Source organism: Arthrobacter sp. P2b (genome assembly GCF_900168295.1).
In the GTDB taxonomy this organism is placed as follows: Bacteria; Actinomycetota; Actinomycetes; order Actinomycetales; family Micrococcaceae; genus Arthrobacter.
In genome coordinates, this window is record NZ_FVZL01000006.1 from 172,385 (window position 1) to 229,531 (window position 57,147).

Genomic DNA, 57,147 nt, shown 5'->3' on the forward strand with positions numbered 1-57,147 from the left:
CTACATGCCGGGCCTGCTGGGCCCAGAAGCGGCGGCCGGTGTGCGGGGAATGGAACAGGGCAATGAGCTTGTTGGGGTGCTCCACACCGCAGGATTGCAACAGCGCTGAGGTGAGCTGGTCGGCCGGCTGGCCCTGGTTCATCTGCCGGAGGCTGTAGCGCACCGCTTCGCGGCCCAGCCAGTAGCCGCTGCCTTCGTCCCCGAGCAGGTAGCCCCAGCCGCCCGCCCGGGCCTCATCGCCGTCGGAGTTCCTGCCCCAGGCGGCGGAGCCGGTTCCGGCGATCACCGCCACCCCGGTGCTTGCGTGCCCGGCCGCGAGCAGCAGGCGCGAATCATGCACCACGGTCACCCGGGCGCCGGGAACATGCGGCTGGATCAACGAGGCAAGGGCTGCGGCGTCCTCATCCGTGTCGATCCCGCCGGATCCTGCATACACCTGGGACACGCTGCCACCGCCGATCCGGGCGAAGAGGTCGGCGATGTTGCGCGCGGCCTCGTCGCGGGTGACGTTCTGCACGTTGGAGCTGCCTGCGGATTCATCGGCAACGGCGATCCCGTCCTCGAACCTGATGCCGTGGGTCTTGGTGCCGCCGATGTCCAGCCCGATAATGACACCGGCGGGCGGACGTGCTGTGGAAGTTTCGGCGGGACGTGCGGTGGGATTTTCGGTGTTGGTCACGTCACAAGGGTACTGGCCGCGAAGGCGCCGGACCTCCGGGGCTGGACCGCCGCCGTCGGCAATCGCGTCCTCTTGCCCTGCCCGTCAGCCGGTCCGCTGCCTGGCCAGCCCGGCCAGCAGCTGCGGGCCCTCGGCAACCACCATCTCCCGGAAGAGCCTGACCTGGACCGGTTCGGCATCGGGCTTCCTGCGCCGCCAGCTGATGCCCACCTCGCGGAAGGCCAGGGCTGAATCAAGGGGAACTTCCACCCAGCCCAGGTTTCCCGTCTCCGGGCTGACGGTCCGGCCCGGCGCGTCGCCCCCGGGCGGCAGGATGCTGACGCCCAGCCCCGCGGACACCAGCCCGCGGATGGTGTGGGAGTCCTGGCTTTCGAAGGCGATGCGGGGCCTGTATCCCGCCTCGCGGAACAGCGCGTCGGTCAGTGATCGCATACCGTACCCGGGCCCGAGCGCCACAAAAGGCTCTGTCCTGATGTCGGCCAGCCCCGCCGTCGTACGCCCCGCAAGGGGATGGCTGTGATGGACCACCAGGCGCAACGGCTCGCGGTACAGCGGGGAGGACTGCAGATTCCTGCCGGCCGGCGCCACCGGGGCGGTCAGTGCCAGGTCCGCCCCCCCGGTCGCCAGTTCCTCCAGGCAGGCGTTCCGGGAGCCCTGGCTCAGGGTGAAGACGGCGCCCGGGTGGCGGCTGCGGAACACACTGATCAGCAGCGGCAGGGTTGCCTCGCCAAACGTGTGCTGGAAGGACACTGAGATCCTGCCCCGGACCACCTCCGACTCGTTGCGGACCAGGTCCAGCCCGGCCTGGAACTCCGCCAGGGCCTGCTCGATGTACGGCAGCAGGGTACGGGCAGCGGGAGTCAGCCGGACGCCCCTGCCGTCCCTCACCAGGAGTTCGGTGCCGACGACGGCGCTGGCCCGCGAGAGTGCCCTGCTCACCGTGGACTGGGGTACTCCCAGCAGTTCCGCCGTTGCCGTTACGTGCTCCGTGCGCCCCAACTCGGCCAGCACGGGAAGGAGGGGCAAGAGCTGCATGAGTTGCTTGTGGTCTGCCTCCACGGCTCGGCCTCCCTTTCCCCGACTCCCCCCAAACTAGGTAGCGCTAACTGTCGTGTTGGGCACCGAAAACGACAGTTGCCGCTACCCGGTTGGGGAAGTATCCGATTTTGCTATCAGTTTTGCACAAAACATGCATTGGAGGTATGTATCGGGCAGGGGCTACGCTGGCGGAATGCCACACAATGCCAGCCTGACCGGCAGCGGTACGGAGCCGCGCTGGGACGGGCATGCCAAGGGATCACGGGCCTACGGCAGGATCCTCGCGGGCCTGTCCTTTGCCGGCGTGGCGACCTTTGCCCAGCTGTACTCCACGCAGGCGGTCCTGCCCCTGCTGGCAGCGGACCTCCGGATTTCCGCGGCCGAGGCCGCCCTCACGATTTCCCTGGCGACCGTGGGCCTTGCCGTCACGGTGATCCCCTGGTCCTTCCTCGCCGACCGGATCGGCCGCGTCAAGGCCATGACCTGGGGCATCTCCATCGCCACAGTGCTTGGCCTGCTGGTGCCGCTGGCGGACAGCTTCGGCATGCTGCTGGCCCTGCGCCTCCTGGAAGGCATGGCCCTGGGCGGGATCCCCGCCATCGCCATCGCCTATCTCAATGAAGAGGTGACCAAGGCGCACGCGGCGCTGGCGGCGGGAAGCTACGTGGCGGGCACCACGCTGGGCGGCCTTGCCGGCCGCCTGGTGGCCGGTCCCGCCGGAGAGTTGTGGGGCTGGCGCGCAGCGGCCCTGGCCGTTTCCGTCCTGGCAACGCTTGCCGCCGTCGCCTTCCTGGTGCTGGTGCCCCGGGCCCAGGGCTTCGTCTCCACACGGGCAGCCGGCCTGGGCGGCGCACTGCGCACCCTGGGCGGGCACCTGCGGAACATCCGGCTGCTGGCACTGTACGTCCAGGCCTTCCTCATGATGGGCGGCTTCGTTGCCGTTTACAACTACCTGGGCTTCCGGCTGTCCGGCGAGCCTTTCAGCCTTCCTGCCACCCTGATCAGCCTCATCTTCCTGGCCTACCTGTCCGGCACCGTCTCCTCGCGCTGGGCCGCAGGGCTGACGGTGCGCTTCGGACGGCGGAACATCCTGCTCGCCGGTCTGGGCCTGTCGACGGCGGGACTTGCCTTGACGCTGGCGCCGTCCCTCGCCCTGATCCTGGCAGGCCTGGTGGTGTTCACCGGCGGATTTTTTGCCGCGCACAGCATCGGGGCGGGCTGGACGGGAGCCATCGCCAGCACCGGACGCGCCCAGGCCGCATCGCTGTACAACCTCGCCTACTACCTGGGGTCCAGCGTCATCGGCTGGGCCGGCGGCCTGGTTTTCCAGTCGTGGGGGTGGAATGCCCTGGCGGTGACCGTTATGGTCCTCGCCTGCCTCACGGCGGCCGCTGCCGCCGTCGTCCATTCCCGGACGGAACGGCCCTCCGCCTGACGCGCCGCAGGATCTGCCGCCTTCCAGCCTGAGCGAATTATCTGCTCCTGAAGGAGTGCCAATGTTCCTGAAATTCGGCCGTGCACGCACATTCGGGCGTGAAAGCGCGGTATCGGCGGTCTAGGATGAACGCACCACCCTTGGAAGGAACCGCAGTGAGCACGAATCCCAGGAACACCAGGCCGGGAGCCCACCTGGAGCCGCTGGACGCCATCGACGAGCGCCTGCTGGCTGCCCTCGTGGAGGACGCGAGGATCTCCAACAAGCAGCTGGCCGAACTGGTGGGCATAGCCCCCTCCACGGCCCTGATGCGGACGCGCGCCCTCTCGGAGCGGGGCATCGTGCAGGGCTACGAGGCCAAGCTCAGCCTCTCGGCCATCGGCAGGTCGGTGCAGGCGCTGGTTGCCGTGCGGCTTCGGGCCCACGACCGGGACCAGATTGACCGTTTCACCGCCCGGGTGCCGCACCTGCCCGCCGTGTTGTCCACTTTCCACACCTCCGGCTCCGTGGATTACCTGCTGCACATTGCCGTCGGAAGCACGGAGGACCTGCGGGACTGGGTGCTGGACAACCTGGCGACGGACCCCGTAGTTGGGCATACCGAAACCACGCTCGTCTTTGAGCACATCCAGGGCAACCACGGGCCACTTCCGGAGTAGTGGAGAGTTCGGCTAGCCCCTTCCGGGGTGGCGGCGCACCGTGCGCGCCATTGTCACGACGGCCAGGGCAAGCGCCGCCGTACCGCACACGGCGACGAAACCGCCCACGGCAGCAGCCTGGCCGAATACCCCTGTTGCCCAGCCGAGCCCCAGGACCGGGACGGCACTGCCGAGGTAGGTGATGACGTACACCGTGCTGACAATCTGGGCGTGGCGGGCAGGCTCCACCCGGGCAGCCACCTCGTTGAAGACGGTGCGGAATGCCAAACCCTGGCCGGCACCGGCCGTCGCCGCCGCAAGCACCAGCAGCACAGGACTGTGCCACGCGCCGGCGGCCCCGAGCAGGAAGACTGATCCGCCAAGAACGGCCAGTCCGGCAGGAACGACGTAACGGCCGCGGACAGCCAGCAGCTGGCTGAGGGCTGACGTGCCCAGTGGGAGGCCTGCCAGCAATCCAATCAGCGGCCGGGATTCCGTCCCCAGCACCTGGGCGAAGTAACCGGGAGCCAGCGAGAGGCAGAACCCGAAGACAGCAAAGCTGAGGAAGCCGACGGCGGATGCCAGCCAAAATGCTGCCCGTGCGTTCTGCGACACGGACGGCCGCCGCGGTGCCAGTGCCTGCAGTGGCCTGGACGGCGAGGGCAGCATGATGGCCGGACGGGCCCGGATCAGGTACAGCGGCACCAGAAGCGCGGCCAGCACCACGGAGTACACGGCGTAGGGAGCAGTGGTGGCCGCGGGCAGCAGGGACAGCAGCCCGCCGATGCCCGGGCCGGCAGCTACTCCACCGGCCGAGGCCAGCAGGGTGAAGCGGGACGCCCATTCCGGGCGGGACGGCAGCAGTTCGCGCAGGGCCGCCGCGCTCGCACCCGTGGCCAGCGCAACAGCCACCCCTTGCAGCGCGCGCCCGGCACACAGCCCTGCCAGCGACCCCGCCCCTGCGAAGACCCAGCCGCCCGCCAAACCGGTGACCACGGCGAGAAGGAGTGCCGCGCGGCGTCCGATGTGGTCCGACCAGTGCCCGGCCAGCATCAGCGTGGCCACGAGGGCAAGGACGTAGCTGGCAAAAGCAGCCGTCACGTCCAGGGCGGAGAGCCCCAACCCGGCCTGCAGGAGTGGATAAAGCGGGGTGGCAAGGTTGGCTCCCACAAGAAGGACAAAAATGACAGCGCCCGCCATCACCAGCCGTGCCGTAGTGGAGGCATCCCATCCCGCAGCTGCGGACGGAGCGGGGCGCATACGGAGTTCGCTGAAGACCGTCATGATGCCGCCTTCCGGTTTTGCCGCGGCGGGTGGTCCTTGTGGGAGCCCGGCGCAACGTGAATAGGTGATGGCTCCAGAATGGAGCACTACTGCTCGTTTGAGCGGAAATACATGGAAGAATTGAGCAGGATCGTCAAAACCTGCACCCGCCGATGATGGAGAGTGACCATTTGGGCAAACTGGACCCTACCGACCTGAAGATCCTCCTGGCGCTGATCCGCGATCCCCGGATCCAGGTGGGCGAGCTGAGCGACTCGGTGGGCGTTGCCCGCAACACCGCGCAGTCCCGGGTCCGGCGGCTCATCCGGGCCGGAGTGCTGCGCCCGGGCGGGCGGGAAGTTGACCTGGAGGCTGTGGGCTATGACGTGGTGGCCTTCGTCACCATCGAAGTTTCCCACCGCGAGCTGGACGGCGTAGTGGCGGCGCTGCGGCTGATCCCCCAGGTCCTCGAGGTCCACGAGATATCGGGCCGCGGCGACGTCTGGTGCCGGGTAGTGGCCACGGATACACACAACCTGCAGGCTTCCCTGCGGCAGGTCCTGCGGATCAAGGGCGTCATCCGGACTGAAACTGTCCTGGCACTGCACACGCACATCCCCTACCGGACCGAGCCCTTGATCAGCGGCCTCGCCAAGGCTGCGGGCAGCTGACCACTCCATCCCGCCCACGGTCCGCATCCCGGCCGGCGGCGGCCGGACGGCTAGGATTTCGAGAATGGATTGGCTCTCTTACGTTTCACAGATCAACTGGCTTGCGGTGCTGCTTGCCTTCGCGGCAACGATGGCCATCGGCTTCGTCTGGTACATGCCGGCGGTGCTGGGCAACCGGTGGATGGCCGCCATCGGCAAGACCGAGGACGACCTGAAAAACATCAGCGGCGGGGCCGGAATCTGGCTCCCCATGATGGTGGCCGCGGCGCTGACTGCCATCCTCCTTGCCGTCCTGATCAGCAAGCTGGGGCTGGACAACGCCCTGGCCGGCGCCTGGTTCGCCCTGGTTGTGGGGCTTGTTTTCAGGGCGGGCGGCCACGCCATCCACAATGGTTTCGCCGGACGCCCGGCCGCCGTGACGCTGATCGACTCCGGCCATGACCTGGTAGCCATGACAGTCTCAGGAGCCATTATCGGAGCCATGTCCTGAGCATGCGGCCTATGCAGACAGGAGGCACCCGCCCATGACCATCATCGACAACGCTGTTTACGTGGACGGCGTGCGCCATGCCGAACCCGAAAACCTGGAGCAGACGTTCGAGACCCTGGCGCACCACGGCGGTATGGCCTGGATCGGACTGTACCGCCCTACCGCCGAAGAGATGGCGGCAGTGGCCGCTGAGTTCGGGCTGCACTCCCTTGCGGTGGAGGACGCCATCTCCGCACACCAGCGCCCCAAGATGGAGCGCTACGAGGACAACCTGTTTACCGTCCTGCGGCCCGCCCGGTACCTGGATGCAAGCGAGACGGTGGAATTTGGGGAACTCCATATCTTCACCGGAAAAAACTTTGTGGTCACGGTGCGGCATGCGGAAATGGCCGGCGTGGCCCGTGTCCGGAAACGCCTGGAGGCACGGCCGGATCTTCTGCGGCATGGCCCGGAGGCAGTGCTGTATGCCCTCCTGGACAGGGTGGTGGACGACTACGCTCCCGTGGTGGCCGGGCTTGAAAACGACATTGACGAGATCGAGGACCAGCTCTTCAGCGGTGACACAACGGTGTCGCGGCGGATCTACGAACTGGCCCGTGAAGTGATCCAGTTCCAGCGTGCCATCCACCCGCTGCCGGACATGATGCACCAGCTGAAGCGGGGCTTCGCGAAGTACGGTGTTGAGACCGAGCTCCAGCACAGCCTCCGGGACGTGGAGGACCACGTGGAACGGGTGATTTCCCGGGCAGACTCCTTCCGGGACCTCCTGCAGAACGCCCTGACCCTGGACGGAACCCTGACGGCCAACCGGCAGAACGAGGCCAGCGCGGAGCAGAACGAGCAGGTGAAGAAAATTTCCTCCTGGGCTGCAATCCTGTTTGCGCCGTCGTTCGTGGCCGGCATCTACGGCATGAACTTCGACCACATGCCCGAGCTGCACTGGGACCTGGGCTATCCGATGGCCATCGGCCTCATGGCGGCGACGGCCTTGGCCATGTACGCCATCTTCAAGAAGAAGGGCTGGCTGTAGCCGGCACCTAAACGCAGCCGGCCAGGATTCCGGCAATGGCGTCGCGCTCCGCCGGGGTCACCCACAGCCGGTACTTCGCCTTCACGGAGGTCTGCCGGGCAACATACTCGCAGCGGAACGCCTTGTTCGGCGGGAGCCACGTCGCGGCGTCCTTGTCACCCTTGGCACTGTTGGTGGGCCCGTCCGCGGCCATCAGGTTCAAGGGGTCATTGGCCAGTTGGCGCCGCTCTTCGTCGCTGAGTTGCCGGGCACCCTTCTGCCAGGCATCGGAGAGGGCAACGATGTGGTCGATCTGGACCGCGGTGCTGGTGTCCTGGCCGCGGACAAAACTGATGGTGGTGCCGGTGTACTTGTCGGCCAGCGTGCCGGTGGCCACCACACAGTTCCGGGTGCCGGGCTTGAACGTCTCACCCTCCAGGTCGCGGGCGAGGATGTCGTTGCGGGTATCGCAGCCGTTGCGGTTCACATCCGCCCATGCGGGCCCGAACTCGTCCCGGCTGTAGCCGGTCTTCGGTGCCCGGCCCTTGACCGGAATGGTTTCCAGCCGGGCAAGCGCGGCAGCGGCTTCTTCAGGGTTGGATGACGACGGCGATGCCTGGGCTGCAGCATCACAGCCGGCGAGAGTGCCTGCAAGGAGAAGGCTGGTAAGAACGGCTATGGACCTGGCAGCGGAGAAGTTAATCGTCATGTTCCTTCACGGATGCGGCGCGCCCGTGGCCTGGACCGTGCTTTGTGTGGAGACCGTGCATTGTGTGGAGCTAAGGAGATTCGAACTCCTGACCTCTTCGATGCGAACGAAGCGCTCTACCAACTGAGCTATAGCCCCGGAACTGGCCGCCCTCGCGGGTGCGTGTGCGGAACCGGTGACCCTAGGCTACAAATTTTCCCCGCTCAATGCCAACCGGCGCGCCACCGGATACGCATCCAAGGTGACTACCGGCGTCGGGCATTTGCATCGGGGCCCGCGGCACGTGCTTCCTAGGCGCGGCGGCGCTGCAGGACGTCGTCGAGGTTGCTGAGGGCGCTCTGCGCCTTGGTGAGCTGCTGGTCCTCTGCTGCCGCCGGAGCTGCAGGCGGAGCGCCTGCCGCACCCTGCTTCAGAGAGGGCTTGCCCACGGCCTTCGGGGCCGCCGGCAGCTCAAGCGGTTCGGGCTCCGGGCGCTCGGCCTTGGCAGCTTCCACGTATACGGGCTTGGGAACCTCAACGGGCTCCCAGGGAGTACTGGAAGGAGTTTTCGACGCCGCTGCTGCTGCACTGGCATCACCTGCAGCCACGGCTACAGCCAGTGCCGCCGCGCGAAGTTCCTGTGCTGTGAGCTGCTGGGCCTTGGGCTGGTGCGCCTCGGCGTCAAAAAGGGGGCTTTCCGGGCGGGCAGGAGCAGCTTCAGGCATGGGCGGGATGTGCTCGGTGGCATCAGGGCGCCGTGCCGGTGCACTCATTGCCGAGCGAAAGGCCGCATCGACTTTCGCCTTGCGGTCCCGGATAGCCAGCCAGCGCAGAATGGCGACGGATGCCGCGGTCAGCGCTGCGCAGGTCAGCGGGAGGACGGGCGAGCCGAGCCCGAAGGGCAACAGCACCCCGGAGACAAACGCCGTCAGCAGGGACAGAAACCCGACGAGAGCCAGGGCCGTACGGCCGTAGCGGATCCGGAAACGGCCCGCAGGTGCGGGGCCGTCGGCATTGGAAGCCGGTCCGGCGCTCTTCCTGGTTTCCATTGCTTTCTCCTGCTGGGCGGCGATTTTCAATACCAAACCGGCTGGTGGTTCAGGTCTTTCATCGGCTGGTGCGTCTGCCGGAAAGTCACCGGCGGGCTGGAACTGGTGCCGGCGGTTCCGGAGGACGTACGGGGCAACCCACACAATCCAGAGCACGACGGCAACCACAAGGATCACTGAGCTGCTAAGGGGGAAGTCCACACTCAAAACCGTATGAGCATCACATGGTATGGCGCGGCATTAGCTTCGGTGTGTCGCGGCCCGGCTCGCAAATGAGTGGATTTATGACGGGCGGGACGCCAGCCAGGGGCGCAGCAGGCCGTCCGGGACTTCCTCGGACGTCAGTGCGAAGGACCGGTGGTCAGCCCAGTCGCCGTTGATGTGCAGGTAGCGGGGACGGTACCCCTCGTCCCGGAAACCCAGTTTCTCCACCACCCGCAGGCTGGGCCCGTTTTCCGGCCGGATGTTGATTTCCATCCGGTGCAGCCCCAGCGTCTGAAAACAATGGTCGGTGACGAGCGCCACCGCCGTTGGGGCGATGCCCCGCCCGGCTTTCGCCTGGTCCACCCAGTACCCCAGCGTTGCCATCATGGCTGATCCCCACACGATGGACGAGACGGTCAGCTGGCCAATGATGACCGGGTTCCTGCTGCCCGGTACGCGCTCGGTAATGACGAACGGCAGCGCAGTGGCCTGGGCCGCCTGCGCGTTCAGGGAGCGGACCATCTGCCGGTAGTCCGGCAGGCCTCCGCGCGGGTCAGGATTGGACGCTTCCCACGGCGCCAGCCACTCGGTGTTGCGGGAACGGACTTCAGTCCACTCTTTTTTGTCCCGGTACCTGATGGGGCGCAGGACCAGGTCGCCGCATTCCAGGGTCACGGGCCAGACAGGGCCAAGGCGCATGGTGCTACTTGGAAAGGCCGCTGGTGAAGCCCGGCAGCCACTCCCGCAGGCCGGGACCCAGATCGTCGCTGTCGATGGCGAGCTGGACGCACGCCTTGAGGTAGCTCAGCTTGTCGCCTGTATCGTAGCGGCGCCCGCGGAACACCACGCCGTAGACGCCGTGGCCTTCGCCGTCACCGGTGGCCAGTTCCTGCAGGGCGTCGGTCAGCTGGATCTCGCCGCCACGCCCCGGACCGGTGCGCTCAAGGACGCCGAAGACGGCCTGGTGCAGCACGTAACGGCCAATCACGGCCAGGTTGGACGGTGCTTCGTCGGCGGTGGGCTTCTCCACCAGCCGGTTGATGCGCACGTACCCTTCGCCGTCGATCTCCTGGATATCAGCGCAGCCGTAGGCGCTAATCTGCGAGGGTTCCACTTCGATAAGCGCGACGACGGAGCCTCCGGTTTTGGCCTGCACGTCGATCATGGTGCTGAGCAGTTCGTCCCGGGCATCGATGAGGTCGTCGCCCAAAAGGACGGCGAATGCCTCGTCGCCGACATGCTGCTTGGCGCGAAGCACTGCGTGGCCCAGGCCGTTGGGGTCCCCCTGGCGCACATAGTGGATGTCACCGAGGTTGCTGGCCGCCTGGATGGACGCGAGCTTCTCGGTGTCCCCCTTGTCCGCCAGCGTGGACTCCAGCGCCGGGACGCGGTCGAAGTGGTCCTCCAGCGCCCGCTTGTTCCGTCCCGTGATCATCAGGACATCGTTGAGACCTACGTGGACGGCTTCCTCAACCACGTATTGGATGGCAGGCTTGTCCACAACGGGAAGCATTTCCTTGGGCATGGCCTTGGTGGCAGGAAGGAACCTGGTACCCAGCCCGGCAGCGGGGATGACGGCTTTGCGAACTCTCGGGTTACTGGTACTCACCGGACTAATCTAACGTCAGCGTCAAGCATTCAGTAATCTAAGGACCGGCCGCCACCTGCCTGGGGGCGCCACGGAAACCGCCAAACGGCGGGCAACGGAGGACATGCACCATGCCTGAAAAGACGAACACGAGGCACGCCTTCGACGCTGCCGCCAAGGACGGCATCCGCACAGCGCACCGGCGGCGCAGGGCAACACTGACTCCCGCCGATCTGGAGGCCGCCGGGGCTGCCCTCGCCGTCCACGGTGCGGCGTGGGCGGAATCCCTCTCCGGCGGGAAACCGGCCACGTTCTGCGTGTACCTGGGCATCGGTGTGGAACCGCCCACCCTTCCCCTGATCACCGCCCTTCACGGCAACGGCCACCAGGTCCTGCTTCCCGTCTGCGAACCCGGCAGGGAACTCAGCTGGGTTTTCTGGAGCCCGGAGGCCGGGTTCGAGCGCAGCAAGTATGCGCCCATCCTGGAACCTGCCGGGCCCCGGCACGGACCCGATGTGGCGGGCGAAGCGATTGCCCTGTTCATCCCGGCAACCGCAGTGGATCTTGAGGGCAACAGGGTGGGCCAGGGCGGCGGCTACTATGACAAGTTCCTTGGTCATCTTGCGACCGCCGGGAAGGAAATTCCGCTGGCCGCTGTTATCTACGACGATGAACTGCTTCCGGCCGGGCACATTCCCGCTGAAGAGTTCGACCGGCCCGTACCCGCCGTCCTGGCACCGTCCGGGCTCAGGTCGCTCGCCAGCGGACTTTGAGCCCAGGTGGCGGGGGCGCCGGAGGATGATAGAATTAGCACTCAGGCCCTGCGACTGCTAATGGATTACCAGGTGGCAGCACGGGACCTCTCGTTTGCCCAAGAGGAGGAGCACCAGTGCCAACATATGCTTACGCCTGCAAGGATTGCGGCCATGCCTTCGATATTGTCCAGTCTTTCTCGGACAGCTCATTGACGTCCTGCCCCGAGTGCGAGGGCACCCTGCGCAAGAAGTTCAACAGCGTGGGCGTGGTGTTCAAGGGCTCGGGCTTCTACCGCACCGACTCCCGCGACTCCAAGGGCAGCACCGTGTCTGCAGCTCCCGCGGCGCCTGCGTCCACCGCACCGGCTCCCGCAGCTGCCCCCGCGGCCTCCGTTCCGGCGGCTGCCGCCACCTGATTCAGCGTCCGCCATTTCGACGGCGGCCCTGCGCCTTGTGACTGGACGTCCCCTTCGGACGTTGTCCACATAGGCGCGGGGCCGCTGTCGTTTGCTTTTGCAACGCCCTTAGCGTGGGGTCATGCCTGCACACCCGCTTCGCGCCCGCCGGGACACCCCCGGGTCCCTCCACCGCAACCGGAGGTCCCGTCCTTCCGGCCGTTCCGGGACCAGCCGCCCGGCTGCGAGATTCGCGGGATGGCTGAGCCGCAACCGGCGCCTTGCCGTCGCACTGCTTCTGTGCGCGGCGGCAGCACTCACGGTCCATCAGCTGACTCCGGCACCGGTTTACACCGTGAGCGCACTGGCTGCCGCCCGGGACCTGCCTGCCGGGTCGGCCATGGCGGCGGCAGACCTTGCCCAAGTACAGGTGCCTCCGGGCATGCTGGCGGACGGGTTCCTCCGCGACCAGGCCGAGGCGGCCGGAAAGCAACTGGCAGCTCCGCTGCGCAAGGGCCAGTTGCTGACGGACGCCCAGCTGGTGGGTCCCGGCCTGCTGACGGGCAGCGCGCCGGGTTCAGCTGCCGTTCCCTTGAGGATGGCCGATCCCTCGTCCATCCAGCTGGTGTCCCCGGGCCAGCTGGTCAACGTGGTACTGACAGCAGCCAACGGCTTCGACCAGCAGGAACCGTCGGAGGTCCTTGCATCCGGTGTGCCGGTGCTGTGGACGTCCACAAAGGGCGGCCAGGGCGGGCAATGGCTCGGAACCCAGGAGACCGACGGGCTGATTGTGGTGGCCGCCGATGCAGCACAGGCAGCCCGGCTCGCCGGGGCGTCAACCCAAGGCAAACTGTTTTTCGTCCTGGTGGGACCTCCCTGACCGGCCGCAGAAAACCACTTCCCGCACTGGCCCGCTGGGCGTCAGCCCCAGTGCGGCGGTTTCTGTTCCTTCAGCCAGGCGTCGTGGTCGTCCTCGCGGTCGCCCCAGGCGCGGGGATCGTCTTCCGACGCCGTCCTGGGCAGGATTCCTTCGGTATCACCCTGGGCGGGTGCGGGAGCCGGAGCAGCCGCGGTGTCAGCCGATGCTGGCCCGCCGTCGGCAGCGCTGTTGTTCTTTTCTTCGCTGGCCATGTGGCCCGCCTCCTTGCTGCTGTCCGTTTCACCCTGCACGGGCTCACCCTCTACGAGCTCAATCCCGGCGTGCCCGCCGGCAGGCTGCCCAACCCGGGCGTTGGCCATGTCGCCGGCCCGGCGTCCTGAAGCCGGGCGGGTGGAATGCCTTACGTAGGAAACCGGGGCGGGCTGAGCGGCGTCAATATCATTGAGCGCCTGATCAACGTCGTCGTCAAGGAAACCGACAGACGCCGGCCGCGCCGGAAGCGCCATCTTTTCCAGGCCCAGGTACCCTGCGATCCGGTCAGCGCAGGCTGACGGATCGGTGAACACCTCAATGGTCCACAGCGGCATGTACCGCCAGCCCAGGCGCTCCAGCAGCTGCGGCCGCAGCCGGCTCCGCTCCCGGACACTCATGGTGCGGTACTGTTCGGTGCCGTCGGACTCAATGGCCACAGGCCACGGGAGGTCGGCGTCGTCCTGGCCCATGGTGTTGAGTGGATCAGCGGCTGCCACCACATCAATGGCGCCGTCGTACTGATGCCACACCCGTGCACCGCGTGCACGCAGGCGGTCCCCCAGGTCCGCAACCAGCGGGTCGGCGCCAAGGGCCTGCTCGCTGGCCGCGGCGCGCGACGCGGGAGTGCCGAGATCGGTGTTGCCCGAAATCTCCCGGTCCAGGAGTGCGTACAGGTCCACGGCTCCGTGCGTCAGCCGGGTGTGGTCCAGGTCCTCCGGCCGGAAGCACGTCAGGACATGCATGGAGCGCCGGGCGCGGGTCATTGCCAGGGCAAACTTTTCGCGGCCTCCCTCGGCCGAGAGCGGCCCGAAGCTGTGCAGGGCACGCCCGTGCGGGGTCCGGCCGAAGCCCGGCGAGAAAATGACGTGGTCCCGCACCAGGCCCTGCGCCCGTTCCAGATCGACGACACGGAAGGATTCGGGGCCGGCGCCGAAGAAGCCGGCGAGGCCCGGATGGTTGGGCAACTGGAGGCGGATGGACTCGCCGATCCGGGCGGCGTGCCGCAGGCTGGCAGTCACCACGGCCAGGGAGGTACGCGGCCGCAGCCGTGCGTGCTCAAAGACCAGCTCCACCACCCGGTTGACTTCTGCCACCACGGACTCGACGCCTTCGTGGTCCGCACTGGGCAGCCCCGTTCCGTCCGGCAGGTATTCCACCAGCAGGGACCGGTCCAGCCCCGTGGCGGACTGGCCCTCCGGCAACCGGCGCAGGCCGCCGTCGTAAAAGTTCTTGCTCAGCTGCAGGACCAGGTCCTCGTCCACTGCGCGGTAGACGAGGTTCAGCCGCCACACCGGGAGTACAGCCGACAGGGCAGTAAACGCGCTTTCAACGCGGTGGTGCGCCGACTCCCCCGGGGCCAGGCGTTCCACCCCGACGGTGAAGGTGCGCGGGCTGGCAATCCGGGAGTCGCCGAAGGCAATCACCTGGCGGGCACGGGCGATGGACGGCAGGACGGCCTGCAGCGAGGTGGCCTCTGCGTCGAGGATGACCACCGCGTCAAAATGCTGTTCGGCCGGAAGCAGGCCGGTCATCAGGTAGGGACTCACGGACCAGACGGGAACCAGGGTCCCGATCAGGTCAGGCGCCTGTGCCGTCAGTGCAGGCAGGGACACCCGGCCGTCCTTGAGCAGGCTGCGCAGGAGGTCGGCCTGGCGGGGCTGGTCCGCGATGGCTGCCCGCCACCGCTCTGCGAGGTCCCAGCGAAGACGTGCGGCGCCGCTGGCAATGTGCGCGTTGTCGGCCAGCCGGTACTCGGCTTCCAGTTGCCGGAGGGCATCGCCGTCGGACATCGCCAGGTAGTCATCCCCGCTGATCATCGCTTCGAGGGCAGACTGCCACCAGGCAAGCTCCAGCTCGGCTGCCACGGAGCCCGCGGGAACTTCCCGTTCGGCGAGGTCGGCGAGGAGCTCCCCCAGCCCGTGCTCGCGCATGTTCTCCACCAGGAGCGTGCGTTCCGGCAGGGTCTTGAGCGTGTCGCTGTCCGCCACCAGCCGCTCGAGGCGCTCCATGAGCTCTTCGTAGCGGACGCGGGACAGTGCGCCGCCCGCTTCCGTGTGCTTCAAGGCCTCTCCCAGCTGGGTGAGCTGGCGGTCCAGTTCCCGGTACATCGCGTTCATTTCGGCGAGCCCCGAGGGAACGGCAGGGTGCCTCTGGGTGGTGGCATAGCCGGCCCACAGTGCCCGTTGCTCCTGAACCAGCACCAGCGAGCTGTGAAGGTCGGCGATGTGGACACCCGGCCGGACGTATTCCTTGGCCACCCTGCGCAGGCGCGACCGCTGCATGGACGTCATCTCGATGCCGCGTTCCCGCCGCCATGCGGACGGAGCGGTAGCGGAGATCAGGTCAGTGACAGGCCTGTCGAAGATGTCCGGCGTGAACTTGTCCAGGCTCCCGCGGACAGCCACGAGCAGCTCGAGCTGCTCGCCCCACTCGGCGAAGGAAGCGCCCAGCCGGATTTCCGCGTGCTCGGCTACGGCGTTCATGCGGTCCCGCAGGAGGGGCAGGCTCTTTTCCACGGAGCGGACAAGATCCTGGGCTTCCTCGGTTTCCTTGCGGGTGAGGAGCCGGGCGCCGTGCCACGGGCTGGTGGTGGAGGCTTTGCTGAAGCTGCCCAGCTCGGCCGCCCGGCGGAGCCTGCCGGCGAGCTCGTCGCGGTCGCGGATGTTGTCCAGGACGCTCCGCTTCAGCCGCACGGTGGTGGCGGGGGCCGGATGGATGGACGTGAGCTCGGCCAGGGACTGCATGGCCTGGTAGGGCGAGCATCCCCAACGCTGGCGGACGTTGTGCAGCGATGCCACATGGTCCATCAGGGCGTGGCGGTGTTCGGTCAGCGTGGTGTGCAGGTTCCCAAGCTGGGGTTCCAGGGACTTCTCGTTGCGGACGATGGCGCGCACCAGCTGGGCCTTCAGCTGCTGGGCCGTGACGTTCCCGGACAGCTGGAACAGGATGGACTCGAGGCCGAGGGACTCCAGCTGGCCGGAGACCTCGTTCAGGCTGGCGCGGCGGTCGCCCACCACCAGGACGGTCTTGCCCTCATCCACCAGGGCACCGATGGTGTTGATGGCGGTCTGCGTCTGTCCTGTTCCCGGGGGGCTGCTCACCACCAGGGAGTCGCCGGCGCGGGCGGCGTCGATGACGTACTGCTGGTCCGTGTCAGCGTCCAGCAGGAGGAGTTCGTCCTGGGGGTGCCTGCTGTCCAGGGGCGGGAAGCGGGACGGATCCGGTTCCTCGACGTCCACCACTTCGCCACCCGCGGCGGTGGCCAGGGCGGACACGAGCGGGTTGGTGTCATTGATCCAGGGGTCGTCCAGGTTTCCCGAGAGGTCAGCGAAGGTGGAAACCAGGAGGTTGTGCTGGGCCTCGGCTCCATGGATGGGCCTGATCAGGGTGCCCAGCCGGTCCAGCACGGGCTGCGGATCGAAGCGGGCGGTGCTGTAGGCAAGGCGGGTGACGGCGTTGACGTCAAAAACGATGCCATGCACGTTTTTGAGGTGCCGCACCAGGGCCGGGTTGATGTGGGCCTGTTCCGTCAGCTGGAGTTCGTAGTCGTCCTCCCCCGGCCGGACGGTCAGGGAGATGGCGGTCAGCATCACCGGCGCCGAGACGCGCTGGGGCTTGCCTCCGACGGCGGATGTCCACACCACGGTGCCGGCGGAGAGGTAGCCGGCGTCGATCCCGCGGTCGTTGGCGAGTTCGAAGATCTTGGACCTGATGTTGCGCGAGGCCCTGGCAGCCACCACGTATTGCTGCCTGTCCCGGATGAGGGTGGACAGCCGGGTGCGGCGCCCGGCCATGAGCTGCGCCAGGCCTGAGGGGTGGGCGTGGGTCAGGTCGATGGAGCCTTCGGGGGTTTTGGTAAAGCGCAGCATCGTGTCTGCCCCGGTGACGGGTTTAAGCCCGGACAGCCATTTGCGAAGCTCTTCCGAGCCTTCCGGGTGGCCTTGACCAACTGACACTACTGCCTTCTTTTCTGCGTTTGCACGTGACGCCCTGGACCATACCGGCATAGGTTCGAGCGTAGCCGCTTCCACGCCCGGACTGAGAGACCGCAACACTGCAGTGCCCTAATTTGCGGGAGATTTCACCCCGAAACAGCAGTGGCCGGCCTCCTTTGACGGAGGCCGGCCACTCAGAATGCTATTCCCACTCGATGGTTCCCGGCGGCTTGCTGGTGACATCGAGCACCACGCGGTTGACGCCTTCCACCTCGTTGGTGATCCGGTTCGAGATCCTGGCCAGGAGCTCGTAGGGAAGGCGTGACCAGTCAGCCGTCATGGCGTCCTCGGAGGAGACCGGGCGGAGGACGATGGGGTGGCCGTAGGTGCGGCCGTCACCCATGACGCCGACGCTGCGGACATCCGCCAGCAGGACCACGGGCATCTGCCACACTTCGTTATCCAGCCCGGCGGCGGTCAGTTCGGCGCGCGCGATGGCGTCCGCCTTGCGCAGCAGGTCCAGCCGCTCCTTGGTGACTTCACCGACGATGCGGATTCCCAGGCCGGGGCCGGGGAAGGGCTGGCGTCCGACGATTTCCTGCGGCAGGCCGAGCTGGGCACCGACGGCGCGGACCTCGTCCTTGAAGAGGGCGCGCAGGGGTTCCACGAGTTCGAACTGGAGGTCCTCGGGAAGGCCGCCCACGTTGTGGTGGCTCTTGATGTTGGCTGCACCTTCGCCGCCGCCGGATTCGACGACGTCCGGGTACAGGGTGCCCTGGACCAGGAACTTGATCTTCTCGCCGTGCGCGGCGGCCTCGGCGATGATGGCCAGTTCCGCTTCCTCGAACGCGCGGATGAACTCGCGGCCGATGATCTTGCGCTTGGTTTCCGGGTCGCTGACACCGGCGAGGGCGGACAGGAAGCGTTCCTGCTCGTTCGCGACGTACAGCTTCACGCCGGTGGCGGCAACGAAGTCGCGCTCCACCTGCTCCGCTTCGCCTTCACGCAGCAGGCCGTGGTCCACAAAGACACAGGTGAGCTGGTCCCCAACGGCGCGCTGCACCAGGGCTGCAGCGACGGCGGAATCCACGCCGCCGGAAAGGCCGCAGATGACGCGGGCGTCGCCGATCTGCTTCCGGATCCGCTCCACCTGCTCCTCGAGGATGTTGCCGGTGGTCCAGTTGGGTTCGATCTTGGCGCCCTTGAAAAGGAAGTTCTCAAGGACCTGCTGGCCATAGGCGGAGTGCTTGACCTCCGGGTGCCACTGCACGCCGAACAGGCCCTTTTCCTCGTTGGCGAAGGCAGCCACTTCGGCGCCCGCCGTCGTCGCAAGGACTTCAAAGCCGTCCGGCGCCTCGTGCACGGAGTCGCCGTGGCTCATCCATGTGTTCTGGTGCTGGGGCATGCCCTCAAGGACGGAACGTCCCTCGCCCAGGATGGTGGTTTCCGTGGAGCCGTACTCCCGCAGCCCGGTCTTGTCCACCTTGCCGCCGAGGGCGTTGGCCATGGCCTGGAAGCCGTAGCAGATGCCGAAGACGGGAACGCCGGCTTCAAAGAGGTCGGCACCCACGCTCGGAGCGCCGTCGGCGTAAACGCTGGACGGGCCGCCGGACAGGATGATGGCGGCGGGGTTCTTGGCGAGGAGCTGCTCGGTGGAATAGGTATGCGGAACCACTTCCGAATACACATTTGCTTCCCGGACGCGGCGGGCAATCAGCTGCGCGTACTGGGCACCGTAGTCAACAACCAGCACCGGCTTCTGGGAAGTCTGGGATGCAGTGGGAGTAGTCACCGTAATAGCCTACTTTGCGCCGTTGCACCGGCGCACCTTGAGAGGCCGCGCTGTGACGCACCAAACGTTGACGACGCCGGAAAGGCGCCCGGAGGCGGGACCGCGGTTCAGTAACGCTGCGGCGCCTGCGGGTTGGCTGCGAGCTCGGCCTCCACCTCGGCGTGGAACTTCTTCTCCACGATGAAGGACAGGAACGGTACCACGCCGCCCAGCGCCAGCAGGATCAGCTTCAGGAACGGCCAGCGCATGAGGGCCCAGAGCCGGAAGTTGGAGATCAGGTAGACCACGTACATCCAGCCGTGCACGATGAGGACTGCGACGGAGAGGTTGACCCCGCCCAGCACGCCCTGCGGTTCCGCGTCTGCAAAGCCGAAGCCGAAGGGCTGGCCGGTGACCGCGTTGGTGCCGCCCGCGAACAGGTACTGCCCGAAGCCGTAGCGGGCGATCAGCTCGGCACAGAGCAGCAGCAGCATGGCACCGGTGAGGTAGGCCAGGACCTTGTAGAACTTCAGGGCCGAGCGGATCTGGGCCTCGGTACCGCCGAAGCGGCGCTTTTTACCGGCCGTTTTTCCGGTGGCCTGCGTGGGGGTGGCCGGTTTTGGATCGATCATGGCTGTACCTTTTGCTGGTTCTGTTCAGGGTGCTGGGGCTGCTCAGGGGAGATGGCGTCGTGCTCTTCGTCGAGGAAGTCCTCGAGGTCCCGGTGGTAGTCGTCCTTGACCAGCCGCCACCAGATGAAGAGGGCGAAGCCGGCGAACACTACCCATTCCAGGGAGTAGAAGAGGTTGAGCCAGTTGATCTGCTGTGCGGGGGGCTGGGGGCCGATGTTCAGTGGCAGCAGGTCGCCCGGCACCGCGGCGGGGCTGACGTCCGCTCCCCCGGCCACCTCGGCGGTGGCGGCCACGAAGCCCGGGTAGCTGCTGACTTCCCAGTAGTTGATCAGTTCCGCCACCGAGACGGCGGTGGCCTCCCCGGATGCGGGTGCCTTGCCGGGGAGCGGGGCTTCGGAGGGCAGGAGCCGTCCGGTCAGTTCGATAACGCCCGACGGCGGTGCTGCCGCGTCACCGGGTTCCGCCACCCAGCCGCGGGCCACAGGGATCCACGTCAGGGGAGAGGCGGCTGCGCCGCTCAGTGCCGGGGCTCCGTCGACGGCGAAGGCGGAGACAACCCAGTAGCCGGTCTTTCCGCCGTGCAGCCGTCCCGGGACCAGGACCTGCTTGTCCGGGTCATAGGTGCCCTGGGCACTGACCATCTGGTCGGCGTCGGTCCCGTGGAAGAATTCGCCCGGCTGCAGGGTGTCCGTCAGCGGCTGGACCTGCTCGGTGGCGGGGTTGACCGGCACCTCGGGCGATGTGGAGCGCCCGAACTGCCACTGGCTGAGCAGCACGAAGACCCCGGAAATGGCGATCGCGAAGACGAAGCCTGCGATCCATCGGGGCTTAAGGGCAGTTTTCCACACGTGTTAACCGTACTTCGTACTTCTGTAGAACAACTAAACGCCGGCCCTGGAAGGTACCCTTGGCCGGCCCGGTACCGGCTCAGTGGTCGAAGAACACCAGGCTGGAATTGATGAGTTCGGCGATGACCTCGGCGTCGTAGGCGCGGCGCAGTGACTCGCGGAACGATTCCTTGGACAGCGACCGGGCAAGGGTTGCCAGGACCTCAAGATGGTCGGAGAACGAACTGGCCGGGGTGGCGATGAGCAGGATCACGGTGGCGGGGCCGTCCGCCGCCCCGAAGTCCAGCGCGTGGCCGTACTTGGCGATTCCTACGGCGATTGACGTGCGGGAAACGAACTCGCTGCGGGCATGCGGCAGCCCTATGCCGCCCGGCAGTCCGGTGGCCAGCTGGTGTTCCCGGGCGTTGACGTGCTTGAGGAACCCCTCCAGGTCCGAGACGCGCCCGGCGGCGAACAGCCGCTCTGCCAACTGCGTGGCGGCGTCGGCCTTATCGGATGCCTCCAGTTCCAGGATCACCATCTCGGGGGTGGTGAGGTCGGCATCATACGGGTCAAGTGGTTCCGCCAAGGCGTATCCCTTCGGTCAGCAGTGCTGGGCTATCAGCCCCTCAGCGCAAGGGCACGATGTCTTCCACGCCCAGGCGGGCGGCGTCTGCGGATTCGTCGTCCGGCTGTTGCTGGCTGAGGCGTTCGGCCTCTACACGCGCAATGTAGTGCCGGACCTCATTTTCACGCTGTGCGTCGCTCCAGCCAAGGACGTCACCCATCAGTTTAGCGACAACCGGAACGGCGGACACACCCCGGTCCCAGGCCTCGATGGAGATCCTGGTCCTCCGGGTCAGGACGTCATGGACGTGGCGGGCACCCTCATGGGTGGCGGCGTAGACGGCCTCGGCCTGGAGATAGTCGTCCGCGCCCGGGATCGGTTCTGCCAGGGACGGGTCCTCTTCGATGATGGCCAGCACCTCGGGCGTCATGGAACCGTACCGGTTGAGCAGGTGTTCGATCCGGGCCACGTGCACACCGGATTCCTCCGCGGTGCGGTTGCGCCGGTTCCAGGCGGCCCTGAAGCCCTCGGCGCCGAGCAGCGGGATGGTTTCCGTGCAGCTGGGCGGAACCCGTTCGTCCATGGTGCGGGTTGCCTCGTCCACGGCGTCCTTGGCCATGACCCGGTAGGTGGTCCACTTTCCGCCGGCCACCACCACGAGGCCGGGGACGGGGTGGGCCACCACGTGTTCGCGGGACAGCTTGGCGGTGGAGTCGTTTTCGCCGGCGAGCAGGGGCCGCAGCCCGGCATACACGCCCTCCACGTCTTCCCGGGTGAGCGGCCGCTTGAGGACCTGGTTGACGTGCTCAAGGATGTAGTCGATGTCCTTGCTGGACGCCGCGGGGTGGGCTTTGTCCAGGTTCCAGTCAGTGTCGGTGGTTCCGATGATCCAGTGCCGGCCCCAGGGGATGACGAACAGCACGGACTTCTCGGTCCGCAGGATCAGCCCCACGGTGGACTGGAACCGGTCCCGCGGCACCACCAGGTGGATGCCCTTGGATGCCCGGACCTTCAGCTGGCCGCGATCCGTCACCATGGCCTGGGTTTCATCTGTCCAGACCCCGGTGGCGTTGATGACCTGCTTGGCGCGGATGTTGAACTCCGTTCCGTCCTCGCGGTTGACCACCTTGGCTCCCACCACGCGTTCGCCCTCGCGCAGGAAGTCCACCACGGCCATCTGGTTCACGGCGTGTGCACCGTAGTAGGCAGCAGTCCGGATGAGGTTGGCAACGTACTTGGCGTCATCCACCTGGCCGTCGTAGTACCGGATGGACCCCACGAAGGCATCGTTTTTCAGGCTCGGAGCGGCCCGCAGGGTGCCGCGCCGTGTGAGGTGTTTGTGGAAGGGAACGCCGCGGCTGTGGCCGCTGGAAATCGACATGGCGTCGTACAGCGCGATGCCCGCGCCCACATAGGGCCTCTCGATGAAGGGCTTGGTCAGCGGGTAAAGGAAGGGCACCGGGCGGGCCAGGTGGGGCGCCAGTTCGGAGAGCAGCAGTCCGCGTTCCTGCAGGGCTTCCTTGACCAGCCCGAAGTCGAGCATTTCGAGGTAGCGCAGGCCGCCGTGGATGAGTTTGGAGGACCGCGAGGACGTGCCGGCTGCCCAGTCGCTCGCTTCAACAATGCCGACGCTCAACCCGCGGGTCACGGCGTCGAGGGCCACTCCCGTGCCGACGATGCCGCCGCCGACAATGAGGATGTCCAGTTCCTGGCCAGGCTGGGAGGTGTCCCGGAGCCGCTGGATGGATGCTTCCCGGGCTGCCGGGCCGAGGGCTCCTCCGTTTGCAGGAACAGTCTTCATTGAACGCCTCCAGTGCCACTTGTGCCGGTCGTAAAACCACAGTACTTGCTTGCAGCACGCTTGGGCAGGCTGGCCAGGGGCATGTGCAGCCCCTGGCCAGCCGCAGGCATCAGTTCCCTGAGTAAGGGGAAACGACGACGTCGACCCGCTGGAATTCCTTCAGGTCCGAGTAGCCGGTGGTCGCCATGGAGCGGCGGAGCGCGCCGATGAGGTTGGACGTTCCGTTGGTGTGGTGGCCCGGGCCGAAGAGGACTTCCTCCAGCGGTCCGACGGTGCCGACGTTGGCGCGGTCGCCGCGGGGCAGTTCCAGGTGATGGGCTTCCTGGCCCCAGTGCCAGCCCTTGCCGGGAGCCTCTTCGGCGCGCGCCAGCGCGCTGCCCAGCATGACGGCGTCGGCGCCCATCGCGATCGCCTTGACGATGTCGCCGGAGGTGCCCATGCCGCCGTCGGCGATGACGTGCACGTAGCGGCCGCCGGACTCGTCCATGTAGTCGCGGCGGGCGGCCGCGACGTCGGAAATGGCGGACGCCATCGGCGAGTGGATGCCCAGCGCGCGGCGGGTGGTAGTGGTGGCGCCGCCGCCGAAGCCGACCAGCACGCCGGCTGCACCGGTGCGCATGAGGTGCAGCGCGGGCGTGTAGCCGGCGGCGCCACCCACGATTACCGGAACATCCAGCTCGTAGATGAACTGCTTGAGGTTCAGGGGCGCATGGTCCTTGGACACGTGCTCGGCGGACACGGTGGTGCCGCGGATGACAAAGATGTCGACGCCGGCGGCGAGGACCGTCTTGTAGTGCTCCTGGGTGCGCTGCGGGGTGAGGGAGCCGGCAACGGTGACGCCGGCTTCGCGCATCTCGGCGAGGCGTGAAGTGATCAATTCAGGCTGGATGGGTGCCTTGTACAGTTCCTGCATCCGTCCGGTGACGGCGGGGCTGTTCGTCTCGTCCTGCAGCGCGCCGATCTCATCCAGGATGGGCTGCGGGTCCTCGTAGCGGGTCCAGAGACCTTCGAGGTCCAGGACGCCCAGGCCGCCCAGCTTGCCCAGGGCAATTGCAGTGGCCGGAGACATGGCGGAATCCATCGGCGCTGCGATGACGGGCATGCTGAACTGGTAGGCATCGATCTGCCAGGAGACGGAGACGTCCTTGGGGTCGCGGGTACGACGGTTAGGGACGATTGCAATGTCATCCAGGGAGTAGGCACGACGCCCACGCTTGCCACGGCCGATCTCGATCTCGTAAGTCACTGCTCTAGGTTATCCCAGCAACGTGTTGACCTTGTCTGGCATGGGCAGCGGTGCCCATGGCAGCGACCTGAAGAAGTCCGTAACCTAAGTCCGGGGGCTCGGAAAACGCTCCCGTGCCCGATCCCAAGGAGAACAACCATGGCCCCCGGCCTTTACGGTGCCGACATAGAACAGTTGCGCTCGCTCTCCAAGTCCATGGGACAGTCAGGGCAGCAGCTGCTGAACACGGAGCGCCAGGTCAGCAGCCTGATCTCCAGCGCCGAGTGGAAGGGCAGCGACGCGGTTAACTTCCGGCGCGAGTGGAGCAGCAACCTGCGTCCCATGCTGAACAGGGCGTCCCAGTCGCTGATCGACGCCTCACGTACTCTCTTGACGCAAGCCGATGAACAGGACAATGCCAGCACCAACGGGGGCATGGCCGGTTCCGGACCGGGCGCGGCAACCAGTCCGGCAGGGCCCGGAAATCCCGGGGCAACTCCGTCCACCGGGCTTGAAGGCATCCTCTCCGTCGCCGGAAGCCCGGAATGGTGGGCCGCCAACGCCGCAGTGACCGGGGCAGGCCTCTATACGGACAGCCTCCTGGCCACCATGGCCAAAGGCGACCTCCTCACGAAACTGACCAACTGGCCCTGGCTGACCGCGCAGTACGCCCAGGCTCCCGGGGTTGGCTATGTGCGTGGAACACAGCTCCTGAACGGCACTTCGATGCTGGGACGCCTTTCCGGCGGACTCGGGATGGTCACAGGTGCGTTGCAGATCAGGCAAGGCGTCGCAACGGGCAACACCGGGATGGCGATCGACGGCAGCATCTCGACCGTCCTGGCTGCAGGAAGCTTCATCCCAGGCGCCGGCCCCTTCTTCGCCGTTGCCGGCATAGCCTGGGGTGGCATGGGCCTGCTTGCCACGAACCTCGGTTATGGTTCAGCCTCGGAAATGGTGGGCGATGCGGCCACAAAGACCGTCGATGCCGTAGCCGAGGGGGCGAAGAAGGTCTGGGGCTGGCTCACCTGACACCCCGGCTTCCCTGAAAGCTTCCATAGAATTAGTCCCGAGACCTGTCTACCCAAAGGCTGCTGTGACCACTCAAGAAGACGCACCCCTGCTCATCACTGAACACGAACTCATTGCCCTGATCGCTCTGGCGGGAACCAGCGCAGCACTGAGGTGCCAGAGCCTGTTCAGGCTCGACGACGCCGCGGGTGCACCGCTTGAGCAGGCGGGAGTCGCGACGCTCCTGGAACGGGGCCTCATGAAGGTGGAAGGCGGGAGCCTCGTCCCGGCAGGTCCCGCCACCAGCGTCGCGGCTGTATTGGCAACCTCCAATGCCTGGCTGGAGGCCGCCCTGGTCACACCCAAAGCGGAACATGTCTACTTCCTGTTCGGTTCCGGGGAAGGTGCACTGATCCTCAGCCTCAGCAAATACGGTGTCCACGAACTGCGTCCCTTGACCAATGCCGACGGCATGTTCAAAACAGCCATCGAAATGGTCACCTTCTATCTCGGTTCCGCTCCGGATGGACGCCCCGCCGCGGCAACGCTCCGGCGGCACCTTGCGGATAAGTCCTTCCGTTCAGTCCACGTCAAGGCGGGTCAGGACGGTTCGCTGGAAATGGCAGCAGGTGATGGGGAAGGCCTGGCCACGGAGTCCCTGCCTGCCGATGAACTCGAGAACCGGGTACGCAAAGGCCTGGGTCTCTAGGCCGCCATGACAAGTCAAACCCCCTATCACGCCCGGCCCGCCCATCCCCTCGAGTACTGGCTCTCCCCCGACCTGGCCCGGGTGAGCCCACCCAACGCACCGTCCCGATTGCGGCAACTGGCCGACGCCCAGGGCACCGTGGCAGCAGGCTGGAGCAGCGCGATCGCCGGCGGACCTGTCCTTGCCTTGGCCGGCGCGTTCTACTCAGCTACGTCAGGTAATCCTGCCGCCCTTGCTGTCCTCGGCCCCTTGGGTGCAGCCCTGGCGGCGCTCGGCCTGTTCTTCTGGAAGCGGGTCCGCACAACGCTGCCCAATACCGATAAGAGCCTCATTACCCGCGGACCTGGATCAGCCCGGGGCGGCATCGTCATGGTGTCAGTACTGTCGGCCATCACTGGCGGGATCCTCTTGACGCCCCTGCCGGCGGCCGCTGACAGGGGAGACGGCACTGTGCTGGTACTGGCCGGCACCTTCCTGCTGATCGTGGCCCTCCTGGTGGCCTGCATCCTCGTCCCCTCCGTGGTACTGGGCCGGGCACGGCAATCCTTCCGGCTGCGGATCCAATCGAACCCGGAACTGCGCAGCGCTGTGGAACAGGACCTGGCCGTGTGGCGCGATCCCTACGGCAATGCCGGCTACGGTCCGCTCTGAAACATGGTTAACCGCTGGATCTTTGACGGGCACATTGCCGGCATCGGCACCGCCTCCGGTCTCCGGGCCGTAGTAGGGATCTGGCAGCACTCCCCTTTCGGAGCCTTCGCGGACGTCATGCTCCAGCAGCCGTCCGGGAACCGGCTGCTGTTGGCGCCCACCGGGGAAACGGCTGACTTCATTTCGACCACGTATAGCTTCGACGAAGTCCAGGTTCTGGACGTGTCAGCGGAGCTGGACCGTCATCGGCTCACTGTCGACGCCGGGCCCCTGGTGATCCGCGCGGAAGTAGGAGGCAGAACCTTGCTGGGGACCGCGCTGCGGGCAGTCCCGCGGCGCCTCGCTGTGCATCCGCGGTGGCTGAGCAGCGTCAGCCCGCTGGCGGCTTTAGCCGCCCCGGGTGCCCGCACGTTCGGCACGGCCGGCAATGGCAGGCGCGAGTATTACGGGGTGAGCGACCTGCACCACGTCACCTCCGCCGTCGTGACCTGGGAAGGGTCCGACGCCGGGACCCTGGCGCCCATCCGGCCGGCGGTGACGTTTGGGTTCAGCAGTGTCCCGCCGCGTCCCAGCCTGGCGCGGGTGCGCACCACCGTTCTAGACGGGCGGCCCTGAGGGGACAAGTCCCCATCGCCTATACGCGGTGGCTCATGTCAACAGCGGCCAACTCTGTGACGACTGGCTGAATCGAGGCTAGAACACTGGGCTGCTGGATCTAGACGCCTTCGGCTTCCTCTACGCTGAGCTGGGATTCGAACATCCGGAAGTAGCGGCCGCGGAGCGCCACCAGCTCCCGGTGCGTGCCCTGCTCCACGATCCTGCCGTCTTCGAGCATGTAGACGATGTCCGCTTTCTCGATGGTAGCCAGGCGGTGGCTGATGGCAATGATGGTGCTGCTGCGGTCCGCGAAGAGCCGGGTGAAGATGCGGTGTTCGGCCAAAGCGTCGATGGCCGATGTTGGTTCGTCCATGACCATGAACGAGGCATCCCGGTAGAAGTTGCGGGCCATGGCCAGGCGCTGCCACTGGCCGCCGGACAGTCCGCTGCCCTTCCGGCCCCGCGGGTCCTCCATCCAGTTGCTGACGTGGTTCTCCAGCCCGTTCGGCAGCTTGTTGATGAAGTCCAGGGCTTCGGCGTCACCTGCGGCCTTTCGGATCCGTGCGTCGTCCCTGGGTGCGTCGACGTCGCCGAAGTAGATGTTCTCCGCGGCCGTGGCGAACTCGTACTTGAGGAACTCCTGGCTCAGCACCGCGAGGTGGCGGTGCCAGGAGGTGACGTCGACGGCGGCTAGGTCCACGCCGTCGAGCATGACCTGCCCTGAGTCCGGCCTGTAGAGGCCGGCGAGGATGCGGATCAGCGTGGATTTTCCGGCACCGTTCTCCCCCACGATGGCGATGTGCTGGCCTTCGCGGATGGTCATGCTGATCCCGCGGATCACCTCGATGTCACTGCCCGTGTAGGTGAAGCGGATGTCCTTCAGCTCCACCTCTTTCGGGGGTCCCAGCAGCGGAGGTGCGTGCTCGGAATGGACCGGCAGGGCCATGAACAGCTCATAGTCCTTGAGGTTCGCCAGATCCTCGTCGATCGAACTGAGCGAGGACACCAAATTGTTGGCGGTGGATAACGCCCGGCTGACGATCTGCTGCACATACAGAAACTGGCCCACCGGCTGTGCCCGGGCGATGATCTGCCCCACCACCCAGATCAGTGAAACCACCTCGGCGCCGTACTGGAGGGCATCGGCGGCCAGCTGCTTGGGAATGTACCGCCGCTGGAAATCGAGACGCCGACGCTCGTCCGCGTCACGCAGCCGGGAGCGGAGATCCATCAGGAAGCCCACGATGCCGTAGAGGCGCATCTCGGCAATGTGCTGCGGTCGGAGGAGGTTTTGTTCGATCATCCGCCGCTGCCGCCGGGAGTCCACCTGGGTGTTCCAGTGCGCGATCTGCTCCCGCGACAGCTTGAACTGCAGGTAGACGCTGGGCACGATGGCCACCAGCACAATCACGGCGATCCACCAGCTGACCAGGAGCAGGGCGCCGACGGCGAGGATGACCGAGACCAGCTGCGTGAAGATCGCCGCGATCCGGTCCAGGACCCGCGCGTAGGAGTCGGAGAACCGCTTGGCGCGGTCGTAGAGGTCCACGGTTTCTTTGTCGTCGTACCGCCAGAACTCGAGGGCGAGGAACCGTTCGTACATCTGGTCCCCGACGATGGCGCCCACCTTGAAGCTCATCAGTTGCTGGATGTAGCGGTCAACGCTGGTGAAGGCACCCCAGAAGAGGCCAAGCGCGGCGGTGATGATGACGTACACGATGGCCAGCTGCCCTGCACCGGCGTCCCCTGAGTAGGCGGCCGCGAGTGCCGTGGTGGTGAGGGCCGCAAAGTAGGTGGTGACCAGCGGAAGCACGGCGGAGATCAGCGAGCCGAGCACCTTCATGACCACCGCGCCCGGTGACGCGCGGAAGCTGACCCGGAGGACCTGTGCGACCGCGCGGGCATAGGGCCGCAGGGCAAGGCGGCGTGAGGGTTCCCGCTTGGGGGTCAGTTCCGCCGGATGGCGTGATGGGGGCATGGCTTCAGCCTAGTTGCGGCAGACGCCTGCGGTTGAGCTTGCCGAAATGGGTTTCGACAAGCTCAACCACCGGCTGGGCCCACGGCGCCCGGGTTCCCTGGCCGCAGCGAAGCAAGGTCAGGGAGGCGCCGGGGATTAGCGCGAACCGTAGTTCGGCGCCTCGACGGTCATCTGGATGTCGTGCGGGTGTGATTCCTTGAGCCCGGCCGGGGTGATCCGGACGAACTTGCCCCGGGCCTTGAGCTCGCTGATGGTGGGGGCGCCGGTGTAGAACATGGTCTGGCGGAGACCGCCCACCAGCTGGTAGGCCACCGACGCCAGCGGACCGCGGTACGCCACGCGCCCTTCGATGCCTTCCGGGATCAGTTTGTCGTCACCGGACACGTCCGCCTGGAAGTAGCGGTCCTTGGAGTAGGAGGTGTTCTTGCCGCGGGACTGCATGGCACCGAGGGACCCCATGCCGCGGTAGGACTTGAACTGCTTGCCGTTGACGAAGATCAGCTCGCCCGGCGACTCGTCGCAGCCTGCCAGGAGGGAACCAAGCATCACGGTGTCGGCGCCGGCAACCAGCGCCTTGCCGATGTCGCCCGAGTACTGCAGGCCGCCGTCGGCGATCAGGGGAACACCGGCAGGGATGGCTGCCTTGGCGGATTCGTAGATGGCGGTGATCTGCGGGACGCCCACACCCGCCACCACGCGGGTGGTGCAGATGGAGCCCGGGCCCACGCCCACCTTGATGCCGTCGGCGCCGGCGTCGATCAGGGCCTGGGCGCCTTCACGGGTGGCTGCCTGGCCACCGATGATGTCCACGTGGGCCGCAACGGGATCGGACTTGAGGCGGCGGATCATGTCCAGCACGCCCTGGGAGTGGCCGTTTGCGGTGTCAACAAAGAGGGCGTCGACGCCGGCATCAACAAGTGCCATGGCGCGCTCCCAGCCGTCCCCGAAGAAGCCGATGGCGGCACCCACACGGAGCCGGCCTTCGTCATCCTTCGTGGCCAGCGGGTACTGCTCGGCCTTGGTGAAGTCCTTGGTGGTGATCAGGCCCTTGAGCCGGCCCTGCTCATCAACGAGGGGAAGCTTCTCAATCTTGTTCGTGGCCAGCTTGTGCGAGGCTTCCTCGCGGCTGATGCCCACGTGCCCGGTGACCAGCGGCATTTTGGTCATGACGTCGCTGACCAGCCGCAGCGGGAAATCGGACTCCGGGACAAAGCGGGTGTCGCGGTTGGTGACGATGCCGAGGAGGCGGTTTTCCTCATCAACCACGGGCAGGCCGGATACCCGGTACTGGGCGCACAGGTTGTCCAGCTCCAGCAGCGTTGCTTCGGGACGGATGGTCAGCGGGTTGGTGATCATGCCCGACTCGCTGCGCTTGACGCGGTCCACTTGATCCGCCTGGTCGGCGATGGACAGGTTGCGGTGCACCACGCCCAGGCCGCCCTGGCGTGCCATGGCGATCGCCATCCGTGACTCGGTCACGGTGTCCATGGCGGCGGACAGCAGCGGGGTCTGCACGGTGATCCGCTTGGAAATCCGCGAGGAGGTGTCGGCCTCGGACGGAATGACGTCCGTGTGGCCCGGCAGGAGCAGGACGTCATCGTAGGTCAGGCCGATGAAGCCAAAGGGGTTGTGTTCGGGCTCGGTCATGAGTGCGCCTCTTACCTTGGTTGCTGGGGCGGGCAGGGGTTGCAGCCGATGACCAGCCCGTCATTACGGAACTGGCCTGTGCAGAAGATGGGGACACCGCGATGAACGGCATTCCGGGGCAGAAAGTGTTGAGTAAATATTAGAACCTCCGCGCCGATCCCCCTATTCCACGGCTGCAATGTGAGCAACCGCACGGCCCGGGCTGTGCAGGCCGGGCCAGCGGCGGCTCAGCTCCAGCCCGTGGCGGCCAGCAGCCGCTGCTCGAACATGGGGATCATGCTTTCCACATAGGTCCGGGTCAGATGGTTGTCGTCCTTGTAGACGTAGACGTTCCCCACCACGGCCGGGCAGACTCCGCGGGCGCAGATGAAGTCGCTCAGGTCCATCAGGTGCAGGCCGTCGAGTTTGCCCCGGTAGCTTTCCAGGGGTGAAGGCTCCACGAGTGACTCGCTCAGGGCAGGGTTGCATTCGGGCGCTTCGGCACCGTTCCGCTGGACGCACTCGGGCATGTTGAACGTGAAGCGCGGGTTGTCCCGGATGCCCACCACCTCGATGCCTGCCTCGGTGAACGGGCGGACGCCGTCCAGGTAGCCGGGAACTTCGGTTTCGAACGGTGCCTCTTCGTGGGTCAGCGAGGCCACGGTGAAGACCGCATCCGGCCGGTGTTCCAGCACGTACGCGGCGCTGGCGCGGTTGTAGGCGTTGCATTCGGCATTCCTGGTTTCCGACTCGGCCCCGAACCGGCAGGCCGGCATCAGCAGGGTGACCAGTTCCCAGCCCCGGGCTTCAGCGATGGGTGCCAGCGCGCCCAGGTACTGCTGGGAATGGGAATCACCGAGCACCACAATCCGCTTGGTGGCACCTTCATCAGGGACCGCCTGCCGGCACCCTTCCAGGATGGGGTCGGCGGTGGCGTTCGCGCCCGCGCAGGGGGCGTGGATGCCGGCCCAGTCATTGTCCAGCGCGGACGGGCCCGGAATGATCTTCGCGTCGGGGGCGGGCAGGGCGGCGTTTTCCGGGCTGAGTGCCGCGGCCCCGGGCGTGAGCTCGCGCGGCTGCGCCGCCGTCGCTGCTTCCTCTGCCGTGAGCGTCGTCTGCCATACGGCCACGGGTCCGGCAAGGACGGCACCGCAGGCAACAATGACGACGGCGGTGCGCCACGCCCGCAGTTTGGGCCAGTGCCAGTCGCGCAGCGGCTTTTCCACGAAGCGCGTGGTGAGGACGGCAAGCACGATGGAGGCCCCGACGATGGCCAGGCCCTGGACAAGGTTGGGCGCCTCGACGCCGGTGGCGGCGAGCGCCAGCACCAGGACCGGCCAGTGCCAGAGGTACAGCGCATAGGAGTTGTCGCCCAGGGCCACGGCCGGCTTGCTGCCCAGGAAGCGGTCCACGCCAAACCGGCTGCCGGTCTGTCCCGCCACGATAATGGCGGCCGCCGCCAGGGTTGGCCACAGCGCCACGAAGCCGGGGAACGACCGGTCCACCGTCAGCAGCAGGCCGCAGGAGACCATGGCCGCAAGGCCCGCCCAGCCCAGGGCCACGCGCAGGGCCCGGCCGGGTTTGAGGTACGGCAGTGCAAGGGCGAGCAGGGATCCCAGGGCGAACTCCCAGAGCCTGGCCCGGGTATCGAAGTAGGCGTATGCCTGGTTGGTGGCCGTCTGCTCCACGGAGTATGCCAGCGAGACCGCGAAGACCGCGCCGAAGGCCAGCGCCAGCAATCCCCGGTAGGTCAGTACGCTGAAGACAGGCATGCGGTGCAGCAGCGCCAGCAGGACCGCGGCGCCGGCGAAGACCAGCGGCCACAGGATGAAGACCTGGCCCTGGATGGACAGGGACCAGAAGTGCTGCAGCGGGCTGGCGCCGGCATGGTCCTGCGCGTAGTAGTCCACAGCGGTGTTGGCGAGCAGCCAGTTCTGGCTGTACAGCAGCGAGGCCCACGCCTGGTCCAGCACCTGCGGCCAGCGGCTTTGCGGAATGATGAGCCACGTCCCGGCCAGGACGCCAAGGATGACAACGACGGCGGCCGGCAGCAGCCGCTTGAACAGGTGCAGCCAGTGCCGCAGGAGGTTGAGCGGGGTGCCGGCTTCGACCTTCCGGACGAAGGACAGCGTGAGCAGGAAGGCCGAGATCAGGAGGAAGATGTCCACCCCGCCCGACACCCGGCCAAGCCACACGTGGTAGGCCACCACCATCAGTACTGCGAGCGCGCGGAGGCCTTGGACTTCGGGACGGAACGTGGGTTTCCGGCGGGAGCCGGCAGTGTCCGCCGGACGGCCCGGTGCAGCCTCTGTTCGCGCAATCAACACAAATGACCCCTCAAAACCGGCTGGCAAAAACATCAAGCCTACGGGCCTGCTGCGCCGTATGCCCAATCATGAGAGACCCGTCACGCTTCCTTTTCTCCTGCGCGGGCACTTTCCCGCGCTGCCATCGGTGGCCGCGGGATTCTCCGGGCCAGGTGGCGCGCGTCACGGGCTGTGCCGGGAAGGGTGGCGGACGCCGCCGCGTACTGGAATTCCTGTCCGAGGAAGAACAGTCCCGGCGTCCGCAGGGCGACGCCGCGGTGCTGAGGGGGCAGCGCGCCGCCGTCGAGCATTCCCGGATCGATCCAGCTGAAGTCGTCCCGGTAGCCCGTGCACCACACCACGTTGGACACTTCCACGCGGGTCCCGTCCGCCAGGACGGGCATCCCGTCCTGCACTCCGGCCACCCGCGGCACGAACTGGACGCCGGCCGCGGCCAGGTCCTTGGACTTGGTCCTGATCAGCGGCGTGGCGTGCGCCTTGAAGGCGGGCGCAGCCTTGCGGCCGAGGGGTGTGCTGAGGGTCAGGACGTGGAGCCCCAGGAACCGCACGATCGGCAGGAAGTAGCGTGCCGCCGTCGGGCCGTGCTTTACCGGGAGCTCTCCTCCGGGCTTGCCGGCCACACTTGTGGAATGGGTGCGGCCTACCTCGAGGGCGATTTCTGCCCCGGAGTTCCCCAGTCCCACCACCAGCACCGGGCCGGCCTGCAGTTGCCCGGCATTCCGGTACTGGCTCGAGTGCAGCTGCACGACGGAAGCGTCCAGGTCAGCGGCAAAGCCGGGGACCTTGGGCGCCTGGCTGCAGCCGGTGGCTACGACCACGTTGTGGGCCTCCCAGCGGTGGCCGTTGGAGGCGGCGACGAAACGGTCCGCCTCCCGCCACAGCCGCTCGACGCGGACGCCCCGGATGACAGGCAGCGCGAACCGTTCCGCATAGCCTTCCAGGTACCCTGCCACTTCGTCCTTGGTGGGAAAGGACAACGGATCCGCCGGGAAGGGGACCCCCGGCAGGCCGTCGTACTTGGCCGGGGTGAACACCCGGAGTGAATCCCACCGCTGCCGCCAGGCGTCGCCGGTGCGCGGGTTGGCGTCCAGGATGAGGAACGTCCGGTTCTGTTCCTTCAGGTAGTGGCCCATGGCGAGGCCGGCCTGGCCGCCGCCGATGATCATGGTGTCCAGCGTTCCTGTCTGGTTGGTGTTCATGACTGTGCTCCTTCGTGGATTGCGGGGATATCTGCAGCTGAACCGTCAAGCTGTCCGGCGTCCGCACCTGGTCCTTCATGCCCGGCCTCCCGGTACCGCAGCCACCAAGCGAGCATCAGCGCGGATGCCACGATGTAGGCAAGGTGGAGGACCCAGATGGGACCGGCCGGAAGGTTGAAGACGTAGATGGAATGCACGGCGTTGGCAACGTTGCTCAGGACCAGGTTGCCGAGGCTGTAGGAGGCGAGGTCCCGGGTACGGGCGGCCTTCACCAGCATGGGCAGCATTCCCAAGGCGAACAGCACCGTGGAGAGGGTGCCGGCAAGGACTGGAAGGTTCATGTTTTGAGGCTATGGCCGGGGCCTTCCAGTCCGCGTCGGCCGGATTATGCAAGTGTCCGGCCTGGTCCGGATGGGTAATTATGTGCAGAACCCGTCAGCCCGCGAGTCCGTGCTCAAAGGCGTATCTGGTGGCCGCGGCCCTTGACGAGAGGCCAAGCTTCAGGAAGATGTTGCTGATGTGCCTGGCCACGGTTTTCTCGCTGAGGAAGAGGTCTGCCGCGATGGCCCTGTTCCCCTGGCCGGACGCCACGTGCCGAAGCACCTCCGCCTCCCTGGGCGTCAGCGGCCCTGGAGTCCCGCCGTCGTCCTTCCGCATGAGCGTGGCAGCCCACGCAGCGGCCGGAGCCGCCCCCAACTCCAGCAACTCCACGTGCGCCGCCTCGAATTCCATCAGGGCAGATGCCTCGTCGCCGAGCTCCCGGCAGGCCCGCCCGATGAGGACGCGGCAGCAGGCAGCCTCAAAGGGGACGCCGAGTCCAACCCACAGGTGCCATGCCTGGCGCAGCGCCTGCGATGCCCCCGTTAAGTCCCCCTCCTCAAGCCTGACGGCGCCGTCGGCCTGTTTCGCTACCGCGCGGATCATGCGACGGGGGCATTCCCGGGCAAAGGTGATCAGCTCGTCGGCCCCCTGCCGGGCGGCCGGAAGGTCAGGCGCTGCCAGTTCGATCTGCACGAGCGCGGGCAGCAGGTGCCGGCGGGTGGCGGCGTCCGCCACCCCGGCCGCCCGCCGGATCATCGACTGCGCCTGCTGTGCGTCCCCGCGTGCCAACTGCAGGAGTGCCAGGCCCGGCTGGGGTTCGTAGCCGCTGCGGGCAGCATGGCTGTAGGAAGCTTCGGCGGCATTTAGGTCGCCGCTCAGCCTCTGCACTTCAGCCTGCTGGTAATAGCCGCCGTAGAGCGCCCACGGATCACCCCTGGTGGAGCGCTCCTGGGCGACGGCGGCGGCCTGCAAAGCTTCGGTCCACGCCCCGTGCAGCCGGAAGAGCTCAGCGCGGTGTGCCTGGCATTGGCCGCTGAAGGCCACAGTGTCCGGGCGGGCACGGCACCAGCGGTCCAGCTCCGCGGTCCACTCCAGGGCCCGCTCAAGGTCGAAGGCGATCTGGCAGTTGCCGATGACTGCGCAGTAGATAATGCCCGACGGCACCGCGGACAATTCGCCGGCAGTGACGGCCACCATGACCTCGTCGAACATCCCAAGGCCTTCTTCGGCACGGCCCAGTGCCAGCGTCGCCTGGCCTGATCCAAGCAAAGCAAGCGCTGACAGGTCCTTGTTCCGGAATTGCCGGCCGAAGTCCGCAGCCTGGGAGAACAGCTCGAGGGCGGCCTGAGGATCCCCGCCGTAGAGTTTGCCCAGTGCAACAGGCACGAGCATGAAGCCCTGCACCGCGTCGGGTTCGGGGAGTTCGCTCAACAGTTTCTGGCCACGGGCCAGCCATCCCCCGGCACGCGCCGCCTCTCCGGCGTTCGCCAGGTGCAGCACCATCCAGGCGGCGCACCGTGCCGCACCCACCACATCGCCAACCATCAGGTATTCCTCGTGGGCACGGGTGAGGGTGTCCAGGCCGGTGCTTGTGTTGCCTGTCAGGATCTCCGCCGTTGCCAGCCGTTCAAGGTCCGCCGCCGGCAGTCCGCCCTGCTGGTCCGCGTCACGGAAGTTTTGGAAGGCCTCGGTCCAGCGGTGCTCCTGGAACGCTGACCGGCCCCTGTCAATGCCCGTTTCCGCTGACACCTGGCCTCCTTCCGGATACGCCCGCCCAGCCGGTTAAGCGCCACGGTACGCCCGCTGGGGAACGGGCACAAGCGGCCCTCAGGGCTACGAACGCAGCAGCCCGCGCAACGTCTGGATGGTGTCAGCCTCCGCCACCGTCTTGTCATCGCGGTAGCGTTTGACGCGCGCGAACCGGAGGGCGATGCCGCCCGGATAGCGCGTGGAACGCTGGACGCCGTCGATCGCGATCTCCACCACGCTGACAGGCTCCACCCATACGGTGTTCGACGTTCGCCGCACCTCGATCTCCTGGAACCTCTCCGTCTGCCAGCGCAGCAGCTCGTCGGTGAGCCCCTTGAACGTCTTGCCCACCATGACGTAGCCGCCGGGCTCGCCGAACTCGCCGGAAGGGTCGAGGGCGCCGAGGTGCAGGTTCGACAGCAGACCCTTGCGCCGTCCCGAACCCCACTCACAGGCGAGCACCACCAGATCGTAGGTGAGCACCGGCTTCACTTTGATCCAGTTGGAACCGCGCCGCCCGGCTGCGTAGGCCGATCCGACCGCCTTCACCATCACACCCTCGTGGCCCGCGGCGAGCGCCTCGCGTGCCACTCTTTCGGCAATGGCGGGATCCGCTGTGACCTCCCCCGGGATCCGGTGCCCGGGGGCAATGCGCTCCAGCACCCCGATACGCTCGGACAGCGGTTCCTCCAGCAGGTCCCGCCCGTCGATATGCAGAACGTCGAAGAACCACGGATGCAGCAATGTGGTGCGCACCGCGTCCGCCCCGAACCGGGACATCGTCTCCTGGAAGGGGCGGGGTCCGCCGTCCTCATCGAGCGCGAGGGTCTCGCCGTCGAGGATGACATCGCTCACCGGCAGGCCGCGCACCACGTCCACCACCTCGGGCAGCCGGTGGGTCACGTCCGCCAGCGTGCGGGTAAAGATGCGCACCTCACCGCCGGTGCGGTGCACCTGGATGCGTGCGCCGTCGAGCTTGTATTCCACGGAGGCTTCCCCGGTGACCTCCAGCGCCGCACTGGCGCTGGCCGCAGTGGCGGCGAGCATGGGCTGCACGGGACGTCCGACGACGAGGCCTACCTCCTCGAGCTCAGCCGCCGTGCCCGTGAGCGCCAGCAGGGCGGTCGCGCCCAGGTCGCCGGAGAGCATTGCCGCGCGGCGTACGGAGTCCACCGGCCGGTCGGCGGCGCGGGCGATGGCATCCGTCAGCACACCCTCGAGTGCACCGGTGCGCAGTTCACCGAGCAGCACTCCGGCGATGAATGACTGCTCGCGTTTGGTGGCTGCCGCGGTCAGCTCGCGGAGTGTCGCGGCGCGCTCGGCCGCAGATCCGGCGCCTGCGGCGGCGAGCAGCCGGTCCAATGCAGCATCCACGTCGGCGACGGTAAGACCCGGCTCGTCGGCCGGCTCCCCCATGGCCGCGGTCATTCCGCGCCAGCCAATCCCTACCCGGCCCTGCCGTGGCCTGGCGATGAGCAGTCCCACGGCAGCCGGGATTTCAGCGGGCTCGAGGCGGCGCAGGAGGCCGGCCAGGAGGTCCACCTTCGCGAGCCGGGAGCGGGTGGACGCGACGGCGTCCGTGGTTGTCACGAGCTCGTCGAGCAGCATGGCACCAGTCTGCCACGCCCATCCTGTCCACTATGGACAGCTCCGGAAGGCAGTTCCAGACTGGACGCATGGGAATCATCGTCGCGAACCTGTTCATCACGCTCGACGGCGTCTACCAGGCGCCCGGTGGCCGCGAAGAGGACACTGAAGGCGGTTTTGGCTTCGGCGGCTGGCAGGCCCCGGTGTCCGATGACGAGGCCGACGCAGCCATCGGAGCGGAGATCGGCCGCATCGACGCCCTGCTTCTGGGCCGGAAGACCTACGACATTTTCGCGGGGTACTGGCCGCAGCAGTCCGACACTGTCGGCACCACGTTCAACCGGGTGCCCAAGTTCGTCGTTTCCAGCAGCCTGACCGCTCCGGGGTGGGCCGGCACCACCGTGCTGGCTGATGCCGCGGCCGCGGGCCGGCTTCGTGAGGATTACGGCGAGGTGCACATGTTCGGCAGCGGCGTCCTCATCCGCTCACTGCTCAAAGAAAACGCGATCGACCGCCTCCACCTTTGGCTCTATCCGGTCACCCTGGGGCAGGGCAAGCGCCTCTTCGACGGCGGAACCATCCCCGCCTCCTTCCGCCTCGCCGAGCCGGCGCGCACCTTCCCCAAGGGATCGGTGTCGCTGGTCTACGAGCGGGCGGGCGACGTCAGGACGCAGGACATGCCAGCCACCCAGGTCGCCTGATGGCCAAGGTCATCGCAGCCATCAGCACGTCGGTTGACGGTTACATCACCGGCCCCGACGACGGTCCCAGGTACGGACTGGGCAAGGGCGGGGAACGCCTGCACTACTGGGTGATGGGCGGTCCCTGGACCTACGACGGCGGACATGACTTCGCGATGCAGGGCCCCGACAAGGATTTCTACGACGAACTGGAAGCCGGCCTGGGTGCCGGCATCGTCGGCCGGGGCATGTATGACGCCGCAGGGGCATGGGGAGGAACCAACCCGTTCGGCGGCCCGCTGTTTGTGCTCACCCACCGGGTACAGGACCAGCCGGCGGCGGCGTCCGGGTTCACTTTCGTGGCCGGGCTCGATGAAGCCCTGGCCCGGGCGATTGCGGCGGCAGGGGACAAAGACGTATCGATCGGCGGCGGTGCGGACGTGATCCGGCAGGCACTTGCCGCCGGGAGGGTGGACGAACTCGTGCTCTCGACGGCACCGGTGATCCTCGGTGCCGGCAAGCGCCTTTTTGACGGCTTCGGCCAGGACATCAACCTCGGCATCATCAAGACGGTGAGCTCGACGTTCGCCACGCACGTGCGCTACGCGGTCAAGAAGTAAAGGGCACAAAAAACCGGCCCGGCAGATGCCGGACCGGTTTTTTACGCGGACTCTGGGCCACTCCATCGCCTGACCGTGGGCCCACACCGGCGAGGGACCCAAATCGAGCGAAGCGAGATTTGGGAGCCGGTGGGGACGTAGCGAGGTTAGGGAGACGGCGGGGACTAGTGGCTGTGGCCTGCGTGCTCGTCTTCCTCAGCGGGCTTTTCCACAACCAGGGTCTCGGTGGTGAGAACCAGGGCAGCGATGGAGGCTGCGTTGCGGAGGGCTGCGCGGGTGACCTTGACGGGGTCAATGACGCCGGCTGCGATCAGGTCCTCGTACTCGCCCGACTTGGCGTTGAAGCCGTTGTTGGTTTCGAGTTCGGCAACCTTGGCGGTGATCACGTAACCGTCGAAGCCTGCGTTCTGGGCGATCCAGCGCAGCGGCTGGACCAGCGCGCGGCGGACGATGCCCACAGCAGCGGCGGCGTCGCCTTCGAGTGCCTTGACGGCCGGGTCCTCGTCGAGGGCCTTCAGCGCGTGGATCAGGGCGGAACCGCCACCGGCCACGATGCCTTCTTCGAGGGCGGCGCGGGTGGAGGAAACAGCATCTTCGATGCGGTGCTTCTTTTCCTTCAGCTCAACCTCGGTTGCGGCACCCACCTTGATGACGCCGATGCCGCCGGCCAGCTTGGCCAGGCGCTCCTGGAGCTTTTCGCGGTCCCAGTCGGAGTCGGTGCGGGTCAGCTCGGCACGGAGCTGGGCAACGCGTGCAGCAACGTCCTCGGCAGCGCCGGCGCCGTCCACGATGGTGGTGTTGTCCTTGGTGACCGTGATGCGGCGGGCGGTACCCAGCACCTCAAGGCCAACGGAGTCCAGGCTCAGGCCCAGTTCCGGGGAAACAACCTGCGCACCGGTGAGGGTGGCGATGTCCTGCAGCATGGCCTTGCGGCGGTCGCCGAAGCCCGGAGCCTTGACGGCCACCACGTTGAGGGTGCCGCGGATGCGGTTGACGATCAGCGTGGACAGGGCCTCGCCGTCGACGTCCTCGGCGATGATGAACAGCGGCTTGGAGCTCTGCAGCGCCTTCTCCAGCAGCGGCAGGAATTCCTGCACCGAGGAGATCTTGCCCTGGTTGATCAGGATGAGGGCGTCCTCGAGGACTGCTTCCTGGCGTTCCGCGTCGGTGACGAAGTACGGGGACAGGTAGCCCTTGTCGAACTGCATGCCCTCGGTGAGGACCAGTTCGGTCTGCGTGGTGGAGGATTCCTCGATGGTGATCACACCATCCTTGCCCACCTTGCCGAAGGCCTCGGCCAGAAGCTCGCCGATCTCTTCGCTCTGCGCGGAGATGGCCGCCACGCTGGCAACCTGGGTGCCTTCAACGGGACGGGCGTTCTCCAGCAGGCGTGCAGCGACGGCTTCAACGGAAACCTCGATGCCGCGCTTGATCTGGCCGGGAGCAGCGCCGGCAGCTACGTTGCGCAGGCCTTCCTTGACCAGTGCCTGGGCCAGGACCGTGGCGGTGGTGGTGCCGTCGCCGGCAACATCGTTGGTCTTGGTGGCTACTTCCTTGGCCAGCTGTGCGCCAAGGTTTTCGTACGGGTCGTCCAGCTCGACTTCGCGGGCGATGGTGACGCCGTCGTTCGTGATGGTGGGCGCGCCCCACTTCTTGTCCAGGACAACGTTGCGGCCGCGGGGGCCGAGCGTCACCTTGACGGTGTTGGCGAGCTTGTCGATGCCGGCTTCAAGAGACCGGCGGGCAGCGTCGTTAAACGCAAGCTGCTTTGCCATGGTTTTGTCCTTTCAAGACAGAACCCCGCGCAGCTGACCAGCAGTAAGCATGACCAGCGGCACGGGGATCCGGAGAGTTACTTTACGACGATCGCCAGGACGTCGCGGGCGGACAGCACGAGGTACTCGGTGCCGCCGGTCTTGACTTCGGTTCCGCCGTACTTGGAGTAGATGACGACGTCGCCAACGGCTACGTCGACAGGAACGCGGTTGCCATCCTCAAAGCGGCCGGGGCCAACTGCAACAACTTCGCCTTCCTGCGGCTTCTCCTGTGCGGAGTCCGGGATGACCAGGCCGGAAGCCGTGGTCTGCTCGGCTTCGAGCGGGCGGACAACAATACGATCCTCAAGAGGCTTAATAGAGACCGACACTCGGACCTCTCCTTTTCGTCAGCAAATTCGTGGACTGGAAAGCTTTCCGCCCTGGCTGGCAAACCGTCGTCGCGGTGCCGGCAGCAGCCTGGCTGGCAGCTCTTCATGTGTTAGCACCCTCCTAGGGAGAGTGCTAATGAAGACTCTATGTGCGGGTTAGCACTCGGTCAAGGCGAGTGCCAGCGTTTCGTCATCCGCGTACACGGCGGCGTGTACATTGAAGCGGTGCGAGCCGCCGTATACCTGATCCTTGCGAACCTGTTCTGGGCCGGAAACTTCGTGGTGGGCCAAGCCGCGATGCAGACCATGGAGCCGTTGCAGCTGACCTTCTGGCGTTGGGCCCTGGCCGCGGTGCCGCTGCTCCTGCTGGCGCAGGCCGTTGACCGGCCGGACTGGCCCGCCGTGCTGCGCCGCTGGCCGGTACTGCTGCTGCTGAGCGCTCTGGGCATGAGCGGCTACACCCTGCTGCTGTACAGCGCACTGCAGCACACGTCGGCCCTGAACGCTTCCCTGGTGACGGCCGCCAACCCGGCCCTGATCATGGTGCTCGCCGTGGTCCTGCTCAAGGACCGGCCGCGCCCGGTGAGCTGGCTGGGCATCGCACTGGGCCTGGCCGGCGTGCTGATGGTTTTGACAGGCGGCGATGTGTCCCGCCTGCTGACCTTTTCCATCAACACCGGAGAGCTGCTGATCGTGGCAGCCATCACCGTCTGGGGTTTCTACACGATCATCGCCAGGCGGCTTGCCCTCCCCGCGATCACCGCAACGGCCGTGCAGGTGGCAATGGCTGCAGTGGTCCTGGCACCCATCGCGGCAGCAACCGGGGCCGGGCTGCCGTCCACTCCGGCCGAAGGCTGGTCCCTGGCGTTCATCGCCCTGTTCCCCTCGCTGGGCTCCTACCTGCTGTGGAACCTGGCACTCAAGCGGACTTCTGCGGCCAACGCCGGCAACTACCTGAACCTGATCGCCGTCTTCACCGCCATCATCACCGTGCTGCTGGGCCAGCCCATCACCGCGGCACAGGTGCTGGGCGGAATCCTGGTGATATCCGGGGTCCTGCTGACCAGCGCCGGCCAGCGGCCTCAGCGTCCCAGGTCGTCAAAGTCCACGTCCTCGCCGCCGTCGGAATCCCGCCTCCCCTGATTCCTGCCGCGGTAGAGCACCACGGCCGCGACGGCGGCAGCGAGCAGGGACGCCACCAGGAACACGATGCTTCCCGCCCGTGCACCGGCATACAACCCGCGGATGTCGCTGGCTTCCTGGGTGTCGTCCTCAATGTCGTTGCCCCCCACGGAATAGACGGTGGCGTTGAAGGTATCCAGGAAGAAAATGATCACCAGCAGCGCGATGCACACCACTGCCACCAGGGAAGCCGCGATGAGGGCGGGACGAGCGTACCTGGCGGGACCCCGGTCCGTGGGTTGCTGTTCTCCGGACTGCTGGGGGCCTGCGCTGTCTTCCATGCTTTCAACACTATCGGCATAGCGCCGGGCCCTCCTCCACTAGGCTGGAACCCATGCCCCACGCTCCCCAGGACAAGATCGCACCGCTGCTCACCCCGGAAGGCTGGGAGCTGCTGGCGTCCCTGGGCCCCTACCAGGAGGACTCCTCCTTCGAGCTCAATTCGGCCCTCCGGAAGGCCGGCCACTCCCCCGACCTTGTCTCCGCCGTCCTGACCCAGTCCAGGCTCCGCACCAAGGCCGAAGCTAAATTCGGGGAGTTTTCCCGGCAGATGCTCTTCACCCAGGCAGGCCTGGAACAGGCCACCCGCCTGAACGTGGCCGCCCGGCACGCGCAGCGGTTTGCCGGCGCGGGGGTCAGCCATGTGGCAGACCTGGGCTGCGGGCTGGGCGCCGATTCGCTCGCCCTGGCGTCCCTTGACGTGACCGTTACCGCCGTCGAAATGGATGAGACCACGGCGGCCTGCGCCACCGTGAACCTCATCCCGTTCCCGAACGCCACGGTGGTTCATGCGGACGCGACCGCGGTTCCGCTGGACGGCATCGACGGCGTTTGGCTGGACCCCGCCCGCCGGGTCACCTCCACCTCGGGCACCAAGCGCATCTGGGATCCAGAAGCCTTTTCGCCGCCGCTGTCCTTCGTCGAAGCCCTGGCCGCGTCCGGCAAGGCCGTGGGGGTGAAGATGGGGCCCGGCATGCCGCATGACTCCGTCCCGCACAACTGCGAGGCACAGTGGGTCTCGGTGGCCGGCGACGTCACCGAGGTGGCACTGTGGTTCAACGCCGTGCGGCGGCCCGGAGTCCGCCGCGCAGCCCTGGTGCTTGGGCCCAGCGGCGCCGCCGAGCTGACCAGCGGCGAGGACTTCGGGGCCGGGCCGGAAGCGCCGATGGGTCCCGTGGAAGGCTACCTGTACGAACCCGACGGCGCGGTCATCCGCGCAGGGCTCGTTGCCGACGTCGCGCTTGGGCTCGGGGGCCACCTGGTAGACGAGCACATCGCCTACATCTGCGCCCCCGCCCTCGTGGACACCCCGTTCGCGCGGGCCTACAAGGTGCTGGACGTGATGCCGTACAACGTCAAGGCGCTCAAGGCGTGGGTGAAGGCCGAAGGCATCACGGTGCTGGACATCAAGAAACGCGGCACCGCCGTCACGCCCGAGGAACTCCGGAAGCAGCTCCTGCCCGGCGGGAAAAACCCTGCGAAAAAGGGCGGCACCAAAACGGCCACCCTGGTCCTCACCCGCATCGGGGAGGACCGGGTGGCCATCGTGGTGGAACCCGTTACTTCGGTGTAACGCCGTTACTGCGCCCGCATGAACTCCTCGGCCGCTAGCACCTGCCCAGGGCTTGGCCGCACTCCGGTGTACAGGACGAACTGTTCCAGTGCCTGGATGGTGGCCACCTCCGCTCCGGTGATCACCGGCTTTCCGGCGGCGCGGGCGGCCCGGATCAGCGGGGTCTCGGCGGGCAGCGCCACCACGTCGAAAACGAGCCGCGCGGCGTCAATGGCCTCGGCCGGGAAGGACAGCGCGTCCGCTTCCGCCCCGCCGGCCATCCCCACGGGGGTGACGTTGATGATCATGTCCGCCGTGCCGCCGTCGAGCGCTGCACGCCACCGGAACCCGTACTGCCCGGCAAGCGCCCGCCCTGTCGCTTCATTCCGTGCGATCACCGTGACGTCGGTGAACCCGGCATCCCGCAGCGCCGCCACGGTGGCCTTGGCCATGCCGCCCGCACCCTGGACCAGGACCGAGTAGCCGGTGGGCACCGAGTTGGTGGCAAGCAGCTGTTCGATGGCGGTGTAGTCCGTGTTGTACGCCTTGAGGTGGCCGTCGGTGTTGACGATCGTGTTCACGGAATCGATGGCCTTGGCGGAGGGGTCCATCTCATCCACCAGCGCGATGACGTCTTCCTTGTAGGGCATGGAGATGGCGCACCCGCGGATGCCCAGCCCGCGGACTCCGGCAATGGCCTGCTCCAGGTTGGTGGGGGCAAACGCCTTGTAGATCCAGTTGAGCTCCAGCTGTTCGTACAGGTGGTTGTGGAACCTGGTCCCGTTGTTGCTGGGACGGGCCGAGAGCGAGATGCAGAGGGTCATGTCTTTATTCAGAATGGGCACCCGACCATTAAACCCGCACTCCCCCAACTGGGTAGCGCCAACTGTCGTTTTCAGCCGCCAGAACGACAGTTGGCGCTACTTACTTGGGTCAGGGGCAGCCGGTGCCTGCGGGGACGCTTCCGACGGCGGCAGGCAGCTTCCCGGGTGCCGTCGCCTTGCCTGCCAGCACGGCCGCGAGCGCGTCGAAGGCAGCGTCGGTGCGGCCGTACAGCGCAAGCCTGACCGGCGCCGGCGAACCCTGCAACGGCCAGGGGGCGTCCAGGGCCACCTCGATGTCCCCTCCAGCGGGACGCCCGCCGAATCCGATCAGGTTCACCAGCGGCCCTGAGCCCAGGGCGAGGCCGGCGCGGGCGGCGGCCGCCTCGAACCGTTCCCGGTCTCCGGGCCCGCCGCCGGCCACCCGGACCGCTCCGGGAACCAGTGGCCCGGTGCACGGCCCGGAGACAACGGTGACGGCGGAGGCCGAGACCCGGGCGGACACGGCGGCGCTGCTGCCTGCGGGGATACCAGCCGCGGGACCCCTCCTGCCCTGCCAGACCATCATGGTGGCCACCCGCCGGGCGGCCTCGTCCAGCCTTTCCGGGGGCAGGCTTCCGGACTTGACGGCCCCCACGATGGCAACATGCGATTGTGACACGTCGGCTGGCATCAGCAGCAGGTCCGCGCCCGCCTGGAGCGCCATCACCGCAGCAGACCCGCTGGGGTACTGCTTGGCCACGGCGCCCATGTTCAGCGCATCCGTCACCGCCACGCCCTTGAATCCCAGGCCGCGCAAGGCGGCATACGTGGGGGCAGAGAGCGACGCCGGGACGCCGGGTTCCAGCGCCGGCACGGCAATGTGCCCGGTCATCACCATGGGTGTCCCGGCGGCGATGGCGGCCTGGAACGGTTTCCAGTCCCTGCCGCGGAGTTCCTCGACGCCGGCCGGCTGCACCGGCAGGCTGAGGTGGGAGTCGGCCGTCACTGATCCGTGGCCCGGGAAGTGCTTAACGACCGGAAGGACTCCTGCCGCGAGCATGCCCTGGGAGAACGCCACCCCGTGCACAGCAACGGCGGCGGGGTCCGCGGACATGGCCCGCGCCCCGATGGTGGGGTCCTTGGGCCCCATGGTGACGTCCGTGTCCGGTGCAAAGTCGGTGTTGAAGCCAAGCGGCACCAGCTCACCGGCCAGGCCCTGCCCCGCCTCCCGGGTGAGGGCCTCATTACCGGCCGCGCCGTAGCTCATGGGAGCGGGCCACTCCGTCAGCGGCGTACCCAGGCGCGCTACAAGGCCGCCTTCCTGGTCCACCGCAATCATGCCGGGCCAGGGCTCGCCGTCCGCAACGGTGGCCTGCGCCAGCCGTTGGTTGACCGCGGCCATGCCGGCCGCGTCCACCCTTCCCTGTGGGTCCCGCGGAACGTTGTCTCCCATGATGATGGATCCGGCAAGGTGCAGCCGCTCGATGGTGGCCGCGTGGGCCTCCACGTCCTTGCCCGTGAAAAACGGCAGCAGGACCTGCCCTGCTTTTTCCTCGGTTGTCATGCCGGCCACGGCCGCCGCGGCGGCGTCCTGGTCCCGCTGGAGCGGGCCCCAGCCCAGGGGCCGGGAACCCGGATCGGGTGAGGGGGACGCGGCGGTGGGGGACGGCGTCGTACGCGGTGTTGGGGTGGGCGATGCGGACGGTGAAGGTGCCGCGGTGGCAGCGGGCGACGACGGCCCGGGCGCCGGGGCGGGGGTGCAGGAGGCGAGGGCCAGGGCGGATACTGCCGCGAGGAGGGGGAAGGTTTTGTGGGTACTGTCACGCAGGTGTTGGAACGGGACCATCAATACGATGCTACCCCTGCACTAGACTTGAACCACCCGTTCGCCTGCCGGCAGCAGCCCGTGAGCGGCGTCAGCCAGCGGCAAACCGGACAGTAAGGAAACGCGTGAAGATTGACTTCGCTTCATCGAGGCAATCAACCCTTGGTGTTGAATGGGAGCTCGCGCTGGTGGACGGCAGCACCGGTGAGCTCGCCTCTGTAGCCAACGAAGTGCTCCGCGGCGTAGCCTCCCGCCATCCGGAATTGAACGAGGACGACGAACACCCGCACATCAAGCAGGAACTGCTGCTGAACACGGTGGAGCTGGTCACGGGCATCTGTGAAACGGCCGCCGAAGCCAAGGAGGACCTGAGCCGGTCCCTGGCCGCCGTCCGGGAGATCACGGACCCGATGGGCGTGGAACTCTTTTGCGCGGGCAGCCACCCGTTCAGCCCGCCGCAGCTGCAGCCGGTGACGGACAAGGCCCGCTACGCGAAGCTGATCGACCGCACCCAGTGGTGGGGCCGGCAGATGGTGATTTACGGCGTGCACGTGCACGTGGGGCTGGACCGGCGGGAGAAGGCCCTCCCGGTATTGGACGGGCTGGTCAACTACTTCCCGCACTTCCAGGCGCTCTCCGCGTCCAGCCCGTTCTGGGGCGGCGAGGACACCGGCTACGCCTCGCAGCGCGCCCTGATGTTCCAGCAGCTGCCCACGGCCGGCCTGCCGTTCCAGTTCCAGTCCTGGGCTGAATACGAGTCCTACGTCCAGGACATGTTCACCACCGGCGTGATCGACACCCTGTCCGAAATCCGCTGGGACATCCGGCCGGTCCCGAACCTGGGCACCATCGAAATGCGCATCTGCGACGGCCTGGCCACCCTGGAGGAAGTGGGCGCCATCGCCGCGCTCACCCAGTGCCTCGTGGACGAATTCTCCACCACCCTGGACAACGGCGGCACCATCCCCACCATGCCGCCCTGGCACATCCAGGAGAACAAGTGGCGGGCCGCCCGCTACGGCATGGACGCCATCATCATCCTCGACGCCGCGGGCAAGGAACAGCTGGTGACGGACCACCTGCTGGAGACCCTGAACCGGCTGGAGCCTGTGGCGGCCAAGCTGGGCTGCGCCGACGAACTCGCCGACGTGGAGAAGATCATCCGCCGCGGGGCCGGGTACCAGCGCCAGCGGAAGGTGGCCGCCGAGCACGGCGGGGACCTCCAGGCCGTGGTGCTGGACCTCGTCAAGCAGATGCGGAACGGCCCCACCGCCTGATCCCCCGGCCGTAACGGGGCACTTCGGCACGGACACGCCGGCCGCCGTCGTGATTCACGACGGCGGCGCCCCCAAAGTGCCCCGCGACGGATCGCCGGGCCAGCAGGCTTCAGGCGGGGAGCGATACCGAGGTGACCGGCATGGACGAGTCCGGCGCGAAGCCGATTCCGCTCGGTGCCACTCCGGCCATCACCAGCTGCGCGCCCAGAGCGGCCACCATAGCGCCGTTGTCCGTGCACAGGTCCAGGGGCGGCACGTGGAGCCGGATGCCGGCCGAGGCGCAGCGCTGGCCGGTCAGTTCACGCAGGCGTGAGTTGGCCGCAACGCCCCCGCCCAGCAGGACGTCCTTGATGCCGTGCTCCCGGCAGGCCAGGACGGCCTTGGAGGAGATGATGTCCACCACGGCTTCCTGGAATGCGGCGGCAATGTCGGCCACCGGGATGTCCTCGCCCCGGGCCTCGAACTGCTCCACGCACCGGGCCACGGCGGTCTTCAGTCCGCTGAAAGACCAGTCGTAGCGGTGCTTGCCCGGCTCCTCGGCCGTGCCCATGTACTTGGGCTGGCTGAGGCCTCGGGGGAAGCGGATGGACTTCGGGTTGCCGGTGCGGGCCACCTTGTCGATGGCCGGTCCGCCGGGGTAGCCCAGGCCCAGGATGCGGGCCACCTTGTCGTAGGCCTCCCCCGCGGCGTCGTCGATGGTGGAGCCCAGCAGCACGACGTCGTCGGTGATGCTGTTGATCCTGAGGATTTCGGTGTGTCCGCCGGATACCAGCAGGGCGCCCAGGTTTTCCGGGAGCTGCGGGGCCTCGTTGCCGTTACTCTCCAGCAGCCCCACGCCCACGTGCGCCACCAGGTGGTTGATGGCGTACAGCGGCTTTCCGGTGGCCACCGCCAGTGCCTTGGCGGCGCAGACTCCCACCATCAGTGCGCCGGCGAGTCCGGGGCCGGAGGTGACGGCGATGGCGTCCACCTCGTCCAGGCTGACGCCGGCGTCGGACAATGCCTGCTCCAGTGTGGGTACGAACGCGTCCAGGTGGGCCCTGGAGGCGATCTCCGGGATGACGCCGCCGAAGCGGACGTGCTCGTCCATGGATGAGGACACGGTGTTGGTCAGGAGCGTGGTCCCGCGAACGATGCCAACGCCGGTCTCGTCGCAGGATGATTCAATGCCCAGGACCAGTGGCTGGGAACGGTTCATCGCTGGCCTCCTTCACGTGTTTCCTCGTCGCCGGTGAGCTGGAGCCTCATGATCAGGGCATCGACGCCGTCGCGGTAGTACCGGGGGCGGACGTGGATCTGCTCGAACCCGAAGCGCAGGTACAGACGTTGCGCCCGCGGGTTGTCCGCGCGGACTTCGAGGAGGAGGTCCGCGGCGTACCGGCGCCGGGCTTCATCGATGAGGGCGGTCAGCAGCGTGCTGCCGATCCCCCGGCCCTCGTAGTCAGGGACGACGGCGATCGTCTGGACGTCCGCGATGGGTTCGATGCACATCAGGCCGGCGTACCCCACAATGCCGTCGGCGCTTTCGGCCACGAGGTAGCGCCGGGTGTCCGGCTGGGCCAGCTCATTCAGGAACATCTGCAGGGGCCAGGCGTCGATGGGGAACAGTTTTTGCTCAAGGACGCTGACGGCGGTTACGTCGTCGAGGGTCATGTCCCGCACGGTAATTCCTGCAGTCCGGAGATCCGGGGTGGTGCTCACAGTGCCCTCTTCCTCGGTCCGGGGACCTGCGCATCGGATTCGCGCAGGTACAGCGGGGTGGAATCCAGGAGGCCGTTGCCGGAGGCCAGCCGGGCCAGCGCGAACTGGCCCAGGTAAAGCGCGTCCGGCTGCTCCTGGGCGAATTCGGGATCTGCGCGCAACGTGTCGGCGTAGAGCCCGGCGCCGGCCCCAAAGGCGGGAAGGTCCGGCAGGTCCGCCGCGAAGCCGACGTGGGGACCGTCCTCGAGCCGGGGCAGCTTCCCCTCGGCAAGGCTGTAGCGGGCCCAGTAGACCTCCTTGCGCCGCGCGTCGGTCACCACCAAAAATTCGGGGACGGCGGCGGTGGACTCAGCCACTTCCAGGGCCACGGCGTCCAGGCTCATCAGGCCGTGAAGGGGCTTGCCCCATACAAAGGACAGGGTGCGCGCCGTTGCAATTCCGGACCGCAGGCCGGTGAACGGGCCGGGCCCCACGCCCACCACCAGGGCGTCGATGTCCTGTCCGGTGACGCCGGCCTCGGCAAGCATCTCCGCGATGCCCGGAGCCAGCACTTCGGCATGGCTGCGGGTGTCCTCGGTGGAGAAGCTGGCAACCACGCCTTCCAGCGCGTCATCCGAAACCAGCGCTGCGCTGGCAACGGCGGAGGTGTCAATGGCGAGGATCAGCATCAGTCTTTCCCTTCCGGGGCGCCGGGCTCTGCTGTCCCGATTTCCGGAGTTCCCGGTTCCGGGGTTCCCAGTTCCGGGGTTCCCGGTTCCGGGGTTCCCAGTTCCGGGGCGGCCGGCCAGCGCGGACCGTACCCGCGCATCACGATGGTGCGGGGCTCGTCGGTGTCTTCCGTATCGAAGTCCAGGGTTCCCGCTCCGTTGCCGGAGGACGTGCCGGCACCGCCGTCGCCCAGAGCAGAGTCGCCCAGTCCAACGGCGCCCAATCGAGCGTCGCCCAATCCAGTGGCGTTGAGTCCGATGGCACGGTGCAGGTCGATTTCGAGCCGGCTGTCGCTCAGGTGCTCCACCCGGTCATGTCCCCATTCGACCACCGTCACGGAGGAGTCCATGGTGTTCTCCAGGTCGATGTCGTCGATCTCGGCGGCCGAGCCCAGGCGGTAGGCGTCCACGTGCACCAGGTCGGGGCCGCCGGGGCGCGGACCGTCGGGCAGGTTGGGATGGATGCGGACCAGGACGAACGTCGGCGAAATGATTCCGGCACGGACGCCGAGCCCCTCCCCCAGCCCCTGGGTGAAGGTGGTTTTCCCGGCCCCCAGCTCGCCGGACAGCACCAGCAGGTCCCCGGCTTCAAGCACCCCTGCGAGGGCGGCGCCAAACGCGTGGGTCTGGTCCGCCGTCGTCGCCGTGAAGGTCTTTTCCCAGTTGGGCACGGCCGGCGGTTCGAAGGCGTTCACGCGGCTCCCTCCGTCGTGTGGAGGGCGGCGGACACGTCCTGTTCGTTGACGAAGCGGCGCGGAACCCGGGGACTGATGCGGGTGACGATCTCGTAGTTGATGGTCCCGGCGGCGCGCGCCCAGTCATCGGCGGTAGGGCCGCCGTCGTCCCCGTTCCCGAACAGCTCGGCCTCGGCACCCAGCAGCCCGGCGCCGGCAGGACCGGCGTCGCCAAGGTCGATCACCATCTGGTCCATGGCGATCCGGCCCACCACGGGGTACGTCCGGCCGGCCACCCGGACGGGGCCACCGGTTGCGATGCGCGGCACGCCGTCGGCGTAGCCCATGGGGATGAGGGCCAGGGTGTTGCGGCCGCTGGTGTGGTAGCGGAGGCCGTAGGACACGCCTTGCCCGTCCGGCACCTCCTTGCATTGGGACACCAGGGTCCGGAGCGTCATGGCGGGGCGGAGCCCGAGCTCCGCGGAGGTCTGGCCGTCAAAGGGCGAGAGCCCGTAAATGCCCAGGCCTGCGCGGACCAGGTCGAAGTGGGTGTCCGGCCGGGAGAGCGTGGCGGGGGTGTTGGCCAGGTGCCGGACTTCCGGGTCCACACCGGCGTCTTCGGCAACAGCCAGGGCTTCGCGGAATGCCGCCAGCTGCTGGTCGGTTTCGGGCCGCTCCGGCTCATCCGCGACGGCCAGATGCGAGAAGATGCCCACCACGCGCAGCAGCCCCTGGTCCTGGTACTCCATGGCTTCGCCCACCAGGTGGTCCCAGGTATCGAGGGTGGCGCCGTTGCGTCCCAGGCCGGTGTCCACTTTCAGGTGGATGCGGGCGGGGCGCTCCTGCTCCCGGGCTGCCGCCACGATGCGTTCGAGTTCCCACCCCGAGCAGCCGATGTCGACGCCGGCGGCCACCGCGGCCCCGAAGTTGCTGTCCACGGTGTGCAGCCAGGCGAGCAGTGGCGCGTCGATGCCGGCGGCCCGCAATGCAAGGGCTTCGGAGATGTGCGCAACGCCCAGCCAGGCGGCGCCGGCTTCGATTGCTGCCCGCGCCACGGGAACGGCGCCGTGCCCGTAGGCATCGGCCTTGACGACGGCCATGACTTTCGCCGGGGACGCGGCGGCGGCGAGCCGGCGGACGTTGTGGCGGATGGCCTCAAGGTCGATCACGGCGGACCGCTCGTGGCGGGGGTCCTGTCCGGGGGCAGCGCTGAATTCACCGGTTGTTGCGGGGTAAGTCACCTTAGTGATTCTAGTGCTGGCACTTCTTGCCGAATAATCACGGCCGGGCAGGCGGGATTCCGGAACAGGCGGCTGGCCTGAGGCCGTCGCCGAGGGCGCCTCCTGACTGGGATGCTGCCCCGGGCGGCACGGCGCGGCACGTACGTCGGTCAGGCGTCCGAAAGGTGCGCGATGGTCGCAGCCGCCCTGCGCTGCGCCGCCAGCGGGACGTCCTGGATGATCTCCGCGAGGAACCCGAAGCGCCGCAACCACTGGCTCATCTGCCGTTCGGGGCGGGCGTTGGCGCGTTTCCACCAGTCGGCGATGTCCCCCCAGCCGGGGGCCGCTAGCGATCCTCCCACCTCCTGCACGGCCAGCGAGGCGCACAGGTTGGCAAAGCGCAGCCTGTTGCCCAGCGGCCAGCCGGCCAGGCTGCCCACAATGAATGCGGCGTCGAAGCAGTCACCGGCTCCGGTGGGATCGAACGCCTTCACAGGTAGGGACGGCACCCACTCCTCCTCCCCCGTCTCCGAATCCACCGCCATGGCGCCCTGCGGCCCGAGTGTCACCACGGCCACCGGGACCCGGTCCGCCAGCGCGTACAGGGCGCTCCACGCATCGTCCTTGCCGGTGAAGGCCATGGCCTCGCGCTGGTTGGGCAGGAACGCGTGGAAGTACTGTAGGTTCTCGAGCCGGACGGGCGCCCATTCCCCGGTGGGGTCCCAGCCGACGTCGCCGAACAACTTCACCCCTGCCTTGTGCGCCGCCTTCGCCCAGGGCTCCACCTCAACCCCCACTTCCGCAATGCCGGCGAGCGCCGGAGGAGGGTTGCCGATCAGTTCCGAGGAGGTCACCGGAGCGGCGTGCCCGTGGGTCACCATGGACCGGTCCTTTTCCACGCAGAGCGAGACGGTTACCGGTGAGTGCCAGCCGGGGACGCGGCGGGACAGGCTGAGGTCCACGTGTTCCTGGCTGGAGAGGATTTTCCAGTTGAAGTCGCCGTAGCCGTCGTCACCAAACGCGGCTGCCAGGCCGGTCCGGAGTCCCAGGCGGGCGGCGGCGATTGCCTGGTTGGCCACGCCGCCGGGGCAGCTGCCCATGCCGTCGCTCCAGATTTCGGTGCCGGGCTCCGGGCTGTGGGGAAGACCTGTGAAAATGATGTCCTGGAACACCGTTCCGGCCAGGAGGAGGTCAAACCCGGGTTCGGAGGGCGAGCGGACGCCGGCCAGTGGGTCGAAAGGCCGGGCTGGGATCGCTTCCATGTCCGGCACGATACGCCCTGCCGCGGACATCCGATAGTGGACGCCCTGCTTTGCGCCAGGGACAAGCCAATCCGGGCCTAGACTGCTGGTTATGCGGCTTCTGATTGCCGGCGGCGGGGGTTTCCGGGTGCCGCTCATCTACCGGGCACTGGTCTCGGGACGCTTTGCCGGCCTGGCCACAGAACTGGTGCTGTACGACGTCGACCCCGCCCGCCTCGACGCCGTCACCGCCGTGCTGCGGAGCATGCCCGCCGGACCGGGTGCGCCTCTTCCGGTCCGCGCCTCCACCAGCCTTCCGGACGCCCTCGCAGGAACGCAGATGGTGTTCGCCGCCATCCGCCCCGGCGGCACCGCCGGCCGGGTGGCAGATGAACGGGTGGCCCAGGACCTCGGGCTGCTGGGTCAGGAAACCACTGGGGCCGGGGGCATCTCCTACGCACTGCGGACCATCCCGCGCATGCTGGAACTTGCCCGGCTGATGAAGGACCACTGTCCCGAGGCGTGGCTGATCAACTTCACCAATCCGGCCGGCATGGTCACCGAGGCGCTGCTTCCCGTGCTGGGCCGCCGGGCCATCGGCATCTGCGACTCGGCGGGCGGCCTGGTGTACCGCGCCGCGCATGCGGCCGGATTGGCGCTGCCTGAGGGACGGCTCGACGGCGTGGGCTACTACGGGCTGAACCACCTGGGCTGGCTCTACCGGCTGGAGTCCGCCGGGCGGGACGTGCTTCCGGACCTGCTCGCCGACCCCCGCGCCCTGCAGTCCTTTGAGGAAGGAAGGTTGTTCCCGCAGCCCTTCCTGGCGAGCCTTGGCGCGCTGCCCAACGAGTACCTGTACTACTACTACCGTGCAGGGGAAGCACGGCAGGCAATGCAGGCGATGGCCAGCACCCGCGGGGAGACCATCCACAGCCAGCAACAGGAGCTGTATCCGCGGCTGGCCGCTGCCGGTGGGGATGCGTTCCGCCTATGGGAGGAGGCACGGCGGTCCCGTGAGGAAGGCTACCTGGCCGAGGCCCGGGCCGAAGGCGAACACCGGGACGAGGACGATCTGGCCGGCGGCGGCTATGAACGCGTCGCACTGGCCGCGATGAGCGCCCTTTCCCGGGGAGGCACCACGCAGTTGATCCTCAACACCCGAAACTCCCTGCCCGAGGCAGCCGACCCCGCCGCGGCTGAAGCAGCCGAACCCCGGGCCGCCATCCCCGGGCTGCCGGCGGACGCCGTCGTCGAACTTCCCTGCACGGTAACCCCCGACGGCGCGCTGCCGCTGCCCCAGCAGGCACCGCCGGAATCGAAGCGTGAGCTGCTTAACCGGGTCAAGGACGTCGAACGGCTCACGGTCCGGGCCGCCACGGACGGCAACCGGGATGCCGCCCTGCAGGCCTTCGCCCGCCATCCGCTGGTGGACTCGGCGGACCTGGCCGGACAGCTCCTGGCCGGTTACGAGCACGCTTTCCCTGCCCTGCGGGAGCTGTGGGCGGGGCCAGGAGTTAACACACATCGGCCAGCGTGAGGGGAGGGAGTAGTGTTTTATCGAATGCGCACTGAACCGGCGGCCACTCGCGCCGGCGGCCGGAAGGAGGTCCCGTGGCATTGATCCGCAGGGTCGCTTTGCTCTCCCTCCACACCTCCCCCATGGAGCAGCCCGGGTCCGGTGATGCGGGCGGGATGAACGTCTACATCCGGGAACTGGCGTCCGCCTTGGCCGAGGCGGGCGTGGAAGTCGAGATCTTCACCCGCGCCACCTCGGCCGGCCAGCCCGCCGTCGAACATCCCGACCCCGGGGTCTGCGTGCACAACGTCCTGGCCGGCCCGCCAAAAAAGATTCCCAAGGAAGAGCTTCCCGGCCTGCTGCACAGCATGGTGGCCGAGATTGAACAGATCCGCCGGCGGCAGCCGCACGGCCGTTACGACGTCATCCATTCGCACTATTGGGTGTCCGGGATCGCCGGCCTGGAGCTGTCCGAACTGTGGGGCGTCCCGCTGGTGCATACCATGCACACCATGGCGAAGGTCAAGAACCTGCTGCTGGAGTCCGGCGAGCAACCCGAGCCGCGGCGGCGCGAGCTCGGCGAGCACCGCATCGTGGACGGCGCGGAGCGGCTGATCGCGAACACCAGCTCGGAGGCAGCGGAACTGGTGTCGCACTACGGAGCCACGTACGACCGCATCGACATCGCCCCGCCGGGTGTGGACCTCAGTACGTTCACGCCGGCGTTCCGGACCAGGTCCAGGGCCGAGCGCGGCGTTGCGCCGGGCACATTCCATCTGCTGTTCGCGGGGCGCATCCAGCGGCTGAAAGGTCCCCAGATTCTGGTCAAAGCAGCCGCCCTGCTCCGGCGCCGGCGGCCGGATATCGATCTCCGGCTCACCATTTTGGGGTCGCTGAGCGGAAACAAGGAGTTCAACCTGCGGCGGCTGGTTGCCGAGGCGGAAATGGACGACGTCGTCACGCAGCTTCCGCCGGTGAAGGCACCGGAGCTTGCGGCCTGGTTCCGCGCGGCTGACGTTGTGGTGATGCCTTCCTTCAGCGAATCGTTCGGACTCGTGGCCCTCGAGGCCCAGGCCTGCGGCACCCCCGTGGTGGCCACCCGGGTGGGCGGACTGTCGCGGGCCATCTTCCACGGCCGGACCGGGCTGCTGGTCGACGGGCACCACGCCGCCGACTGGGCTGACGCACTCGAAGCCCTGTACGACGATCCCGCCACCCGCGAGGACATGGGACGCGCCGCCGCCATCCGTGCCCAGAACTCCGGCTGGGCCCGCACGGCCGCCATCACGCTCGAAAGCTACCATGCCGCCGTCGACCGCCACGTGGGGCCCCGGCTCGTCCCGGCCGTTCCCGCATCCTGATTTTTTCTTGCGGGTGCTGGTGCTCCGGGGCTGTTAGTTTTGGGGCAGGTGCTCCGGCAGGTTCGTGGCGCCAGCCGCTCCAGGAAAGGACAAGGATGTCTGATTTCCCTACCGACCTCGAGATCGCGCGCGCAGCCCGTATCCGGCCCATCGGGGAGATCGCTGCCGCTGCCGGGATCAATGCCGAAGCCGTTGAGCAGTACGGGCGGTTCAAGGCGAAGATCGATCCCGCCCGGCTGGACGCCCCGCCTCCCGCCGGGAAGGTAGTGCTGGTCTCGGCCATGTCCCCCACCCCGGCCGGTGAAGGGAAATCCACCACCACCGTTGGCCTTGCCGACTCGCTGGCCCGGGCCGGACACAGGGTGATGATCGCGCTCCGGGAGCCCTCGCTGGGCCCGGTCCTGGGCATGAAGGGCGGTGCCACCGGAGGCGGCTACTCGCAGGTGCTGCCGATGGACGAGATCAACCTCCACTTCACCGGCGATTTCCATGCCATCACGTCGGCCAACAATGCGCTGATGGCCCTGGTGGACAACCACATCTACCAGGGCAACCAGCTGAATATCGATCCCCGGCGCATGACGTTCAAGCGCGTCCTGGACATGAACGACAGGGCCCTGCGCGAGGTGGTCATCGGCCTTGGCGGGCCCACCCAGGGAGTCCCCCGGCAGGACGGCTTCGACATCACGGTTGCATCCGAAATCATGGCGGTGTTCTGCCTCGCCACGGACCTGGCCGACCTCCGGGAACGGCTGGGAAAGATCACGTTCGGGTACACGTTTGACCGCTCTCCCGTGACTGTTGCCGATCTTGGCGTCCAAGGTGCCCTGGCACTGCTGTTGAAGGAGGCCATCAAGCCCAACCTGGTGCAGACCATCGCGGGCACGCCGGCGTTGGTCCACGGCGGTCCGTTTGCGAACATCGCGCACGGCTGCAATTCCCTGATCGCTACGCAGACTGCGCGCCGGCTGGCGGACATCGTGGTGACCGAAGCCGGGTTCGGCGCTGATCTTGGTGCTGAAAAGTTCATGGACATCAAGGCCCGCGTTGGCGGCCTGGCGCCGTCCGCCGTCGTGGTGGTGGCCACGGTGCGG

The 57,147-nt window shown here is 67.5% G+C and carries 52 protein-coding genes and 1 tRNA gene (2 of these 53 only partly in view); 20 read left to right on the forward strand and 33 right to left on the reverse strand.

The genetic code is table 11. The annotated features are described in order from the left end of the window. On the reverse strand, positions 1-679 hold the 5' portion of the coding sequence (locus B5520_RS12380) for an N-acetylglucosamine kinase (RefSeq protein WP_079597359.1). It extends 263 nt beyond the left edge of the window; the window shows 679 of its 942 coding nt (coding positions 1-679); the start codon lies at positions 677-679; its stop codon lies beyond the left edge, outside the window. Between the two features lie 84 nt (positions 680-763). Further along, on the reverse strand, positions 764-1,738 hold the full coding sequence (locus B5520_RS12385) for a LysR family transcriptional regulator (protein ID WP_079597360.1): 975 nt from the start codon (positions 1,736-1,738) through the stop codon (positions 764-766). A gap of 172 nt (positions 1,739-1,910) precedes the next feature. Here B5520_RS12385 and B5520_RS12390 point away from each other — a divergent pair, with 172 nt between their 5' ends. Beyond that, a complete protein-coding gene (locus B5520_RS12390; RefSeq protein ID WP_079597361.1) occupies positions 1,911-3,152 on the forward strand; it encodes an MFS transporter in 1,242 nt (413 codons plus the stop codon). 155 nt (positions 3,153-3,307) lie between these two features. Further along, entirely contained in the window at positions 3,308-3,811 is a 504-nt protein-coding gene (locus B5520_RS12395; protein WP_079597362.1) for an Lrp/AsnC family transcriptional regulator, read from the forward strand. 12 nt (positions 3,812-3,823) lie between these two features. Here the strand turns inward: B5520_RS12395 and B5520_RS12400 are convergent, their stop codons facing one another. Further along, complete coding sequence (locus tag B5520_RS12400; RefSeq protein ID WP_079597363.1) at positions 3,824-5,074, reverse strand: MFS transporter; 1,251 nt, start codon at positions 5,072-5,074, stop codon at positions 3,824-3,826. A gap of 170 nt (positions 5,075-5,244) precedes the next feature. Here B5520_RS12400 and B5520_RS12405 point away from each other — a divergent pair, with 170 nt between their 5' ends. The 3 genes from B5520_RS12405 (at position 5,245) to corA (ending at position 7,244) form a co-directional block, all read left to right on the forward strand. Continuing rightward, on the forward strand, positions 5,245-5,724 hold the full coding sequence (locus B5520_RS12405) for an Lrp/AsnC family transcriptional regulator (RefSeq protein ID WP_254865557.1): 480 nt from the start codon (positions 5,245-5,247) through the stop codon (positions 5,722-5,724). A gap of 64 nt (positions 5,725-5,788) precedes the next feature. Next, on the forward strand, positions 5,789-6,214 hold the full coding sequence (locus tag B5520_RS12410) for a DUF1761 domain-containing protein (RefSeq protein ID WP_079597365.1): 426 nt from the start codon (positions 5,789-5,791) through the stop codon (positions 6,212-6,214). Between the two features lie 34 nt (positions 6,215-6,248). After that, positions 6,249-7,244, forward strand: coding sequence for a magnesium/cobalt transporter CorA (corA, locus tag B5520_RS12415; RefSeq protein WP_079597366.1), 996 nt, complete (start codon positions 6,249-6,251; stop codon positions 7,242-7,244). A 7-nt stretch (positions 7,245-7,251) separates the two neighbouring features. On the opposite strand, the gene B5520_RS12420 is transcribed toward corA, so the two are convergent. From B5520_RS12420 to galU, 5 genes are all read right to left on the reverse strand, one after another. Continuing rightward, positions 7,252-7,932, reverse strand: a complete 681-nt coding sequence (locus B5520_RS12420; protein WP_079597367.1) for an HNH endonuclease family protein — start codon at positions 7,930-7,932, stop codon at positions 7,252-7,254. A gap of 65 nt (positions 7,933-7,997) precedes the next feature. Next, a tRNA-Ala gene (locus B5520_RS12425) sits at positions 7,998-8,070 on the reverse strand. Between the two features lie 152 nt (positions 8,071-8,222). Then, on the reverse strand, positions 8,223-9,161 hold the full coding sequence (locus B5520_RS12430) for a hypothetical protein (RefSeq protein WP_254865558.1): 939 nt from the start codon (positions 9,159-9,161) through the stop codon (positions 8,223-8,225). 81 nt (positions 9,162-9,242) lie between these two features. Beyond that, positions 9,243-9,863: a GNAT family N-acetyltransferase gene (locus tag B5520_RS12435; RefSeq protein WP_079597369.1), complete on the reverse strand. Its 621-nt coding sequence runs from the start codon at positions 9,861-9,863 to the stop codon at positions 9,243-9,245. Between the two features lie 4 nt (positions 9,864-9,867). Continuing rightward, a complete protein-coding gene (gene galU / locus B5520_RS12440) occupies positions 9,868-10,773 on the reverse strand; it encodes a UTP--glucose-1-phosphate uridylyltransferase GalU (RefSeq protein WP_079597370.1) in 906 nt (301 codons plus the stop codon). A gap of 110 nt (positions 10,774-10,883) precedes the next feature. Between galU and B5520_RS12445 the strand changes: the two genes are divergently transcribed. The 3 genes from B5520_RS12445 (at position 10,884) to B5520_RS12455 (ending at position 12,782) form a co-directional block, all read left to right on the forward strand. Further along, the gene (locus tag B5520_RS12445) at positions 10,884-11,525 is read left to right on the forward strand and encodes a 5-formyltetrahydrofolate cyclo-ligase (RefSeq protein ID WP_079597371.1); all 642 of its coding nucleotides are present in this window, start codon (positions 10,884-10,886) and stop codon (positions 11,523-11,525) included. Positions 11,526-11,641: 116 nt separating this feature from the next. Continuing rightward, entirely contained in the window at positions 11,642-11,923 is a 282-nt protein-coding gene (locus tag B5520_RS12450; protein WP_079597372.1) for an FmdB family zinc ribbon protein, read from the forward strand. A 121-nt stretch (positions 11,924-12,044) separates the two neighbouring features. Next, on the forward strand, positions 12,045-12,782 hold the full coding sequence (locus B5520_RS12455) for an RcpC/CpaB family pilus assembly protein (RefSeq protein ID WP_079597373.1): 738 nt from the start codon (positions 12,045-12,047) through the stop codon (positions 12,780-12,782). Positions 12,783-12,823: 41 nt separating this feature from the next. Here the strand turns inward: B5520_RS12455 and B5520_RS12460 are convergent, their stop codons facing one another. The 7 genes from B5520_RS12460 to B5520_RS12490 all read right to left on the reverse strand — a co-directional run bounded on the left by B5520_RS12460 (position 12,824) and on the right by B5520_RS12490 (position 23,814). Continuing rightward, on the reverse strand, positions 12,824-17,041 hold the full coding sequence (locus B5520_RS12460; RefSeq protein WP_079597374.1) for a DUF4011 domain-containing protein: 4,218 nt from the start codon (positions 17,039-17,041) through the stop codon (positions 12,824-12,826). A 130-nt stretch (positions 17,042-17,171) separates the two neighbouring features. Further along, the gene (gene guaA, locus B5520_RS12465) at positions 17,172-18,761 is read right to left on the reverse strand and encodes a glutamine-hydrolyzing GMP synthase (protein ID WP_079597375.1); all 1,590 of its coding nucleotides are present in this window, start codon (positions 18,759-18,761) and stop codon (positions 17,172-17,174) included. A gap of 107 nt (positions 18,762-18,868) precedes the next feature. Continuing rightward, positions 18,869-19,372, reverse strand: coding sequence for a DUF3817 domain-containing protein (locus tag B5520_RS12470; protein ID WP_079597376.1), 504 nt, complete (start codon positions 19,370-19,372; stop codon positions 18,869-18,871). Continuing rightward, positions 19,369-20,220, reverse strand: a complete 852-nt coding sequence (locus B5520_RS12475; protein WP_079597377.1) for an SURF1 family protein — start codon at positions 20,218-20,220, stop codon at positions 19,369-19,371. The genes B5520_RS12470 and B5520_RS12475 overlap by 4 nt, the downstream gene beginning before the upstream one ends. Before the next feature lie 79 nt (positions 20,221-20,299). Then, positions 20,300-20,788, reverse strand: coding sequence for a PTS sugar transporter subunit IIA (locus B5520_RS12480; RefSeq protein WP_079597378.1), 489 nt, complete (start codon positions 20,786-20,788; stop codon positions 20,300-20,302). Between the two features lie 40 nt (positions 20,789-20,828). After that, complete coding sequence (locus B5520_RS12485) at positions 20,829-22,568, reverse strand: glycerol-3-phosphate dehydrogenase/oxidase (protein WP_079597379.1); 1,740 nt, start codon at positions 22,566-22,568, stop codon at positions 20,829-20,831. 109 nt (positions 22,569-22,677) lie between these two features. Next, on the reverse strand, positions 22,678-23,814 hold the full coding sequence (locus tag B5520_RS12490) for a GuaB3 family IMP dehydrogenase-related protein (protein WP_079597380.1): 1,137 nt from the start codon (positions 23,812-23,814) through the stop codon (positions 22,678-22,680). Positions 23,815-23,952: 138 nt separating this feature from the next. On the opposite strand from B5520_RS12490, the gene B5520_RS12495 reads away from it, so the two are divergent. The 4 genes from B5520_RS12495 to B5520_RS12510 all read left to right on the forward strand — a co-directional run bounded on the left by B5520_RS12495 (position 23,953) and on the right by B5520_RS12510 (position 26,779). After that, on the forward strand, positions 23,953-24,825 hold the full coding sequence (locus B5520_RS12495) for a hypothetical protein (protein ID WP_079597381.1): 873 nt from the start codon (positions 23,953-23,955) through the stop codon (positions 24,823-24,825). Positions 24,826-24,889: 64 nt separating this feature from the next. After that, positions 24,890-25,513 carry a hypothetical protein gene (locus B5520_RS12500; RefSeq protein ID WP_079597382.1) on the forward strand — a complete coding sequence of 208 codons (624 nt, stop codon included), beginning with the start codon at positions 24,890-24,892 and terminating at the stop codon, positions 25,511-25,513. Between the two features lie 6 nt (positions 25,514-25,519). Then, positions 25,520-26,164, forward strand: a complete 645-nt coding sequence (locus B5520_RS12505) for a hypothetical protein (RefSeq protein WP_079597383.1) — start codon at positions 25,520-25,522, stop codon at positions 26,162-26,164. Between the two features lie 3 nt (positions 26,165-26,167). Next, positions 26,168-26,779 carry a hypothetical protein gene (locus tag B5520_RS12510; protein WP_079597384.1) on the forward strand — a complete coding sequence of 204 codons (612 nt, stop codon included), beginning with the start codon at positions 26,168-26,170 and terminating at the stop codon, positions 26,777-26,779. 100 nt (positions 26,780-26,879) lie between these two features. On the opposite strand, the gene B5520_RS12515 is transcribed toward B5520_RS12510, so the two are convergent. The 7 genes from B5520_RS12515 to B5520_RS12545 all read right to left on the reverse strand — a co-directional run bounded on the left by B5520_RS12515 (position 26,880) and on the right by B5520_RS12545 (position 37,569). Next, on the reverse strand, positions 26,880-28,739 hold the full coding sequence (locus tag B5520_RS12515; protein ID WP_079597385.1) for an ABC transporter ATP-binding protein: 1,860 nt from the start codon (positions 28,737-28,739) through the stop codon (positions 26,880-26,882). 135 nt (positions 28,740-28,874) lie between these two features. Continuing rightward, on the reverse strand, positions 28,875-30,386 hold the full coding sequence (gene guaB / locus B5520_RS12520) for an IMP dehydrogenase (protein ID WP_079597386.1): 1,512 nt from the start codon (positions 30,384-30,386) through the stop codon (positions 28,875-28,877). Between the two features lie 227 nt (positions 30,387-30,613). Then, positions 30,614-32,692, reverse strand: a complete 2,079-nt coding sequence (locus tag B5520_RS12525; RefSeq protein ID WP_079597387.1) for an acyltransferase family protein — start codon at positions 32,690-32,692, stop codon at positions 30,614-30,616. Positions 32,693-32,772: 80 nt separating this feature from the next. Beyond that, positions 32,773-33,891 carry a flavin-containing monooxygenase gene (locus B5520_RS12530; RefSeq protein ID WP_079597388.1) on the reverse strand — a complete coding sequence of 373 codons (1,119 nt, stop codon included), beginning with the start codon at positions 33,889-33,891 and terminating at the stop codon, positions 32,773-32,775. After that, on the reverse strand, positions 33,888-34,232 hold the full coding sequence (locus tag B5520_RS12535) for a hypothetical protein (protein WP_079597389.1): 345 nt from the start codon (positions 34,230-34,232) through the stop codon (positions 33,888-33,890). Before B5520_RS12535 ends, B5520_RS12530 begins: the two co-directional genes overlap by 4 nt. A gap of 94 nt (positions 34,233-34,326) precedes the next feature. Continuing rightward, positions 34,327-35,961: a helix-turn-helix transcriptional regulator gene (locus tag B5520_RS12540; protein WP_079597390.1), complete on the reverse strand. Its 1,635-nt coding sequence runs from the start codon at positions 35,959-35,961 to the stop codon at positions 34,327-34,329. An 84-nt stretch (positions 35,962-36,045) separates the two neighbouring features. Continuing rightward, the gene (locus B5520_RS12545) at positions 36,046-37,569 is read right to left on the reverse strand and encodes an ATP-dependent DNA ligase (RefSeq protein WP_079597391.1); all 1,524 of its coding nucleotides are present in this window, start codon (positions 37,567-37,569) and stop codon (positions 36,046-36,048) included. Positions 37,570-37,637: 68 nt separating this feature from the next. Between B5520_RS12545 and B5520_RS12550 the strand changes: the two genes are divergently transcribed. Both B5520_RS12550 and B5520_RS12555 read left to right on the forward strand, forming a co-directional pair. Beyond that, positions 37,638-38,249, forward strand: a complete 612-nt coding sequence (locus B5520_RS12550) for a dihydrofolate reductase family protein (RefSeq protein ID WP_079597392.1) — start codon at positions 37,638-37,640, stop codon at positions 38,247-38,249. Further along, a complete protein-coding gene (locus tag B5520_RS12555; RefSeq protein ID WP_079597393.1) occupies positions 38,249-38,848 on the forward strand; it encodes a dihydrofolate reductase family protein in 600 nt (199 codons plus the stop codon). The genes B5520_RS12550 and B5520_RS12555 overlap by 1 nt, the downstream gene beginning before the upstream one ends. 164 nt (positions 38,849-39,012) lie before the next feature. Here the strand turns inward: B5520_RS12555 and groL are convergent, their stop codons facing one another. Further along, on the reverse strand, positions 39,013-40,623 hold the full coding sequence (gene groL, locus B5520_RS12560; protein ID WP_079597394.1) for a chaperonin GroEL: 1,611 nt from the start codon (positions 40,621-40,623) through the stop codon (positions 39,013-39,015). A 77-nt stretch (positions 40,624-40,700) separates the two neighbouring features. Further along, entirely contained in the window at positions 40,701-40,994 is a 294-nt protein-coding gene (gene groES / locus B5520_RS12565) for a co-chaperone GroES (protein ID WP_003805290.1), read from the reverse strand. 225 nt (positions 40,995-41,219) lie between these two features. Between groES and B5520_RS12570 the strand changes: the two genes are divergently transcribed. Then, on the forward strand, positions 41,220-42,137 hold the full coding sequence (locus tag B5520_RS12570; RefSeq protein ID WP_079597432.1) for a DMT family transporter: 918 nt from the start codon (positions 41,220-41,222) through the stop codon (positions 42,135-42,137). Here B5520_RS12570 and B5520_RS12575 read toward each other — a convergent pair. Next, complete coding sequence (locus B5520_RS12575; RefSeq protein WP_079597395.1) at positions 42,077-42,457, reverse strand: hypothetical protein; 381 nt, start codon at positions 42,455-42,457, stop codon at positions 42,077-42,079. The genes B5520_RS12570 and B5520_RS12575 overlap by 61 nt on opposite strands. 53 nt (positions 42,458-42,510) lie before the next feature. On the opposite strand from B5520_RS12575, the gene B5520_RS12580 reads away from it, so the two are divergent. Then, complete coding sequence (locus B5520_RS12580) at positions 42,511-43,749, forward strand: class I SAM-dependent methyltransferase (protein WP_079597396.1); 1,239 nt, start codon at positions 42,511-42,513, stop codon at positions 43,747-43,749. Positions 43,750-43,754: 5 nt separating this feature from the next. On the opposite strand, the gene B5520_RS12585 is transcribed toward B5520_RS12580, so the two are convergent. Together B5520_RS12585 and B5520_RS12590 are read right to left on the reverse strand one after the other, a co-directional pair. Next, the gene (locus B5520_RS12585) at positions 43,755-44,573 is read right to left on the reverse strand and encodes a shikimate 5-dehydrogenase (RefSeq protein WP_303048427.1); all 819 of its coding nucleotides are present in this window, start codon (positions 44,571-44,573) and stop codon (positions 43,755-43,757) included. Positions 44,574-44,661: 88 nt separating this feature from the next. Continuing rightward, positions 44,662-46,095, reverse strand: coding sequence for a glycoside hydrolase family 3 protein (locus B5520_RS12590; RefSeq protein WP_079597398.1), 1,434 nt, complete (start codon positions 46,093-46,095; stop codon positions 44,662-44,664). Positions 46,096-46,481: 386 nt separating this feature from the next. Here B5520_RS12590 and B5520_RS12600 point away from each other — a divergent pair, with 386 nt between their 5' ends. Continuing rightward, the gene (locus B5520_RS12600) at positions 46,482-47,633 is read left to right on the forward strand and encodes a glutamate--cysteine ligase (RefSeq protein ID WP_079597400.1); all 1,152 of its coding nucleotides are present in this window, start codon (positions 46,482-46,484) and stop codon (positions 47,631-47,633) included. 109 nt (positions 47,634-47,742) lie between these two features. Here the strand turns inward: B5520_RS12600 and tsaD are convergent, their stop codons facing one another. The 6 genes from tsaD to B5520_RS12630 form a co-directional block, all read right to left on the reverse strand. Beyond that, complete coding sequence (gene tsaD, locus B5520_RS12605; protein ID WP_079597401.1) at positions 47,743-48,831, reverse strand: tRNA (adenosine(37)-N6)-threonylcarbamoyltransferase complex transferase subunit TsaD; 1,089 nt, start codon at positions 48,829-48,831, stop codon at positions 47,743-47,745. Further along, on the reverse strand, positions 48,828-49,334 hold the full coding sequence (rimI, locus tag B5520_RS12610) for a ribosomal protein S18-alanine N-acetyltransferase (protein WP_104443486.1): 507 nt from the start codon (positions 49,332-49,334) through the stop codon (positions 48,828-48,830). The genes tsaD and rimI overlap by 4 nt, the downstream gene beginning before the upstream one ends. Further along, complete coding sequence (gene tsaB / locus B5520_RS12615; RefSeq protein ID WP_079597402.1) at positions 49,331-50,002, reverse strand: tRNA (adenosine(37)-N6)-threonylcarbamoyltransferase complex dimerization subunit type 1 TsaB; 672 nt, start codon at positions 50,000-50,002, stop codon at positions 49,331-49,333. The genes rimI and tsaB overlap by 4 nt, the downstream gene beginning before the upstream one ends. Beyond that, positions 50,002-50,736 (reverse strand): tRNA (adenosine(37)-N6)-threonylcarbamoyltransferase complex ATPase subunit type 1 TsaE, encoded by a 735-nt coding sequence (gene tsaE / locus B5520_RS12620; RefSeq protein ID WP_079597403.1) that lies wholly within the window; start codon positions 50,734-50,736, stop codon positions 50,002-50,004. The genes tsaB and tsaE overlap by 1 nt, the downstream gene beginning before the upstream one ends. Then, entirely contained in the window at positions 50,733-51,956 is a 1,224-nt protein-coding gene (gene alr, locus B5520_RS12625) for an alanine racemase (protein ID WP_079597404.1), read from the reverse strand. Before alr ends, tsaE begins: the two co-directional genes overlap by 4 nt. Before the next feature lie 149 nt (positions 51,957-52,105). Beyond that, positions 52,106-53,197, reverse strand: coding sequence for a carbohydrate kinase family protein (locus B5520_RS12630; RefSeq protein ID WP_079597434.1), 1,092 nt, complete (start codon positions 53,195-53,197; stop codon positions 52,106-52,108). A 91-nt stretch (positions 53,198-53,288) separates the two neighbouring features. Between B5520_RS12630 and B5520_RS12635 the strand changes: the two genes are divergently transcribed. The 3 genes from B5520_RS12635 to B5520_RS12645 all read left to right on the forward strand — a co-directional run. Next, positions 53,289-54,713, forward strand: coding sequence for a family 4 glycosyl hydrolase (locus B5520_RS12635; protein WP_079597405.1), 1,425 nt, complete (start codon positions 53,289-53,291; stop codon positions 54,711-54,713). A 74-nt stretch (positions 54,714-54,787) separates the two neighbouring features. Continuing rightward, positions 54,788-56,053 carry a D-inositol-3-phosphate glycosyltransferase gene (gene mshA, locus B5520_RS12640; protein ID WP_079597406.1) on the forward strand — a complete coding sequence of 422 codons (1,266 nt, stop codon included), beginning with the start codon at positions 54,788-54,790 and terminating at the stop codon, positions 56,051-56,053. A 95-nt stretch (positions 56,054-56,148) separates the two neighbouring features. After that, positions 56,149-57,147, forward strand: the 5' portion of a protein-coding gene (locus B5520_RS12645) for a formate--tetrahydrofolate ligase (protein WP_079597407.1). Its footprint extends 678 nt past the window's final position; the window shows 999 of its 1,677 coding nt (coding positions 1-999); the start codon lies at positions 56,149-56,151; its stop codon lies beyond the right edge, outside the window.

Coding starts and splice junctions, on each gene's coding strand:
- B5520_RS12390 (WP_079597361.1), top strand. CDS start 1,911: ATGCCACACAATGCCAGCCTGACCGGCAGCGGTACGGAGCCGCGCTGG.
- B5520_RS12400 (WP_079597363.1), bottom strand. CDS start 5,074: ATGACGGTCTTCAGCGAACTCCGTATGCGCCCCGCTCCGTCCGCAGCT.
- B5520_RS12410 (WP_079597365.1), top strand. CDS start 5,789: ATGGATTGGCTCTCTTACGTTTCACAGATCAACTGGCTTGCGGTGCTG.
- corA (WP_079597366.1), top strand. CDS start 6,249: ATGACCATCATCGACAACGCTGTTTACGTGGACGGCGTGCGCCATGCC.
- B5520_RS12420 (WP_079597367.1), bottom strand. CDS start 7,932: ATGACGATTAACTTCTCCGCTGCCAGGTCCATAGCCGTTCTTACCAGC.
- B5520_RS12435 (WP_079597369.1), bottom strand. CDS start 9,863: ATGCGCCTTGGCCCTGTCTGGCCCGTGACCCTGGAATGCGGCGACCTG.
- B5520_RS12445 (WP_079597371.1), top strand. CDS start 10,884: ATGCCTGAAAAGACGAACACGAGGCACGCCTTCGACGCTGCCGCCAAG.
- B5520_RS12455 (WP_079597373.1), top strand. CDS start 12,045: ATGCCTGCACACCCGCTTCGCGCCCGCCGGGACACCCCCGGGTCCCTC.
- B5520_RS12460 (WP_079597374.1), bottom strand. CDS start 17,041: ATGCCGGTATGGTCCAGGGCGTCACGTGCAAACGCAGAAAAGAAGGCA.
- B5520_RS12470 (WP_079597376.1), bottom strand. CDS start 19,372: ATGATCGATCCAAAACCGGCCACCCCCACGCAGGCCACCGGAAAAACG.
- B5520_RS12485 (WP_079597379.1), bottom strand. CDS start 22,568: ATGAAGACTGTTCCTGCAAACGGAGGAGCCCTCGGCCCGGCAGCCCGG.
- B5520_RS12495 (WP_079597381.1), top strand. CDS start 23,953: ATGGCCCCCGGCCTTTACGGTGCCGACATAGAACAGTTGCGCTCGCTC.
- B5520_RS12505 (WP_079597383.1), top strand. CDS start 25,520: ATGACAAGTCAAACCCCCTATCACGCCCGGCCCGCCCATCCCCTCGAG.
- B5520_RS12510 (WP_079597384.1), top strand. CDS start 26,168: ATGGTTAACCGCTGGATCTTTGACGGGCACATTGCCGGCATCGGCACC.
- B5520_RS12515 (WP_079597385.1), bottom strand. CDS start 28,739: ATGCCCCCATCACGCCATCCGGCGGAACTGACCCCCAAGCGGGAACCC.
- guaB (WP_079597386.1), bottom strand. CDS start 30,386: ATGACCGAGCCCGAACACAACCCCTTTGGCTTCATCGGCCTGACCTAC.
- B5520_RS12530 (WP_079597388.1), bottom strand. CDS start 33,891: ATGAACACCAACCAGACAGGAACGCTGGACACCATGATCATCGGCGGC.
- B5520_RS12535 (WP_079597389.1), bottom strand. CDS start 34,232: ATGAACCTTCCAGTCCTTGCCGGCACCCTCTCCACGGTGCTGTTCGCC.
- B5520_RS12545 (WP_079597391.1), bottom strand. CDS start 37,569: ATGCTGCTCGACGAGCTCGTGACAACCACGGACGCCGTCGCGTCCACC.
- B5520_RS12550 (WP_079597392.1), top strand. CDS start 37,638: ATGGGAATCATCGTCGCGAACCTGTTCATCACGCTCGACGGCGTCTAC.
- B5520_RS12555 (WP_079597393.1), top strand. CDS start 38,249: ATGGCCAAGGTCATCGCAGCCATCAGCACGTCGGTTGACGGTTACATC.
- groL (WP_079597394.1), bottom strand. CDS start 40,623: ATGGCAAAGCAGCTTGCGTTTAACGACGCTGCCCGCCGGTCTCTTGAA.
- B5520_RS12575 (WP_079597395.1), bottom strand. CDS start 42,457: ATGGAAGACAGCGCAGGCCCCCAGCAGTCCGGAGAACAGCAACCCACG.
- B5520_RS12580 (WP_079597396.1), top strand. CDS start 42,511: ATGCCCCACGCTCCCCAGGACAAGATCGCACCGCTGCTCACCCCGGAA.
- B5520_RS12590 (WP_079597398.1), bottom strand. CDS start 46,095: ATGACAACCGAGGAAAAAGCAGGGCAGGTCCTGCTGCCGTTTTTCACG.
- tsaD (WP_079597401.1), bottom strand. CDS start 48,831: ATGAACCGTTCCCAGCCACTGGTCCTGGGCATTGAATCATCCTGCGAC.
- tsaB (WP_079597402.1), bottom strand. CDS start 50,002: ATGCTGATCCTCGCCATTGACACCTCCGCCGTTGCCAGCGCAGCGCTG.
- B5520_RS12630 (WP_079597434.1), bottom strand. CDS start 53,197: ATGGAAGCGATCCCAGCCCGGCCTTTCGACCCACTGGCCGGCGTCCGC.
- B5520_RS12635 (WP_079597405.1), top strand. CDS start 53,289: ATGCGGCTTCTGATTGCCGGCGGCGGGGGTTTCCGGGTGCCGCTCATC.